A 55064-nucleotide genomic window follows, 5' to 3' on the forward strand; every position below is an offset into this window, starting at 1 on the left:
ACCTTCACCAGGAACGGCAGGGCGTTGCCGAAGTTGTTGAGCAAGGCCGTTCCGAGCTGGCCTTCGGGGTCGTCGCGCAGCGCCGTCAGCAGCGACTGCTCACCATCGGCGGTCTGCAGCCAGGCCGGGTCGCCCGGATGCGCGCCGAACCACAGCTCCGCCTCGGGATGCGCTGTGGGACTTGGCCTTCCGGTGAACTCGGCAAGCGCGGTGCGCGAACCCCACGCATAGGTTCGCACCGCTCCTCGTAGCAGGTGCACTGTCTAGCCCCGAACCAGTCTCAGGTACACAGCCGTCATCTCCAGTCGCACGGCCAGCGTCGCCAGCTGATGCTCCGGCCGGCTGCTCGCCCCCCTCGCCGCGCCGTCACCGGCGTCGGGCACATCCTCGGCGCTGACCACGTCGACGCCGTCGAAACCCGCGACCCTGGCCAGTATCACCGGGCGCTCGGTGTCGGTGGTGAGCACGAAGGCGCGCACCCGTCGCGGCAGCGGACCGTCGAGTTCCTCGTCGTGGAACAGCGATCCCTCGTACGACGTCTCGCCGCGGCGACCGGACGGTCGGCTGCGCAGGCCCACCAGCAGGTCGGCCAGCCCCACCGCGGCGACCGCCTCACCGGCCGCCCGCAGCAACACGGCCGCGCCGTGCCGGCTGAGCGCCAGCGTCGCCGCATTGTCGCCGGCGAGCACCACGTCGCGTCCGGAGATGCGGTCGGCCAGTGTCTTCGCGGGATTGGTGAACAGGTCGCGGCCCGCGCTGTTGCGCAGCGCCTCGGCGTCGAGTTCGTCGGCCAGAGCGGCGAGGTCGGCGGGCAGGCCCGGGTCCACGGTGTGCAGTGTGGCAAGCCCGACCGCGAGGTAGCGGGCCAGGGCGAAGTCGTCGGGCACCCACACCCGCGGCGCCAGTGCGACCACCCGGCCTGCGGTGGCATCCCGCAGCGGACCCTCGTAGGGCGCGGCGACCACCACCCGAGCGCCACGGCGGACACCGGTCGCGGCGGCCGCCACCAGAGCGGGGTCGGCGGCGTCGTCGCCCGCGACCACGATCACGTCGAGCGCACCGATCCAGGGCGGTACCTCCGCGGTGACGACGATCGGCGCCGCCGCCGACGGTCCCATCGTCGCGGCGAGGATCGCCCCAGCCGTCTCTGCGGCGCCACGGCCCGCGACCCACACGACGGTGCGCGGCGGCTGGCCCGACCGCAGCGGCTCGAGCACTCCTTCGTCGAGCGCGGCCGCGGTCGCCCGCACCTGGGCGCCGGCCATCGCGGTGGCCCTGAGCAGCCCGTCGCGATCGGCGTTCAGCAGCCCCTCGGCGTCGTCGAGGTCGACGGGAGCCTCGGTGGCTCTCACGACGAATCCCCAACGGCGGTGACGCTCTGAGCCTCGACCGTCCGTGACACCTCGCCGACCACCTCGTCGACCTCCTCGGTGCTGCGCGCCTCGACGTTGAGTCGCAGCAGCGGCTCGGTGTTCGACGTGCGCAGGTTGAACCAGTTGCCGTTGCCGAGGTCGACGGTGACGCCGTCGAGGTGGTCGATGGAGTGGATGCGCGAGCCGAACGACTTGAGCACGGCATCGACACAGCCGGCCGCATCGGCGACGGTGAAGTTGATCTCGCCGGAGGCCTCGTAGCGCTGGTAGTCGGCCATCAGGTCCGACAGCGGCCGGTCCTGCTCACCGAGCGCGGCGAGCACGTGCAACGCGGCCAGCATCCCGGAGTCGGCGCCCCAGAAGTCGCGAAAGTAGTAGTGCGCGGAGTGCTCGCCACCGAAGATCGCACCGGATTCGGCCATCAGCGTCTTGATGTAGGAGTGCCCCACCCGGGAGCGCACCGGGGTGCCCCCGCGCTCGACCACGAGTTCGGGCACGGCCCGTGAGGTGATCAGGTTGTGGATGACGGTCGCGCCGATCTCGCGCTGCAGCTCACGCGCGGCCACCAGAGCGGTCACCGCCGACGGCGACACCGGACGCCCCAGCTCGTCGACGACGAAGCAGCGGTCGGCGTCGCCGTCGAACGCCAGCCCGATGTCAGCGCCCGAGGACACCACGTGCGCCTGCAGGTCGACGAGATTGGCAGGGTCCAGCGGGTTCGCCTCATGATTGGGGAAAGTGCCGTCGAGTTCGAAGTACAACGGCGCCATGGTGATCGACTCGATGGCGCCCAGCACCGCGGGAGCGGTGTGGCCGGCCATGCCGTTGCCCGCGTCGACCGCCACCCGCAGCGGGCGGTCGCCGGCCAGGTCGACCAGCGATCGCAGGAATGCGCCGTAGTCGGCGAGCACGTCGCGGTCTGCGATGGTGCCGCGCGGCGAGTCGGAAGCGGGCACACCGGCGATCACCTCCTCGGCGATCGCCGACAGCCCGGTGTCCTTGCCGACGGGTTTGGCACCTGCGCGGCACAGCTTGATGCCGTTGTAGGCGGCCGGGTTGTGGCTGGCGGTGAACATCGCGCCGGGGCAGTCGAGCAGACCGGAGGCGAAGTACAGCTGATCGGTGGACGCCAGGCCGATCCGGGTGACGTCGAGACCCTGGGCCACCACGCCGTCGGCGAACGCCGCGGCCAGCGCGGGCGAGCTCTCCCGCATGTCATAGCCGATCACCACCTGGTGGACTGCCGGGTCGGCGGCCATCAGCCGGGCGAAGGCACCGCCGACGTCGGCGACGAACGCCTCGTCGAGTTCGTCACCGACCAGGCCACGCACGTCATACGCCTTGATGACGCGGTTAACCGCCGCAGCCGGCCGGGACATAGCACTCCTCGTGACGGGATCTTCTGCGCCAGCCTAGCCGTCGGGGGATGACGGATCAGCGGCTATCGCCGGGCTCGTCGCTCCGCCGGCAGCCGCTGGGTTCGGGGCTACTCGCCGGGGTCCGGCAACACCCGCAGGTGGCCGCGCCGACGCCCGGTCGAATCGGGCCGGCGGGCGGGTGGCGCCATCAACGCACCGCCTGCGACCCCGGTGGACGGATCGGAGAAACCGGCCACCACACCGTTCATCGGCGCTGCCACCTCACGCCCCTCGCGCACCGCGTCGGCCAGGGCGACCAGGTCGTCCTCGTCGGGATGGGTGGGCAGCGGGCCTGCGTGGCGAACCAGCTCCCAGCCCCGCGGTGCGGTGATCCGGCTGGCGTGGCCGACGCACAAGTCCCAGGAATGCGGCTCGCTCACGGTGGCCAGCGGCCCGACCACGGCGGTGGAGTCCGAGTACACGAAGGTCAGCGTCGCCACAGCATAGTGAGGGCACCCGGGCCGGCAGCAGCGACGGGGAACGTTCACGATCGAGAGGCTATCGCGCACCGCCGCCCCGCGGCACCGGACACGCGCAGCATCGGGGCGGCCGATCTCGAACCGTTACGATCGGTGACCGTGGCCGAACGGAATCGCTGGCGAGCACGCCGCGGCCGGGAGATGCGCGGCCCGCTGCTGCCGCCGTCGGTGCCGGGTTGGCGCAGCCGCGCCGAGCGATTCGACATGGCGGTGCTGGAGGCCTACGAGCCGATCGAGCGGCGCTGGGCCGACCGGGTGTCCACACTCGACGTCGCGGTGGACGAGATCCCACGGATATCACCGAAGGATCCCGAGAGTGTTCAGTGGCCGCCGGAGGTGGTGGCCGACGGGCCGATTGCACTGGCGAGGTTGATACCCGCCGGCGTCGATGTCCGGGGAAACTCCACCCGGGCGCGAATCGTGTTGTTCCGCAAGCCGATCGAGCGCCGGGCCAAAGACACCGACGAACTCGCCGAGCTGCTGCATGAGGTGCTGGTGGCGCAGGTGGCCACATTCCTGGGCGTCGAACCCACTGTCATCGACCCGACGATCGAGGACGAGTGAGGCCCGTCGCGGGCCAGGTCGGTACTAGATGATGCCGCGCTTGAGGCGGCGGCGTTCGCGTTCGGAGAGGCCGCCCCAGATGCCGAACCGCTCGTCGTGGGCCAGTGCGTAGTCGAGGCACTCGTCGCGCACCTCGCAGCCCAGGCAGATCCGCTTGGCTTCGCGGGTCGAGCCACCCTTCTCCGGGAAGAACGCTTCGGGGTCGGTCTGCGCGCACAGCGCGCGCTCCTGCCACTGATCCTCGGTAGTTGCCGGATCAACTTCCCATTCGTCGGCCTGGTCGGGGACCAGGCTCAATTGCGGCCGGCTTGCGGCCGCCGTCGGCGCCTGCATGATATCGATCTGCGGCATGCTGCCGACAGCGCCGAGCAGCCGGTTGTCGAACCGGACCACTCGATCGAAATCGCTACTCTCAAAGGACATTTCCCGCCTCCTCACTCGGTGTCGTAGATACACTGGGAGCCCCACGATGGCAATGTGCGACCAATTCAATTCGAACAAGTGATCGAATCTCGGTCTGCGACACCGATTTCGGCCGGCCAACCGGGAATGACACTGATGTGATTAGACACGCGTTAGCTGCCGGGGTCAAGCGCTGGAACAGAAATTCATACCATCCCGTGACCGGCATACGGCGCGCCGTGACGTCGGCGTGTCTCGTTTGTGATCTTGGTCGTTCGCACCGCGGGCCACGGGCGGTCGCGGCGACGGCAGCGGGAGCGCCTAATCTCGATCGATGTGAAGGTCACCGTACTGGTCGGCGGAGTCGGCGGCGCGCGCTTCCTGCTCGGTGTGCAGCATCTGCTGGGACTCGGGCAGTTCGCCACCGGCGAGCCCTCCGGACATGAACTGACCGCCGTGGTCAACGTCGGCGACGACGCCTGGATGCACGGCGTGCGGATCTGTCCCGACCTCGACACCTGCATGTACACCCTGGGCGGCGGCATCGACCCCGAGAGGGGCTGGGGTCACCGCGACGAAACGTGGCATGCGAAGGAGGAACTGGCGGCCTACGGCGTGCAACCCGACTGGTTCGGGCTCGGCGACCGGGATCTGGCCACCCACCTGGTGCGCAGCCAGATGCTGCGCGCCGGCTACCCGCTCTCTCAGGTCACCGAGGCGCTGTGCGTGCGATGGGCGCCGGGCGCGCGGCTACTGCCGGTGAGCGACGACCGCAGCGAGACCCACGTCGTGATCACCGACCCCGGCCCGGGTGAGGCGGCAGGCGAGCGGCGCGCGATCCACTTCCAGGAATGGTGGGTGCGTTACCGGGCGAATGTGGAGACGCACAGTTTCGCCTTCGTCGGCGCCGACGCGGCCACCGCGGCCCCCGGCGTCACCGACGCGATCGCCGATGCAGACGTGGTGCTGCTCGCGCCGTCGAACCCGGTGGTCAGCATCGGACCGATCCTCGCCGTCGGAGGCATCCGCGCCGCCCTGCGCTCGACGCAGGCCAAGGTGATCGGCTACTCCCCGATCATCGCCGGAAAGCCGTTGCGCGGCATGGCCGACCGCTGCCTCTCGGTGATCGGCGTCGAGTCCACCTCCGAAGCCGTCGGTAGACACTTCGGCGCGCGCTCGGGTGTCGGCCTGCTCGACGGCTGGCTGGTGCACACCGGCGACGACGCCGCGATCGAGGGCGTCGACGTGCGGGCCGTTCCCCTGCTGATGACCGACCCGGCCACCACCGCCGACATGGTGCGCGCCGCCCTCGACCTGGCCGGGCTGACGCTGTGACCGAGCACGGATCCGCCGCCGCGGTCGAGCTTCTGCCGGTGCCCGGGCTGCCGGAGTTCCGCACCGGGGACGACCTCGCCGCCGCACTCGCGGCGGCGGCGCCGTGGCTGCGCGACGGCGACGTCGTGGTGGTCACCAGCAAGGTGGTGTCCAAGTGCGAGGGCCGCATCGTCGCCGCGCCTGCCGACCCGGACGAACGGGATGCCCTGCGCCGCAAGCTCATCGACGATGAAGCCGTACGGGTACTGGCCCGCAAGGGCAAGACGCTGATCACCGAGAACGCCATCGGCCTGATCCAGGCGGCGGCCGGGGTCGACGGCTCCAACGTCGGCTCGACGGAACTCGCCCTGCTGCCCGTCGACCCGGACGGCAGCGCGGCGGCCCTGCGGTCCGGAATCGCCGACCGGCTCGGGGTGCGCGTCGCCGTGGTCATCACCGACACCATGGGACGCGCCTGGCGCAACGGCCAGACCGACGCGGCGATCGGCGCAGCGGGACTGACCGTGCTGCACGGCTACGCCGGGGCGCGCGACGTGCACGGCAACGAACTGCTCGTCACCGAGGTGGCCGTCGCCGACGAGATCGCGGCGGCGGCGGATCTGGTGAAGGGGAAGCTGACCGGCATCCCCGTCGCGGTGGTGCGCGGGCTGGCCCTGCCCGACGACGGGTCGACCGCACACGACCTGCTGCGGCCCGGCGAGGACGACCTGTTCTGGCTGGGCACCGAGGAGGCGATGCACCTCGGCCGCACCCAGGCCCAGCTGCTGCGCCGATCGGTCCGGCAGTTCAGCGCCGACGCGGTCGAGCCCGAGCTGATCGAGGCGTCGGTCGCCGAGGCGCTCACCGCCCCCGCGCCGCACCACACCCGGCCGGTGCGTTTCCTGTGGCTGCAGGACGCCGACACCCGCCGCCGCGTGCTGGACCGGATGCGGGACCGCTGGCGTGCCGACCTGACCGGCGACGGGATGCCCGCCGACGCCGTCGAGCGGCGCGTCGCCCGCGGACAGATCCTCTACGACGCGCCGGAACTGGTGATCCCGTTCGTGGTGCCCGACGGCGCGCACGACTACCCGGACGCGCAGCGCACGGCCGCCGAGCGCACCATGTTCACCGTCGCCGCCGGCGCCGCGGTGCAGGCCTTGCTGGTCGCCCTCGCGGTACGCGGTGTGGGCAGCTGCTGGATCGGCTCCACCATTTTCGCCGCCGACCTGGTGCGCCACGAGCTCGAGGTGCCCGACGACTGGGAACCGTTGGGCGCCATCGCCATCGGATACGCCGCCGAACCGGCGGGCCCCCGCCCGCCTGCGTCCGTCGACGGGCTGCTGGTGCGCCGGTGACGGTGCACGCCTCGGCGGTCGACGTGCTCGCCGGGTGGGAGGCACCGGACCCCGCCCAGGACAGCCTGCGGCACGCGGTGCTGGCCTTCCTGGCCGCCAGGCCCGACGCCTGTGAGCGGTCCTGCGCGCCCGGCCACATCACCGCCTCGGCGCTCGTCGTCGATCACACCGGCACCCGGACGCTGCTCACCCTGCACCCGCGGGTGGGCCGGTGGCTGCAGCTCGGCGGGCACTGCGAGGACGGCGACGCCGACATCGTCGCCGCGGCGCTGCGTGAGGCGACCGAGGAGTCCGGGGTCGCGGGCCTGTCCATCGACCCGTCGTTGGCCGCCCTGCACGTGCACCCGGTGACCTGCTCGCTGGGCGTGCCGACCCGTCACCTCGACATGCAGTTCGTCGTGCACGCGCCGCGCGACGCCGAGATCGCGGTCAGCCGCGAGTCACTCGACTTGCGCTGGTGGCCACTCGACGCGCTGCCCGACGGCACCGACTTCGGCCTGGCGCAACTGGCGGCGGCCGCGTTGCGCCGGAACGGCGTTCCCGGCTAGCAAACGCACGCCTTGATGACCGGGAATGCAGTTCCGCGGGGAAGTCAGACGTCGGTGGAGTAGCGCAGGCCGCCGTCGGGAATGGCCACGCCGGGCCACACCCGCGCGCCGCGCAGCAGTTCGCAACGGGCGCCGATGTCGGCGCCGTCGCCGATCACCGCGTCCCGGATGAGTGCGCGGGGCCCGATCCGGACACCGAAGCCGAGGATCGACCGCTCGACCACCGATCCGGCCTCGACCCGGACACCGTCGAAGATCACCGCACCGTCCAGCCGGGCGCCCGCCCCGATCTCGGCGCCCCGACCGACCACCGTGCCGCCGATCAGCAGCGCGCCGGGCGCCACCGCGGCGCCGTCGTGCACCAGCGATTCGCCCCGGTGACCGCCCAGCGCCGGCGACGGCGCGATGCCGCGCACCAGGTCGGCAGACCCGCGCACGAAGTCCTCGGGTGTGCCCATGTCCCGCCAGTAGGTCGCGTCGACGTAGCCGCACACCTTCAGCCCGTCGGACAGCAGCGCGGGGAACACCTCGCGCTCCACCGACAGCGCGCGCCCAGCGGGGATCCGCTGCTCGATCACCTCGCGCCGGAACACGTAGCACCCGGCGTTGATCTGATCGGTCGGCGGATCCTGCGTCTTCTCCAGGAAGGCCGTCACGACGCCGTCGGTGTCGGTGGGCACACACCCGAAGGCCCGCGGATCACCGACGCGCACCAGGTGCAGCGTGACGTCGGCTTCCCGCTCGGCGTGGGAGTTCAGCAGCGCGCCCAGGTCCGCGCCCGACAGCACGTCGCCGTTGAACACCATCGCGGTGTCGTGGCGCAGCTTGCCCGCGACGTTGGCGATGCCGCCACCGGTGCCCAGCGGCTCGGCCTCGGTGACGTAGTCGATCTGCAGGCCGAGCTCGGAGCCGTCACCGAACTCCGCCTCGAACACCTTGGCCTTGTAGGAGGTACCCAGCACCACGTGCTCGACACCGGCTGCGGCGATGCGCGACAGCAGGTGGGTCAGGAAGGGCAGGCCTGCCGTCGGCAGCATCGGCTTGGGCGCCGAGAGCGTCAGCGGTCGCAGCCGGGTGCCCTGGCCGCCCACCAGGACGACCGCGTCCACCTCGGCCGGGTTCAGCGGATTCGCCACGCTAGTGCCCTTTCCCTCGCCGCGACTTCCTGACCACCAATCCTGCGCGCACGGCGAGGGCTCCCCGGAACGCCCCGCGCAACGGGGCCTGCCACCACCTCGGGTATCGGTCAGCGAGGAAAGTGTAGGTGCTGCGATGATGTGCGGCCAAGTTGCGGGCCGGGTCGCGGCCGGTGGAATGACCCTTGTGGTGCAACACCTCCGCCGACGGCACGTACACGTTCTGCCAGCCCGCCTTCGAGAGGCGATCACCCAGGTCGACGTCCTCCATGTACATGAAGTAGCGCTCGTCGAAGCCCGACACATCGTCGAAGGCGGACCTGCGCAGCAACAGGCACGCCCCGGACAACCAGCCGACGACGCGTTCGCTGGGCTCCTGGCGATCCTGCCGGTAGGCCGCCGTCCACGGGTTCGACTTCCAGAACGGGCCGACCACCGCATGCATGCCGCCGCGGACGATGCTCGGCTGATGCCGCGCCGACGGATAGACCGTGCCGTCCGGATCGTTGATCAGCGGTCCGAGCGCGCCTGCCCGCGGCCACCTTGCCGCCGCGTCGAGCAGGGTGTCGATCGAGTGCGGACCCCACTGCACGTCGGGATTGGCGACGACGAAGAACTCCGGGTCGCGCGACGGGTCGGCGTCGCGCAGGTACTCGGAGACGGCGCGGTTCACCGCGCTGCCGTAACCGAGGTTGCCGCCGGTGCGCAGCAGGCGTGTGTTCGGATACCGCTGCAGCGCCTCCTCGGGCGACCCGTCGGTCGAACCGTTGTCCGACATCACCACCGTGACCGGGCGATCCGTCGCGTGCGCCAGCGACGCCAGGAACCGGTCGAGGTGCGGGCCCGGTGAATACGTCACCGTCACCACCACCAGTTCGTCACCCACGTGACATCACCATCACGGCGTAGAGGGTAACCGGGCGCTCAGGGTGCCTCGTTCAGCGCGCTGGTCAGCGCCTCCCGCCACGGCCGCAGCGGTGTCAGTCCGGCCTGCGCGGACCGCACGGCGGACAGGGCGCTGTAGGCCGGCCGGGGCGCGGGCCGCGGGTGCCGTTCGGTGCCGACGGGACGGACCCGCTCCGGATCCGCGCCGACGATCTCGAACACCGCCCGCGCCTGATCGAAGCGGCTGGCCTGGCCGCCGTTCGCCGCGTGCAGCACCGGTGCGTCCACGGTCCCGCCCGCGACGTGCAGCAGCGCCGCGGCCAGGTCGCCCGCGTAGGTCGGGGTCCCGACCTGGTCGGCCACCACGTCGACGGTGCTGTCGCCGTCCGCCATGCGCCGCATCACGGCGACGAAGTCGGCGCCGCCCGCCGCTCCGCGGTAGACCCACGCGGTGCGGACCACGTGCGCGGACGGCAGCGCCTCGAGCACGGCGTGCTCCCCCGCCAGCTTCGTGCGGCCGTAGACACTCAGCGGGCCGGTCTCGTCATCGATCTCGTAGGGCTCGAGGCGGTCGCCGCCGAAGACGTAGTCGGTGGAGACGTGTACCAGGCCGGCGCCTGCGGCCGCGCACGCCCGGGCGACGTGGCCGGGAGCGACGGCGTTGACCTCGTGGGCGCGCTCGGGCTCGGACTCCGCGGCGTCCACCTTGGTGTAGGCCGCGCAGTTGATCACCACGTCGCCGGCCCGTACGACGCGCTCGGCCGCGGCGGGATCGGTGATGTCCCATTCGGCGGAGGTCAGCGCCGCCACATCGTGCCCCTGCCGCCTGGCGTGAGCTGCGAGAACAGCGCCCAGGAGGCCGGCGGCCCCGGTGATCACGATGCGCTGGGTCATGGCGGCGAGTCTGACACGGCGACTGGCACGCCGACGAGCGCTACCCCGTTGGAGCGCCACTCGCAAGTAACCTGGGCTGATGCCCGCCCGTGTGCTTCGTGCTGTCGCCGTGACCACCGCGCTGGCGGTGGTGCTGGGGACGGGTGTGGCGTGGAGCCGGATCCGGTCGTTCGAGTCGGGCATCAACCACATCAGCTCGGCCACTCTGGGCGGCGGCGGCGAGGACGGCGCCATCGACGTGCTGCTGGTGGGCTCGGACAGCCGTACCGACGCCCACGGCAACCCACTGTCGGCCGATGAGCTCGCCACGCTGCGGGCGGGTGACGACGTCGCGACCAACACCGACACGATCATCTTGATCCGCATTCCCAACAGCGGCGAGTCGGCCACCGCGATCTCGATCCCCCGCGACTCCTACGTCGAGACGCCGGGGATGTACAAGACCAAGATCAACGGCGTCTACGGCGAGGCCAGGTTCGACACGCTCAAGCAGCTCGTCGAGGTCGAGGGGATGGATCCGGCGCAGGCCGAGAAGCAGGCCGTCGAAGACGGTCGCGAGGCGCTGATCAAGACCGTCGCCAACCTCACCGGTGTCACCGTCGACCACTACGCCGAGATCGGGCTGCTCGGCTTCTCGTTGATCACCGACGCCCTCGGCGGCGTCGATGTGTGCCTCAAAGACGCTGTCTACGAGCCCCTTTCAGGGGCCGACTTCCCCGCCGGGTGGCAGAAGCTCAACGGCCCGCAGGCACTGAGCTTCGTGCGGCAGCGCCACGACCTGCCGCGAGGCGACCTCGACCGGGTGACCCGCCAGCAGGCGGTGATGGCGTCGCTCGCCCACCAGGTGATCTCCGGCAAGACGCTGTCCAGCCCCGCCACGCTGAGCCGGCTCGAAGCCGCGGTGCAGCGCTCGGTGGTGCTCTCCGACGGCTGGGACATCATGGATTTCGTCGACCAGCTGCAGAAGCTGGCGGCGGGCAACGTCGCGTTCGCCACCATCCCCGTGCTGCGCGAGGACGGCTGGAGCGACGACGGTATGCAGAGCGTCGTGCGGGTGGACCCGGTCCAGGTGCAGGAGTGGGTGTCGAGCCTGCTGCACGAGCAGGACGAGGGAAAGACCGAGGAGCTGGCGTACACGCCGAGCAAGACCACCGCTGAGGTGGTCAACGCGACCGACATCAACGGGCTGGCGGCCGCCGTCTCGGGGGTGTTGGCGGACAAGGGATTCACGCCCGGGCCCACCGGGAACCACGAGCAGGGCGTCCAGGTGACCGGCAGCCAGGTGCAGGCCGCTGAGGCCGACGACCTCGGCGCGCAGGCCGTCGCCAAGGACCTCGGCGGGCTGCCGGTCGTCGAGGACGCCTCGGTGCCGTCCGGCGCGGTGCGCGTGGTGCTGGCCGGCGACTACACCGGCCCCGGTTCGGGTCTGGACGGCGCCGATCCCGCCCTGCTGGCCGCCGACCCGACGGCCACCGGCTCGACCGACGAGTCGACCGGGGCGCCTCCGCCGCCTGCGCCGGTGATCACCGCGGGCTCCGACGACCCGGAGTGCGTCAACTGACATGACCACCGTGTCCGGTGCGTTGCTCGACCCGCTGCTGACGGCGGACCCCGTCGGGCCGCGCATCACCTACTACGACGACGCCACCGGCGAGCGCATCGAGCTGTCCGCGGTGACCCTGGCCAACTGGGCGGCCAAGACCGCCAATCTGTTGCGCGACGAGATGGGCGCCGGACCGGGCAGCCGGGTGGCGGTGCTGCTGCCCGCCCACTGGCAGACTGCGGCGGTGCTGTTCGGTGTGTGGTGGATCGGCGCCGAGGTGGTGCTCGACGGGGAGGCCGATGTCGCGCTGTGCACCCTCGACCGGCTGCCCGAGGCGGACGACGCGGTCGGCGTCGGCGAGATCGCCGTGCTGTCACTGGATCCGTTCGGCAAGCCGGTTCCCGACCTGCCCGTCGGCATCACCGACTACGCCACCGCGGTGCGCGTGCACGGCGACCAGATCATTCCGGCACGCGTTCCGGGCCCGGCACTGGCCGGCCGGTCAGCCGACGACGTGGTCACCGCGGCCCGCGAATCCGCTACCGCACAAGGTCTCACGGCCACCGACCGGGTGCTGTCGACCCACGGGTGGCAGACCGCCGACGACCTCGTCGACCACCTGCTCGCGGTGTTCGCCGCCGGCGGGTCGCTGGTTCAGGTGACGAACGCCGAAGCCGCGCAACTGCCGCGCCGCCGCGAGATGGAGAAGGTCACCCGCGGCTAGGGCGGCGTTTACTTCAGTAGGGCGCGTGACATCACGACGCGCTGGATCTGGTTGGTGCCCTCGTAGATCTGGGTGATCTTGGCGTCGCGCATCATCCGCTCCACCGGGAAGTCGATGGTGTAGCCGGCGCCGCCGAACAACTGCACGGCATCGGTGGTGACCTCCATCGCGACATCGGAGGCGAAGCACTTCGACGCCGCGGAGATGAAGCCAAGCGCCGGCTCGCCGCGCTCGGCGCGGGCCGCGGCGCTGTAGACCATCAGCCGGGCGGCCTCGACCTTCATCGCCATGTCGGCGAGCATGAACTGCACACCCTGGTTGTCACTCACCGGGCGGCCGAACTGCTTGCGGTCCTTGGTGTAGGCGATCGCGGCGTCCAGTGCGCCCTGCGCGATGCCGACGGCCTGCGCGCCGATCGTCGGACGGGTGTGGTCGAGGGTGGCCAGGGCGGTCTTGAAGCCGGTGCCCGGCTCGCCGATGATCCGGTCACCGGGGATGCGGCAGTTCTCGAAGTACAGCTCGGTGGTGGGCGAGCCCTTGATGCCGAGCTTCTTCTCCTTGGGCCCGACGCTGAAGCCCTCGTCGTCGAGGTGCACCACGAACGCCGAGATGCCGTTGGCGCCCTTGTCCGGGTCGGTCACCGCCATCACGGTGTACCAGTCGGACTTGCCGCCGTTGGTGATCCACGCCTTGGTGCCGTTGAGGATCCAGTCCTCGCCGTCGGCCTTCGCGCGGGTCCGCATGCCCGCCGCGTCACTGCCGGCTTCGCGCTCCGAGAGCGCATACGACGCCATCGCCCCGTCGACGAGGTCGGAGAGCACCTTCTTCTTGAGATCCTCCGAGCCGCGCAGGATCAGCCCCATCGTGCCGAGCTTGTTCACCGCCGGGATCAGCGACGCCGACGCATCGACACGGGCGACCTCCTCGATCACGATGCACGCCGCCACCGAGTCCGCACCCTGACCGCCGTACTCCTCGGGCACGTGCACGGCGTTGAAACCCGAGGCGTTCAACGCCTGCAGAGCCTCCTCGGGGAAGCGCGACTGCTCGTCGACCTCCGCGGCGTGCGGCGCGATCTCCTTCTCGGCGAGCGCACGGATCGCGCTGCGCAACTCCTGATGTTCCTCAGGCAACTGAAACACGTCGAACATTTATCTCCTTGGGCCGTCATCGAGCAGGGGTCGTGGTTGAAGTGTTGGGTCCTCGAGGTCGGCTCAGGCTCGCCAAGACAGCATTGGCCGCTCGCTCGCCCGAGGCGGCTGCGTCGGCGAGTGAAGGCAGATCGAGTTGATAGTCGCCGGCGAGGAAGACGGATCCGAGCGGATCACGCAAAGTCGGAAGCGAGTGTCGCTGCCCTGGCGCCCAGAAGGGCACGACCCGATGGTGCCGCCGCACCATGCCCTCGTGCAGTTTCCCTTCCAACTCGGGGAACACGATGAGCAAGTCCTTCGCGAACTGCGACACGATGTCTGCATCGGGCAGGTCGAGCAACGCATCAGCATGGGCGCCGCCGGCGAAGCAGGCCAGTGCTCCACCCGACTTGCGATCGTCGCCGCGCCGCATCGCCGCGGCGTGGTTGAAGATCGCCTGAAAGGCCAATTGGGGAGTCGAGACGCCGAAGTAGTCGTCCCAGCGTTGCCGCCCGACTTCGTCGGTGAAGAAGCCCACGATCACGTAGCGGCCGTAAGCGATGTCGTTGAGAGCGTTTCGGTGCTTTTGCGGGAGATCTCGGACCATCCGTTCGGTGATGTCGGCGGGTGTGGTCACGATCGCGCGCTTCGCCCGCAGCCGCACGGGTTGGTCAGCAGCGTGATATTCGACCACGATGCCGTCGCCGTCCTGCCGTACCGAGTTCACCGTCGCGTTCAGCCGGATCCGTTCGCCGAGATCCCGGACGAGGACGTCGGTCAAAGTTTGATTGCCACCGACGGGCAGTGAGAAGTTCAGAATTCTCTCTGGGTCGGCCAGCGCGAGGCCCACCGACATGACGAATTGCAGGGCGGCCGTCTCCTCCGGTTCGCATCCCATCCACTGCGCTGACCATGACCGGACGACGGCGGTGGCCAACGCTGATCGGACGCCTTTGAGTAGGTAGGACGCGGGTTTGGCGTCGAGGTGTCTCGCACACGTTGCGCGAGGCCGCTCTGGGACTCCAGAAATGGCATGGCCGCGAGGATGCGTGTACCGACGATGGCCATCCCGAGTCGGTCCATCATCGTCATCCGTGTGCGGAGCAGGAGCCGAAGGGGATTCGACGTATCGACGACCTCACCATTGACGTACAGCGCGACGCTCTTGTCCGCGAGCGATCCTATCTCGATGCCGTGCCGATCGAGGGCATCGATAAGTGGGCCGGTGCCTTCGGTGAACTGAGTGCCCACGTTGACCCAGTAGTCACCGTCTCGGACGGTCTCGACGCGTCCTCCCGCGCGGTCACTGGACTCGAGGACAACGACGTCGGCTCGGGGCGCCAGCGTGGTCGCGGCCATCAACCCGGCCATTCCGGCACCGACGACGACGACGTCAGTGGCCTGTTCGTGCTTCGCATGCGATGTCGATGTCATCTTCCGACTCTCGGGCTCAGGCCGTTGCGTGAGTGCTGCCGCTGGCGGTTCGGGCATCTACTCGCTTGTTGTGCGCGTCGAATACTTGGTAGGCGCGGTAGTACGCGAACATCTGCAGGCCCCACGTCGACAGCGCAAAGATGTAGAAGATCGTGTGCTCGGCGTCGTCGCCGGGAATGTGGACGAAGTCGTAGGTCGCTGCGATGACGAAGCCGCAGGCCGTTGCGGCGGCCGACCACACGGCATGCTTGCGCTCGCCGATGTTCCACAGGCGCTTGACGAAATAGATCAAGAACATCGTGGTGAGCACGTTGACCACGATGTAGAAGATCTTGCCGGAAGTGCCGATCTCGTCCGCGAATTGGCTGAGCAGGAAGCCCACCACTGCGGCGAGGGCGAACGCTGCGATATCCACCGCCACGGGCGGCTTGTACCGGTGGGTGACCTTCATCAATCCGAGCACCAGGATCAGCGTGATGCCGATCGACCGGGAGAAGGCGTCCAGGAAGTAGGCAAGGCCGTACATCGGGCTGTCGTGTCCCGCTTTGAGCAGGCCGTATATCAAGAAGTTCGTTCCTGAGGTTGCGACGATGATCCACTCGATGCCGAGCAGGTAGTTCTTGTGCGTTCGGATGAACTTCACTCCGTAGGTGAATCCGACGGCGATCATCCAGATGTCCGCGACCGCGAACAGCAGTTCCCTGATCGACACTTTCTCTCCTTGGATGGTGACACCAGCCGACTGGCGCCGATGGTCAGTTCGTGAGGGCTGCCAGCCGGTCCGATGCGCGGTCGGCGAGCCATCCCGCGTACAGCGCGGGACTGCTGACGAAGCCGCGCCGAAATCGCCTGCGGCCTTGCCAGATCGCCGCCAGGTCCTCGTGTAACGGCGCGCCACCGACGTGGTCGGCCAGCAGACGGCCCACGTACTGCGCTTGGGCGAACCCGTGGCCGTTGCAGGCCAGCGAGTACAGCACGTTGTCCGACGCTTCGCCCGCGACGGGCAGCCAGCTGGAGCTCATGCCGATCCAGCCGCCCCAGGCTTGCCGCGCCTTCACGTCGCGCAATCCGGGAAAGCGTTGGTGGAACCCCCGAACCAGATCGTCAGCGATGGTTCGCGCGGGCATGCGGTCGGGTAGTGGGTTGCGGCCGACCTGTAGCCGGCGCGTGCCGAATACGATGGTGTTCCAAGGGGTGAGGCGGTAGCTCTCGAGGATCATGTGCAGTGTGACGAGGGGGGCGCGGCTGGTCCAACCGATCTCGTCGAGTCGCTCGGGTGCGATGCGTTCGGTCTCGACCAGCGACGTCCACACGGGGCTGGCGAGATGCTTGGGCGCTATCGACAGCCCGTTGCTGTCGGCGTTGGTGGTCAGCAGCGCCTTGCGTGCCTTGACCATCCCGCTCGGGGTGTCGACGGTGACTCCGTCGCCGGTGTCGGTGACGTCGCGGGCGGAGGTGAATTCGTGAACGCGCACTCCGGCGGCGATCGTCGCGGCTCGCAGTCCGAGAACGAATTCGCCCGGGTTGAGTGTGCCGCCGACTTTCTCGCGTACCCCGCCGAGGAAGCCCTCGGGTAGCCCGGCCGCAGCGCCTTCGACGAATTCGGCTGACGATCCAGCGCGTGCCACGACTTTGGCGATGCGGCGTGCGTGCCTGAGCTGTCCGTTGGATACGGCGGCCATCACGATGCCCTCCCGTCGGTAGCCGCAGTCGATGTGGTGACCCGCGATGGCGTGCTCGGCGAAGTGCACCGCGTTCTCGGCGAACCGATACAGGTTGCGCAGCCGCTCACGCCTGAGCAGGAATCCCAGCAGCTCGGGATCTGCGGCGATCGAGTTGGTGATGTATCCGGCGTTGCGGGAGGTGGCGCCGCTGCCGAGGGTTTTCGCCTCGAGCAGCACCACGTCTGCGCCGGCCTCGGCGAGGCGGAGAGCGGCCGTCATGCCGCCTCCACCGCCTCCGATCACCACCACGTCGCAGTCGACGCCGCCGGTCAGTGGCGCTTCGACCGTGGCGGGTTGCTCCGCCCAACCGGTGTCCGACATCAGCTCCATGGCAGCTCGTCCGTTGCCTGCGCGGGAATGACCGCGGTCCCGCGAGCGCGCGCCGCGATCAAGGGTGGGCTCAATACCTCAGCGCGGCCGGTGTCGTCGGAGCCGCGGCAGACGACACGGAGCTCGAAATCAACGGTGCGACTGCGGTTTCCCTTTCGCACAAGGGTGGCCTCGGCTTCGACGACGTCGCCGCCGCGGACCGGGGCGAGGAACTCGACGGACGAGTAGCCGGCGAACAGACCCTCATGGCCGTCCAGCTCGATCGACAGGTCCGTGCCGACATCGCCGAAGAGCTTCAAGGAGTATGCGCCGTCGACCAGGTTGCCGGCGTAGTGCGCGTCGGAGAAAGCGACGTACCGCCGGTGGACCGCTCTGCTCATGAGATCTCCTCGTGGATCGGTCCCAGGGTGCGGGACTGCGCTTCGCCATCGATCTCGACGCCGGGGTAACCGCGCTTGGCGATCTCGGTGCACATACGGCGGTATTTGCCGACGCCGCCGACGTAACCCATGAAAGTGTTGGGTTTTCCCGCGACGTTGGAGCCGCGGTACCAGGAGTCGGTCGTGGCGAACAGCGTGGGGGCGACCGTGCGCTCGGTGATGTCCACCCACTCGTCTTGGGCCGCGGCGGTGGCTTCGATCACCGTGGCGCCGGCGTCGCGCGCATGTTCTAGCAGATCGGCGATCCAGTCGACGGCCTGCTCGATCGTCACCACCACGTTGCTCACCAGCGCGGGGCTCAGCGGACCGCCGACCATGAAGAAGTTGGGGAAGTCCGCGGCCATGATTCCGAGGTAGGACCGGATGCCGTCGCGCCAGGCGTCCTGCAGCTTCGCGCCGGATGCACCGGTGAGGTTGAGCCCGTAGAGGGGGCCGGTGAAGGCGTCGAACCCGATGGCCAGCACCACGGCGTCCACCTCGTAGCTGGCTTTGGAGGTGATGATCGCGTCGTCGGTCATCGTCTCGATCGGCTCGTCACGCAGTGACACCAATGAAACGTTCGGCCGGTTGTATGTCTCGTAGTAGTCGGTGCCGAAGACGCTGCGCTTGGCGCCCAGCGGGTGGTACTTCGGCACCAGCAGCTCGGCGGTGGCTGGGTCTTCGACGATCTGGCGAATCTTGTCGTGGATGAACTCGGACGCGGTCCGGTTTGCCTCGGGGTCGACGAGCAGGTCGGCGAATTCGGCGCCGACACCCTGGAACCCGCTGCGCTCGTACGCCTGCTCGTACCGCCGTCTGCGTTCCTCATCCGAGACGTCGAACGCATTGTCGGTGACGGGGCGATCGGGGATGCCTCCAGGTGAGTGTCTGCACTCCTCACGGATCGCCACATAATCGTCCTTGACGGCGTCGACCTGCTTCGGTGAGAGTTCGGCGTTGCGAGCAGGCATGACGTAGTTCGGGGTGCGCTGGAAGACCGTGAGGTGGTCGGCGACCTCGGCGATCAGCGGGATGGCCTGTACGCCGGACGATCCGGTCCCGATCACGGCGACGCGCTTGCCCGCGAGGTCGTCGAGCGAGGTGTTCCAGCGGCTGGTCGACACCTGCAGGCCGGCGAAATTCTGCAGGCCCGGCACATCGAAGTCCTTGGGGGTGGACAGACCGCCGGCGCCCGAGATCAGATAGCGGCTGCGCCGGCTGGCGCCGTTGTCCAGTTGCACCTCCCACAGCCGGTCGGTGGCGTTCCACGTCGCGGCGACCACACGGGTGTTGAAGGTGAAATGCCTGCGCAGGTCGAAGCGGTCGGCGACGTGTTCGATGTAGCGCAGAATCTCGGCTTGCGGCGCGAACCGCTGACTCCATGTCCATTCCTGCTGAAGCGTCTCGTCGAACGAGTAGGAGTAGTAGATGCTTTCGACGTCGCAGCGTGCGCCCGGGTAGGTGTTCCAGAACCAGGTGCCGCCGACGTTTGGCCCGGCTTCGAAGCCGGCGAAGGACCAGCCGGAGCTGGTGAGCCGGTGGCACAGGTAGAGGCCGGTGAAGCCAGCTCCGACGCCGATGACGTCGACGACTCCGGAATGTGCAGTGGAGGTGGAATGCATGGCGTTCGCCGCTTTCGTTGAGAGACGGTTTACAGGGGAAGGTCGGGTGAGTCGACGCCGACGACGCGATCGCCGCAGAACACCCGTACGCACTCGCCTGGGGCGTGCCCGCCGATTCCCGCGGCGCCCCAGAAGCTCTGTGCCGATCCATCGGCCAAATCCGCGATGTTGGCGCCGTTGACGCGCACCTCACCCGAGTGCAGCCGCGATCCGACGGTGATCGCGCGATCGGTGTCTCGGCTGAAGACGTACGCGTCGAGACCTGACGGATTGGCGTTGGCGGTTCGCAGGGCGTCCTCGTCGGACTCCACCGCGTGCAGGCTGATGAGCGGTCCGAACAGCTCGGCTGTGGCCATCGAGGCGTCGATTCCCGACGCGACGGTGGGTGAGAGGAAGAAACCCTGCATGTCGGGGAGTTTCGCGCGTTGGTGGATGGTGGCACCGCTCGCGCGAAGCCCGTCGATGCGGCTCTGCAGCGTGGCGAAATGAGGGGCATTCGAGATGGGGCCGAGTTCGCTGTTCTCGTCGAGCGAGTGCCCGACTTCGATCTGGGCGATGCGGTCGAGCAGCGCATCGAGCAGCGGTCCCAGCAAGGCTTTGTGTGCCAGCACCTTTCCGGGTCCCTCGCACCATTGACCGTTGAGCTTGGTCATCCCGTCGAGGATCCCGTCGGCGGCCACGTCGATGTCGGCGTCGTCCAGAACGAGGGCGGGGTTGTTGCCGCCGAGTTCCAGTTGGAGCACCTTGAAGTCGTCGGCGGCCGCTCGGGCGATCGCTCGCCCCGCGGTCGGGCCGCCGGTGAAGGAGACGATCTTCACCCGGGGGTCACCGGTGAGCGCGGCTCCCACGTCGCCCGCGCCGTGGACGAGCTGCAGGGCACCGTCAGGTAATCCTGCTTCGACGAAGCTGTCAACGATTATCTGGGCGCTGCTCGGCGCGTGTTCGGACGGTTTGAGAATGACGGGGCACCCGGCGGCGAGTGCGCTGACCAACTTCGCGGCGGGGATGAAACTCGGTCCGTTCCAGGGGGTGAGGATGGCCGCGGGCCCCCACGGAACCTTGTACAGCCGCACATCGCGGCCGCCGGCACGCAGCGTGGTGCAGCGCGGGATGGTGCGCAGGTCAGCTGCCGTAGAGCGGATGCGATGCGGCAGGAACTGCGCGATCATCCGGGCCTTCGCGATCGGGACACCACTGGTGAGGGCATCGGTGCGGGCGATGTCTTCGATCCGGTTGTCGATGATGTCGGCTGCGCGGTCAATGACAGCGGCGCGTTCTTCGCTCGCCGCGTCGTCCCAGCGGTCGAAGCCGTAGGACCGCTCAGCATGGCGCAGCGCGCGCTCCACGTCGGCCGGACAGGTGGTGACCGAGCGGTGTACGGGCCTGCCGGTGTTCGGGTCGAGGTTCCAGGCGTCAGGGACCGTCGCGCATTTGCACCACTGGCCGGCGATGTAGTTGATCGGCTGCGCAATCGGAAGATTCGGCATGTGCGTTTCCTTCCTGCCCGGGAAAGACGGGTGTGATGGGATCAGACGGTGAGGTCGGCGACGATGCGGGTGACCCCGCCGGACTTCATCGCCTCGAAGCCCTTTTCGATGTCGTGGAACGGGATGATGTCGGTGATCATCTCGTCGAGCAGGAGGCGTCCCTGCAGGTACAGGCGGGCGAATTGCGTGATGTCCTCGCGTGCTTGGCCCGAACCCATGTACGAGCCGATGAGACGCTTCTCCCCGAAGAAGAAGTCCGATGCCGGCAGGGTCAGGTCGGTGCCGTCGGGCGCGATCCCGACCAGGCATGCGGTGCCCGTGGCGCGCAGGACGGACAGCGCGGTGGCAGCCGTGTGTGCTGATCCCACGGCCTCGAACGCGTAGTCCACGCCGTCGCCGAGCAGCTCGGCGATTTCGGTCGCGACATCGGCCGCGCCGTTCACGGCGTGGGTGGCACCGTACATGCGTGCCGCCGCGAGTCGGGTGTCATCGAGGTCCACCGCAACGATTGCCGAGGCACCAGCGAGTCGCGCACCTTGGATGATGGCCGAACCGACACCGCCGCAACCGATCACGGCAACAGAGGCGCCCGGGCGCACCCGGGCGCCGCGAAAGACCGCCCCGACCCCGGTGACGATGCAGCACGAGAGCAGGCATCCCACCTCGAGACTCACCTCGGCGGGCATCTTCACCAGCGAGTTCTCCCGCATGAGAGTGTGGCGGGAGAACGCCCCGACGTCGCCGAGGCGCTCGACGACCTGGCCGCCGGGCATTTCGAAAGCGGGCCGTGGCCGCTGCCTGATCCGGGCTACCCGCTGGCATTGGGTCGAATGGCCGCCCTGGCAGTTGCGGCACAGTCCGCACGAGGGTGTGAGGGCGCCGACGACGCGGTCACCCGGAGCCAACGAGGTGACCGCGGAGCCGACGGACTCCACAACGCCCGCGATCTCGTGCCCGACCACCACGGGCAGGTCGGCCTGCACGGTGCCGGTCATGTAGTGCAGGTCGCTGTGGCACAGACCCACATGGGAGACCGTGATGCGAACTTCGTCCGGCTCGGGGTCGTCGACCTGGATTTCGGTGAATTCCAGTGGTTCGTTCACCGCGGTGAGCAGCGCGGCTTCGGTGGTGATCATCTTCGTCTCCGATCTGGATTGCCTTGTGCGTACGGCGAAGGCGCGGGGTCCTTTGAAGTCCAGAAGTCCGAGATGCCGTCGATGAAGGCGCCGGAGGCCCATGACTGGCGGGCGGCGTCGTCTTCGCGGGCGAAAGCGGCCTCGATGTCTTCGAGCCGCGGCCGCAGCAGGCTCAGGTGCAGTGCGGTGATTCGGGCATCGCAGTTCCAGTCCCGTGCCACCGCGACTGCGCGGTGCACCAGCGTCTCCGGGGTGGTGATCTCGTCGAGCAGTCCGATCCGCATTGCCTCGTCCGCGTCGATGCAGATCGAGCCCATGATGATTCGCATCGCGTGGTTACGCACGAGACGGGTCATCAGGAGGCTCGAGGCGTTGGAGATGATGATCCCGCGGTGGTTCTCCGGCTGGAAGTACTGGGTTGCCGGGCAGCCGATCCTGCTGTCGCAGGCGAGTGTGACCTCCGAGGCGCCACCGACGGCGATCCCGTTCACGGCGGCGATGACGGGGATCGCCGTCTCGAGGATCGCGCGGGTGATGTCGTTGAAGGTCGTCACGGCCGACCGGAGTTCGTCGTAGGTGGTCGGTAGCGTCTGCAGATCCTCTCCGGCGGAAAAGGCTCTTCCGGTGCCCGTGAGCACGATCCCGCGGACGAGTTCACCCGTGCCGAATCGGCGGATGTTCTCGGCGAGCAACACTCGGGTGGTCACGTCCAGCGCATTCAACTTCGCTGGGCGGTTGAGCCTGATCACCGCGACGTCATTGCGGATGCTCACATCCAGATGGTTGTCAGTCATGGACGGCTCCCGGAGATGTCCCGGCGTGGCGGCTTCAGGTCGTAGGTGGTGCCGGGCTGCTCGGCAGAGCGTGCCTTCAGCGCCGGCTTGGAGATCCGCTCGGACGCGGTCCGCGGAAAGTCCGGGACGAACTCGATGAAGCGCGGAATCTTGAAGCCCGCGAGCTTGTCTCGGAGGTCATGCACGACTCGCTGCGCGGCCGTGCCGCTGCGCTCGATCCCGGGGGCCAGTTGTACGTAGGCTTTGACCTCCTCGCCGAACAGCTCGTCTGGCACGCCGATGACCGCGGCCGCGACGACGCTGTCATCGCTTTCCAGTGCGCGTTCGACCTCGGCGCCGGCGATGTTCTCCCCACCGCGGCGGATCATGTCCTTGATCCGCCCCACCAGGCGGTAGCTGCCCGCGTCCCGGACGGCGAGGTCGCCGGTGTGCAGCCAACCGTCGCGCAGCACTTGCGCTGTCGTTTCAGGCTGATTCCAGTAGCCCAGCATCATCGGCGTGCCCGAGGTGATCAGTTCGCCGGGCTCGCCATCGGCGACGTCATGGCCCTGCGGGTCGACGACCCGAACCCGTTTGGTGGGTAATGGCTGCCCCAGTCGACCGCTGCCGACGTCCGCGACGCTCTCGGGCAGGCTGATCAGGTCGACCCCGCTTTCAGTCATCCCGTACACCTCCCGCCACGGCGCCCCCCACCGCTGCTCGAGCTGTGCGTGCAGGTCGGCGGGGATGGCCGAGCAGAGCACCATGCGCAGGCTGTTGTCGCGATCCCTCGGAGTGGGTGGCTGCTTGAACAGCAGGGTCGGCATGGAGCCGAGCACATAGCAGAAGGTGGCCCGGTTACTGCGGACATCGGCCATGAAGCCCGAGGCGGAGAACCGCGGAAGCACCACCAGCGACGCACCGATCGTGAGGCACAGCGCGGTGTTCCACTGCGGATCCATGTAGGAGAACGGCTGGGAGGTGAGGGCGACGTCGTCGGGTCCGAGCCGCGTCGCATTCGCACAGACCCAGGCCACCCGAATCCAGTAGTCGTGCGTCAACATGCATGCTTTCGGGAATCCCGTTGTCCCTGAGGTGTACTGGAGGTTCGCCAGGGTATGACCGGTGATGGCGCACGCTGGCGAGGTCTCCGGGAAACGTGTGAGCTCGTCGGGATGGGCGGCGTCGACGATCCGGATGTCGGCGAGGGCAGTGTTCTCTGCGCGAACGTCTTCGACGAGGCGGGTATGTGCGGTGTCTGTGATCATCACGCGCGCGCCGGAATCGGCCAGCACGAATGCCAGATCGGACCGCTGATAGGACGAGTTCACCGGGACCACGACGCCGCCGGCCTTGAGGATCGCCAACCAGGAGACCGGCCACTGCACGACGTTCGGCAGCATGATGGCGATTCGGTCACCGGCGTGGACACCGTCCTCGGTGACAAGCCGCTGCGCCAGACGCGAGGTCCAACAGTCGATCTCGCCGAACGTCCACGCTCGATCCGCGAATCGGAGGAACTCGCGGTCGGGCATGCGGACGGCTCGGTCCTGCAGGAGTCCGACGAGGGTTTCGAAGGGTGGGTCCATGGCCATCCGGTCATGGGCAGTCGCACCTTCCAAGTCGACCGATTCCAGGTGGGTCATGTCGTCCCCTCGAAGTGTTCTCACATGTCGGTCGCGGGCTACCGCCGGCCGCAATGTGCGTTGGAGCGGGGTGGCTGGCGCGCAGGCCCCGCAAACGCTGTAGACCGACCATAACCAAAGTTGGTCATATGATCAAGCCGTATGACCAACTTAAGGAGGGAGCCGAGATCTGAATACGCTAACCGTGCACAAAGACCCAGCTGGTAGGCTTGCCGTTGACTTGGTCGATTGTGCAGAAAGAAGGGAGAGGGGACACTCATGGCTCGACTTCCCGCCGCCCAGCGGCGTGCCGACCTGGTGACTGCCGCCGTCCGCATGATCGCCGCTCATGGAGTTGACGGCGCAACCACGCGTCGCATCGCGGAGGAAGCGAACGCACCGCTTGCCACGCTGCACTACTGCTTCGCCACCAAGGAGGCGCTGTTCGCCGCCGTTTTCGAATACGTAGCCGGCCAATACCGAGACGTGTTGGTGGGCAACGATGTCCACGGTGACGTGGAAACATGCGCACGCGCTCTGTTGCGTGGCGTCATGGAGTGGTACCTGGCGAACCTGGACCTCGGCGCAGCGATCGTGGAACTGATCAGCTGGGCAAGACGACAAGAGGACAAGCAGGCCGAGATGGTTTACACGGAAGCGTTCGTGACCATGCGGTCGATTTTCGAGTCCGCTGCCGCCGGATCGGGCCGGACCATCGACCCTGACACTGTCGAGGCGTTGACCTATATGGTGTCGACGTTGTCCGACGGCTTCGCCCTGAACTGGCTGGTGTTCACCGACCGCGCAGCTGCTCGCCGGCAGATGGAGCTCTCTGTGAGCGCGCTCGACGCCTGGATGGCCGCTCATCTCGGCTCCGAGTCCTCGACGCGGGCGCCCGCCTCCTCCAACCCATCGTCGGCAGGAGACCTGCGGTCGCTGGTGTCCTGGGTGAGCGTCGACTGACGCGGGGCCTCCGCTCAGATCCGATTTTGGGCTTGGGTGACGACCCAGCTCAGCGCCGGATCGTCGTGCTCCATCCACTCGGGGTGCCACTGCACGCCGAGCACCGGTGAACCGGGCAATTCGACGGCTTCGACGACGCCGTCGGCGGTGCGTCCCGTGACGACGAGGCCGGTGCCGCAGCGCTCGACCGCCTGGTGGTGCCACGAGTTGGTCACCGCGCTGGCGCCGAAGATTCGTTCTGCGATCGACCCGGGCTCGAACGTCACCTTGTGATCGTCGGCACCGTCGGTGAGCGGAGGGGAAGCCGAGAGGTGCTCGACGGAACCCGGCGGCAGATGGGGGATCAACGTGCCGCCCAGCGCGACGTTGAGGACCTGCAGCCCGCGGCACACTCCGAGAACCGGGATGCGCCGGCCGAGCGCAGCGCGTACGAGCGCGAGTTCGAACTGGTCGCGTTCGGCATCGTGGACCATCGGATCGCTGCGCGGATCCACGTTGCGGACCACCGACGAGTCGCCACCCCAGCACGCGGGGTGAACATCCTGACCACCCGTGATCACCATCCCGGACATCCAGTGGCACAGTGCCTCGGGATCGGCATTGTAAGGCAGGTTCACCGGAACCCCGCCGGCTCTGGCGATTCGCTCCGCGAAGTCGCTCATGAAGGTGTCGGCGAGAAGGTGGCCGTAACGACTGTCCAGCCCCTCGACCAGCCCGAGGCGCACCCGCCGGCCGGTGATGCCGATCATCGGCCGGACCGCGCCCGGACGAACGGTGCAAGCCGTCACGGGAACTCGAAGTAGCGGGCCGACTCCCACTCGGACAGCTCGGCGAACGGATCACCGCCGGTGGTATGGAACTGCATCCATTCCCACCTCCGCGTACCGACCCAGTAGTCGACGAACTCGTCGCCGAGGTGCTCGCGCAGGATCAGGTCGTCGGCGAGCGCCGCGGCGGCCTTGGTGATGGTGTCAGGCAGCCGCTCCAGATCGGGCACGCACCACGCCAAGTCGCTGACGGCCTCAGGCGGCTCCAGCTCGCCGTCGAGGCCGGCCATCACGCCCGCCAGGATGACCGCGACCGCGAGGTACACGTTCGCGTCGGCGCCGGGAAGACGGTACTCGAGGCGGGAGTATGCCGGGTGTGCACACACTGCACGCACCGCGGTGCTCTTGTTGGCGATACCCCACGAAACGGTCGTCGGTGGGCCGCTCATGTCGACCAGGCGCCGATACGAGGTGATCTGCGGCAGCATGACCGATGTTGCCCCGCGGATTGTCGCGAGGAGCCCGCCGACCGCATGTCGCATCGTCGTCGACGGGCCGTCGGGGGCGTAGAACATGTTGGCGCCGTCCCGATTCAAGGACAGGTTGAGGTGAGAGGCCTGACCGTAACCAGCGGTCGGCTTCGCCATGAAGGTCACAGTGTGACCGCGGTCGAATGCCACTTCACGCATCACCTGTCGCGCGCGAGCCCAGTTGTCGCAGACTGAGATGGGACTACCAGGAACGAGATTGAGTTCCACTTGACCCGCGGCGTCCTCGTCGCTCCACGCTTCCCATTCGATCCCGATCTCGTCGAGGCGCCGGGCTACCGCCGACATGTAGTCGACCCAGTCCTTCGACTTCGCGAGGTGGTAGGCGGTTCCGGCCGAACCGCCGAGTGGGGTGAGGTCGCGATACCCCTTGGCGCGGGCCTCCTGAATGGATTCTTCGAACACCGTGGCCTCGATCTCGACGGCAATGGTGGCGGTGAAACCGCGCGTCGTGAGTCGCTCGACGAGCTTCCTGGTCAGGTTGCGGGGACAAGTCCCCACTGGGGAGCCGTCGGCCTGCCAGTAGTCACCGATCACCGAGTGCAGACCAGGTTCCCACTGCACGAGCGTGGACATGTCGGGCCGGAACGTCAGGTCGGACACGTGTCCGCGCCAGTCGGGGAAGGAGAACCCGAATGTCGGGGCGTTGCCCAGGTCGAGCCCGAAGAGCAAATCGGCCATCGCGAAACCCGAGGCCGCGCCGGCACAGAACTTCTTCGGTGCCAGATTCTTCCCGAGGAAGCAGCCCTCGTGATTGGTGGCCTCGAGTCGGACGCTGTGCACAGCGGCATCGAGATCGATTGTTGCCAAGTCGAGTTCAGACATTGAAGCGTACCTTCCATGATGCGGCCACCAGGACCGACAACTGAGTCAGCGTCCCGCGCACACCGAGCAGACCGGTCGACAGCGCAGCCAACAGGTCATCGGCTCCCGAGAAAATGCCGGCCAGCAGCTCCGGCGGGCCGGCCACGACATAGTGCGTCTCGCCGACGCCGACAACGTGCTGGGTCGGCCCGTCCGGACCGTCCGCGACCGCGACGAGCACGTCAGGGATGCCTGGAATAGCTCTGGCAGCCGCCCAGAATGTCTCGGCGGCGACCCGCCAGTCGGGCAGCGGCGGCGACAGCATGTTCAGCGCCATGTCAGCGAGATCGCCTGCCCCGATGGGCTCCTTGACCACGGCGAACCGCCGGTTGAGATCGACCGTGAGGCTCGCGTCGGGTTCCGCGAACACACCGCTGGACACCGTGACGCCGCAGTCGGAGGTGGTGATCGTCGCGGCTTGCGGGGTGTCATGCGAGCGGATGGCGACGGTGCCTCTGACGGCCGGAGCAGGAACGTCCGTCGTACGCGCACGAACGGAATCAGCAATGGTCCGACCGATCAGCCGGACAATCGGACTCGCGTCGTCCTCGATGCGGATGTCGAGCCCACCGTCCACGTCGGGCCCGCGTGTCACTGAATCGACTGTTGTTTCGGTCATTTCACCGTCCCTTGATTCCACGACGCCGCGCCTGCGCTACGCCGTCAGTGCTGGAAGTGCCGACGCGCATTATGGTCAATCGTCTTGGTCATATGACTAACATGGTGGGGCATGGATCGCTGAATGTCAACGACGCGGAGGGCAGAGGGCACTCATGGATAGCGACGCACCCGCATGGTGGAGCCTGCTCGATGACAGGGCCGCAGCGGTGGCCCGTGTGATCGCCCAGATCCTGCCTGAACCCGTCCGCGAGCTCGGGCCGGAGCGGGCCAGAGTGTTGTTGAACACGGCGGCATCCGCTGAACCACTCATCCAGCTCGACCGTGTCGATCAACTGACCGTGCCGTCCCGAAGCGGTGCGATCGCGGCTCGCCTTTACCGACCGAACACCGCCGTGCCGCCTAGCGGCAGCCCCGCCCTCGTGTACATGCACGGCGGAGGTTTCGTGCTGGGAACCCTGGACGGGGCCGACGAATTGTGCCGCGCGATCGCCGCTGGTTCCGATTGGACTGTCGTCTCCCTGGACTACCGCCTCGCACCCGAAACTCCCTATCCCGCAGCGCTCGACGACTGCATCGACGGCTACGCGTGGCTGCTCCGGTCGGCCTCGGCGCTCGGCATCGACCCGGACCGGATCGCGATCGGAGGCGACTCCGCAGGCGGCAACCTCGCCGCCGCCGTCTGCCTGCACCGTCGAGACGAAGGCACCGTCCTGCCCGTGACGCAGGTGGTCGCCTATCCCGCCGTGGACGCGACGTTCAACAGGCCTTCTTGGTTGGAGTTCGCCGACGCACTGCCACTGAGCGCCGCGGACGCGCGCTGGCTGTGGGACCAGTACGTCGGGCCGGGTCACCGGTCCGACGACCACCTCGCCGCACCGATGCGTGCCGGCACACTAGTCGGGTTGCCGCGCGCTCTGATCATCACCGCGGAGGTCGACCCGATCCGCGACGACGCCGAGGCGTACGCAACTCGCCTCCGCGGCGACGGCGTCCCAGTCTCCTTGACGAGGTACACCGGCGTTTTCCACGGCTTCCTCACCGAGGTAGGCACGTTCGAACAGGCGAGTCGAGCGGTCGAGGAGATCTGCGGGCACCTGCGCGCGGTCACGCAAGCGCCACTCGGCCGGGGACTACTTCAGCAGGGCGCGTGACATCACGACGCGCTGGATCTGATTGGTGCCCTCGTAGATCTGGGTGATCTTGGCGTCGCGCATCATCCGCTCCACCGGGAAATCGATGGTGTAGCCGGCGCCACCGAACAACTGCACAGCGTCGGTGGTGACCTCCATCGCGACGTCGGAGGCGAAGCACTTCGACGCCGCGGAGATGAAGCCCAGCGCCGGTTCGCCGCGCTCGGCGCGGGCCGCGGCGCTGTAGACCATCAGCCGGGCGGCCTCGACCTTCATCGCCATGTCGGCGAGCATGAACTGCACACCCTGGTTGTCACTCACCGGGCGGCCGAACTGCTTGCGGTCCTTGGTATAGGCGATCGCGGCGTCCAGTGCGCCCTGCGCGATGCCGACGGCCTGCGCGCCGATCGTCGGACGGGTGTGGTCGAGGGTGGCCAGGGCGGTCTTGAAGCCGGTGCCCGGCTCACCGATGATCCGGTCACCGGGGATGCGGCAGTTCTCGAAGTACAGCTCGGTGGTGGGCGAGCCCTTGATGCCGAGCTTCTTCTCCTTGGGCCCGACGCTGAAGCCCTCGTCGTCGAGGTGCACCACGAACGCCGAGATGCCGTTGGCGCCCTTGTCCGGGTCGGTCACCGCCATCACGGTGTACCAGTCGGACTTGCCGCCGTTGGTGATCCACGCCTTGGTGCCGTTGAGGATCCAGTCCTCGCCGTCGGCCTTCGCGCGGGTCCGCATGCCCGCCGCGTCACTGCCGGCTTCGCGCTCCGAGAGCGCATACGACGCCATCGCCCCGTCGACGAGGTCGGAGAGCACCTTCTTCTGGAGATCCTCCGAGCCGCGCAGGATCAGCCCCATCGTGCCGAGCTTGTTCACCGCCGGGATCAGCGACGCCGACGCATCGACACGGGCGACCTCCTCGATCACGATGCACGCCGCCACCGAGTCCGCACCCTGACCGCCGTACTCCTCGGGCACGTGCACGGCGTTGAAACCCGAGGCGTTCAACGCCTGCAGAGCCTCCTCGGGGAAGCGCGACTGCTCGTCCACCTCGGCGGCGTGCGGCGCGATCTCCTTCTCCGCGAGCGCGCGGATCGCGCTGCGCAACTCCTGATGTTCCTCAGGCAACTGGAACACGTCGAACGACTGATTACCGGCCCATTGAGCCATCGCGGCCTCCTAGCTACTCGTCGGTAACTTTACCCGCTGTCAGCCGTCGCCCAGCAACCGGTCCCGCAGCGCGGCGTCCTTGTCGAGCACCATCTGCTCGAGGTCGGCCTGGAACGCGGTCATCCGCTCGCGCAGCGCCGTGTCTCCGGCACCGAGGATTCGCACCGCCAGCAGGCCGGCATTGCGCGCTCCACCGATCGACACCGTGGCCACCGGTACGCCCGCAGGCATCTGCACGATCGACAGCAGCGAGTCCAGCCCGTCGAGCCGGGCCAGCGGCACCGGCACCCCGATGACGGGCAGCGGCGTCGCCGAGGCCACCATGCCGGGCAGATGGGCGGCACCGCCTGCGCCGGCGATGATCACCTCGATCCCCCGGTCGGCGGCGGTGCGCGCGTAGTCGAGCATCCGGCCGGGTGTGCGGTGTGCCGACACCACGCCGACCTCGAAGGGCACCTCGAACTCGGCGAGCGCCTCGGCGGCGTCGGCCATCACCGACCAGTCGCTGTCGCTGCCCATGATCACGCCGACTCGCGGCGCCGGTGCTGCTTCCCGGGTCGCTTCGCTCCTGCCCTCTGGTGCTCCGGAACTCATCTGTGCGGGTCCCATCCGTCGGTCCATTCGGCGTGCGACAGCCAGTGTGCCGCCCGTTCGGCACGCTCGCGGAGGTACTCCACGTCGCGCCCGGGGATGTTGACGTGCCCGATCTTGCGGCCGGGCCGCTCGGCCTTGCCGTACAGGTGCACCTTGGCGTCGGGCACCCGCGCGAACAGGTGGTGCAGCCGTTCGTCCATGGCCATCGCCGGTGTCTGCGCGGCGCCGAGGACGTTGGCCATCACCGTCACCGGGGTGAGCAGACCGGTGTCGCCGAGCGGATAGTCCAGCACGGCCCGCACATGCTGCTCGAATTGGCTGGTCCGTGCGCCGTCCATGGTCCAGTGCCCCGAGTTGTGCGGACGCATCGCCAGCTCGTTGACCAGGAGCCCGCCGTCGTCGGTCTCGAAGAGTTCAACGGCGAGCACTCCCACCACGCCGAGCTCCGACGCCAGGCTCAACGCCAGTTGCTGTGCGGCCGAACCGATTTCGTCGGACAAACCGGTGGCGGGGGCGATCACCGTCACGCAGATGCCGTCGCGCTGCACGGTTTCCACCACCGGCCACGCCGCCCCCTGCCCGAAGGGCGAACGGGCCACCAGCGCGGCGAGTTCGCGCCGCATCTGCACCCGCTCCTCGGCCAGCACGGCCACCCCGTCGGCCAGGTATCCGGCCACCACCTCGCGGGCGTGCCCGGCGTCTCGGGCCAGCACCACCCCGCGTCCGTCGTAGCCGCCGCGCACCGTCTTGATCACCACCGGCCCACCGACGGCGCGGGAGAAGGCGTCGACGTCGTCGACCGACGCGAGCGCCGTGTACCGGGGTATCGGCGCGCCGAGCGCCTCGAGTCGTCGGCGCATCACCAGCTTGTCCTGCGCATGGACCAGCGCGGTGGGCGGCGGCGCCACGTTGACGCCCTCGCGAACCAGCGTGTCGAGCAGTTCGGTGGGGACGTGCTCATGGTCGAAGGTCAGCGCGCTGGCCCCGGCGGCGGCCCGGCGCAGCGCATCGAGATCAGTGTGGGAGCCGAGCACCACGTCCGGGGCGACCTGGGCGGCGGGCTCGTCCGGACCGGTGGCCAGCACCCGCAGGGACTGACCGAGCGCGATTGCCGCCTGATGGGTCATCCGGGCCAGCTGACCCCCGCCGATCATGGCCACGACGGGCGGCGAGGAGGAATTCGTCGGCACGACGCCTATCGTGTCACGACCGCGCCCAGCGCCCTGACCTGGGGCGCAACCGTGGATTCCGCGTCGTCACGGGCCGTTACGTAGACTGCCTGCTTGTGTCCTTTGCCGATGCGACGATCAAGCGCCTTCCGGGGCCGATCCGTCCCTACGCCGAGCAGCACCACGAACTGATCAAGTTCGCCATCGTCGGTGCCACGACGTTCATCATCGACTCGGCGATCTTCTTCACGCTCAAGCTGACGATCCTGGAACCCAAGCCGGTGACCGCCAAGATCATCGCCGGCATCGTCGCGGTGATCGCGTCGTACATCCTCAACCGCGAATGGAGCTTCCGCGACCGGGGTGGCCGCGAGCGCCACCACGAGGCGCTGCTGTTCTTCGGGGTCAGCGGGGTCGGGGTGCTGCTGAGCATGGCGCCGCTGTACTTCTCCAGCTACGTGCTGGGCCTGCGGGTGCCCGAGGTGTCGCTGACCATCGAGAACATCGCCGACTTCGTCTCGGCCTACATCATCGGCAATCTGCTGCAGATGGCGTTCCGGTTCTGGGCGTTCCGCCGGTGGGTGTTCCCCGACGAGTTCGGGCGCAACCCGGAGCGGGCGCTGGAGTCCACCCTCACCGGCGGCGGTTTCGCCGAGGCGATGGAGGACCACCACGAGCACCAGGAGCAGGGACGCCTCGGCAAGGGCGCCGGGACCGGTCTGCGGTCGCACGGCACCACCGCCGACGGCACGGTCACACCGCTCCGCCGGCGCACCCGGCGTGGTCAGCTGGGCGACTCCTCGGAACCGAGGGTGTCGAAGACCTCGTGATACAGCAGTGAGTGCACCCGCTCCACGCGGGGAATGTCGTGGAACTCCAGCGGATCCTGAGCCGCCGACTCGATGATCAGCGTCCCGGTGCGCAGGATCCGGTCGAGCAGTCCGTGCCGGAACTCGACACTGTTGATCCGCGCCAGCGGGATGTCGATGCCGGAGCGGGTGAGCACGCCGTGCCGGAACATCACCCGCCGGTCGGTGATCACGAAGTGTGTCGTCCACCAGTTCAGGAACGGCCACACCGTCAGCCAGCCGATGAGCACCGCCCAGATCGCGGCGATGACGCCCAGCACGACCGTCTTGGCGGTGGGGTCCCAGCCGAGGGTGTTGACGTAGCCCGCGCCGAAGGCCGCCACCGCCGTCGCCAGCAGCAGCACCAGTACCGGTCCGATCAGCCGCTTCCAGTGCGGGTGCCGGTGCAGCACCACCTGCTCGTCGTTGGCCAGCACGTTCTCCGGGTAGCCCACGGCAGCACTCTACGACTCGAGCGGCCGCAGGTGGGTGATGTCGCCCGCGGACACGGCGGTCAGCTCGCCGGGCGTCCTGATCTGCAGCCGTCCGACGCCGTCGATGCCCTCGGCCACGCCTTCGACGGTGCGGTCACCGGGCAGCGTCGCGCGCACCCGGCTGCCCAGGGTGCGGCTGCGGGCCCGGTATGCGGCGGCCAGCGCGTCGTCCCGGCCGTGCGCGCGGCGCCAGCGGGTGGTCACCTCCGCGAGGTGGCGTAGCACCGCGGCGGCCAGCCCGTCCCGGTCGACGGGATCGACCCCGAGCATCGCCAGCGAGACGGCCACCGGATCGGGCGCCTCCTCGACGGTCATCGTCGCGTTGATCCCCAGTCCGACCACCACCGTCTGCGCGGGCGCGGCGACCTCGGCCAGGATGCCCGCCAGCTTGCCCGGCGCGTCCTGCGGGCCGACCTGCACGTCGTTGGGCCACTTCAGGCCTGCGGCCACACCCGCGATCTCCGCCACGGCGTCGACGACCGCCACTCCTGCGGCCAGCGGCAGCCATCCCCACGCGTCGGGGGCCACGTCGCTCACATCTACGCCGACCGACAGCGCCAGCTGCGAGCGCGGCGGTGCGGACCACCGGCGGCCGTGCCGGCCGCGCCCGGCGCTCTGATGCTCGGCGATCAGCACCGCACCGGCGATGTCCTCTCCCGCGGCGGACCTGGCCAGCAGGTCGGCGTTGGTGGACCCCGTCTCCTCGACGACGTCGAGTCTGGTCCACGGCAGCGTGGTCAGGCCGCTGCGCAGAAAGTCCGCGTCGAGTGCCGGTCGCTCGTCGATGCCCACGGGCTCAGGCTAGAGCTCCCGGCCTCACACATCCGGGGCGGGGTGCATCCACAGCGCGAGACAGCAACATTGCGATCGCATCCATCATGCCGAATGCTGTTATCGTCGTGAGGGTTTGCCATTTCAACAATCGATCTGGTAAACAACGATCATGAAGCGGTCTCTCGTCGGGCTCGGCGCGCTCGTTCTCGTCGTCGGGGGCTGCACCGACGAGGCCGGTTACGTGCTGCCGCCGAAGGAGCAGGCCGTGGCGACCGCGACGAGCGCCGAAGCGACGACCACGACGGCGACTGACCCGTCCCGGCCGCAGCCCCTTGGCACCTCCCTCACCCTCGGCCCGGAGGGTGCCGAAATCGAGGTGACCGCCGACGAGATCAACCAGGACAGCGCGCCGACGATCATGCCGCCGGGCGGCGGTCACTGGGCCGGCACCCGTGTCCGCACGTGCGCCAAGGGTGACCCGTCGACCCGGGTCGACGTGGGATCGTCGGAGTGGAGCGCCACCGACGCCGTGGGCGTCGTGTACAACGCGAGCACCTTGACCGAGGTCGGCTTCCCCGACGAGTTGTATCCGACCGCGTCGACCCTCACCGCCGGTCAGTGCGCCGCAGGCTGGGTGATGTTCCCCGCGGGATTCAAGGCGGTGCTGACATCCGTCACCTTCACGCTCGACAGTGCGACCAAGGCGACCTGGACGATGCCCGTTCAGTAGGCGCCGGTCGCGCGGAACACCGCGCTGGCCGTCTTCATCGCGATCGCGAGGTCGCCGAGCATCGACCAGTTCTCGACGTAGGAGAGGTCGAGCCGCACCGAGTCCTCCCATGACAGGTCGGAGCGCCCGCTCACCTGCCACAGACCGGTGATCCCCGGCCGCACCAGCAGCCGGCGCTTGACGTGGTCGTCGTAGGCCTCGACCTCGCTGCGCAGCGGGGGCCGCGGGCCGACCACGCTCATCTCGCCGGTGACGACGTTCATGAACTGGGGTAGCTCGTCGAGGCTGTAGCGGCGCAGGAAGCGCCCGACGCCGGTGACACGCGGGTCGTGGCGGATCTTGAACAGCATCGCGCCGCCCTCGTTGAGGTGGGCGATGTCGGCCAGCCGCCGATCGGCGTCGACCACCATGCTGCGGAACTTGATCATCTTGAACGGCTTGCCGTCGATGCCGATGCGTTCGGACCGGTACAGCACGGGCCCGCGGCTGGTCGCCTTCACGGCCACGGCCGCCGCCAGCAGCACCGGCGAGGTGAGCACCAGCACGGTCAGCGCGAAGCAGACGTCGAACGCCCGCTTCTGGAACCGCTTGGCGCCGTCGTAGCGCGGTTTGTCGACGTGCAGCAGTGGCAGGCCGCCCACCAGGCGGACGGTGAGCCGGGGACTCGCGACGTCGGCCATGCCGGGCGAGACCACCAGGTCGACATCGAGCTTCTCGAGCTGCCACGACAGGTCGCGGATGCCGTCGGCATCGAGGTGTCCGGAGGTCAGCACGACGGTGTCGGCGCCGGACATGGCGACCGCCGTGGCGATGTCCGTGTCGTACGGATAGGCGGGCACCGGACCGTCCGGCGGGATGTGCAGGGTGTCACGCGCCATCTGGCCGGGCACACAGACGCCGACGAGGCGGTAGCCGTCGCTGGGCGCCCGGGCCAACGACTTCGCCAGCGCCCGAACGGAATCCGGCCGACCGACCGCGAGGACGGTGTGCATGAATGCCCCACGCCGCCGGTGCCGCACCACGAACCGGCGCGAGAGCCATCTGCTCACCGTGAGCGCGAGCAGACCGAGTGGGAACGCGATCGCGAGGTACCCGCGGGCGATCTCGATCCGCAGCAGGGTGGTGGCGACGGCGATCACGCCGAACACCGACAGCGTCGCCATCCAGACGCGGCGGTACTCCTCGATGCCACTACCCAGGATCTGGACCGACCGGGTGCGGTGGACGGTCAGCGCCGCGATCCACAGCGCCGCGATGGACGCCGAGACCAGGATGTAGTCGATCGAGCCTAGGCCGACCAGGCTGGTCGCGGTCAGATCGCCGAATCGAAGCATCTGGGCCAGCGCGACGACACCGATCACGATCAGCGTGTCCGACGACATCAGCCAGCGTGCGTAGTGCACCTGCCATTCGCGCAGGCCGGGCCGTGCCACCGCAGTGATGCCGGGGGCAGCGGAGACAGACGTCACGGTCTGAAAACTCATCGGCCAGAATCGCCTTTTCTATTCGCCACTCGCAATACTGGCTAATACTTACACAGCCTGAGTTGTCTGCCAACCAACCACACCGCCGTGTTACCTAGATCACTTCCCGCCGCCGACGCGCTTTTCGGACCCAATGCGCTGGCCACACCGCGTCGACCTGAACTAACGCGTAGGAAAGCTGTAACAGTGCTGGCAGCGTTCCGTGCATCCTCACACAGTCCTCAACGACCACCCGCCCGCGGCGGGCAGCGCCGTGACCACCGAACATGTCGCTTCTGTGCAGATCTAGCAAATGATTCGGACGTCGCCATAGCTGAGGCTACGGATCGCCGCTCGGTTCTCGGAACAATGGGGACGTCGCGGGCACAGGGCGTGCCGATAGCATCGACACCCATGACGAGCGTTACCGAGCCTTCCCAGACGCCCACGGACGGGTCCGCCGAGCACGAGCCGGACATCCACACCACCGCAGGCAAGCTGGCCGACCTGAAGAAGCGCACCGACGAGACGCTGCATCCCGTCGGGGAGGCCGCGATCGAGAAGGTGCACGCCAAGGGCAAGCTGACCGCCCGCGAGCGGATCCTGGCACTGCTGGACGAGGACTCCTTCGTCGAGCTCGACGCGCTCGCCAAGCACCGCAGCACCAACTTCGGCCTGCAGCAGAACCGGCCGGTCGGCGACGGCGTGGTGACCGGCTACGGCACGGTGGACGGCCGCGACGTGTGTGTGTTCAGCCAGGACGCCACCGTGTTCGGCGGCAGCCTCGGCGAGGTCTACGGCGAGAAGATCGTCAAGGTGCAGGAGCTGGCGATCAAGACGGGCCGCCCCCTGATCGGCATCAACGACGGCGCCGGTGCTCGCATCCAGGAGGGCGTCGTCTCGCTCGGCCTGTACAGCAAGATCTTCCACAACAACATCAAGGCGTCCGGGGTGATCCCGCAGATCTCGCTGATCATGGGCGCCGCAGCGGGCGGACACGTCTACTCCCCCGCGCTGACCGACTTCGTCATCATGGTCGACCAGACCAGCCAGATGTTCATCACCGGGCCGGACGTCATCAAGACCGTCACCGGCGAGGAGGTGACGATGGAGGAGCTCGGCGGCGCGCACACCCACATGGCCAAGTCCGGGCTGGCGCACTACGTCGCCTCCGGCGAGCAGGACGCCTTCGACTACGTTCGCGACCTGCTCTCGTACCTGCCGCCCAACAACTACGCCGACCCGCCGCGGTACCCGTCGCCGAACCCCTCAGGCCCCATCGAGGAGACCCTCACCGACGAGGACCTCGAACTCGACACGCTGATCCCGGACTCGCCGAACCAGCCGTACGACATGCACGAGGTGATCACCCGGATCCTCGACGAGGACGAGTTCCTCGAGGTGCAGTCCGGCTACGCGACGAACATCATCGTCGGATTCGGCCGGGTGGACGGCAGGCCGGTCGGCATCGTCGCCAATCAGCCCACCCAGTTCGCCGGCTGCCTCGACATCAACGCCTCGGAGAAGGCTGCGCGGTTCATCCGCACCTGCGACTGCTTCAACATCCCGATCATCATGCTGGTGGACGTGCCGGGATTCCTGCCCGGCACCGACCAGGAGTTCAACGGCATCATCCGCCGTGGCGCGAAGCTGCTGTACGCCTACGGCGAGGCGACGGTCGCCAAGATCACCGTCATCACCCGCAAGGCCTACGGCGGCGCCTACTGCGTGATGGGGTCCAAGGAGATGGGCGCCGACGTCAACGTCGCGTGGCCGACGGCCCAGATCGCGGTGATGGGCGCCTCCGGCGCCGTCGGCTTCGTCTACCGGCAGCAGCTCAAGGAAGCCGCGAAAGCGGGCGACGATGTGGACGCGCTGCGGCTGCAGCTGCAGCAGGAGTACGAGGACACGCTGGTGAACCCGTACATCGCCGCCGAGCGCGGCTATGTCGACGCGGTCATCCCGCCTTCGCACACCCGCGGTTACGTCGCCACTGCGCTGCGGCTTCTGGAGCGCAAGATCACCCAGACCCCGCCGCGCAAGCACGGCAACATCCCGCTGTGAGGCCCAGAAAGGCGAGCGCATGAACCACGATGCCGACATCACCGAGGTCAGCGATCCCCGGCAGATGACGATCGACCAGCCTGCGCCGGCCGCCCCGGAGTTCCATGTCGTCAAGGGCTCGCCGACCGAGGCGGAGATCGCGGCCCTGGTGACCGTGCTCGCCGGCGCCTCGGGCGCCCCGACCGAACACGGTCCGCAGGAGCTCAACCCGTGGGGTCACCCGGTCGACAAGCTGCGCTATCCGGTGTTCAGCTGGCAGCGCGTCACCCTGTTGCAACGGACCCACATGAGGCGATGACCCGGGTCGTTCTGGGTTCGGCGTCGGTGGGCCGACTGGGCGTACTGCGCCAGGCCGGCCTCGACCCGCTGGTGATCGTCTCGGGCGTGGACGAGGATGCCGTGATCGCCTCGCTGGGTCCGGCCGCCCCGGCGGATGTGGTGTGTGCACTCGCCGACGCGAAGGCGGACGACGTGGTGGGCCGCCTTCCCGGCGACGTCGCGGCGGACTGCGTGGTCATCGGATGCGATTCGATGCTCGCCCTCGACGGCCGCCTGCACGGCAAGCCGGGCACAGCGGATGCCGCCCGTAGGCAGTGGCAGACGATGGCCGGCCGCGCCGGCGCGCTGCACACCGGCCATGCAGTGCTCCGGGTCCGCGACGGCGAGACCGTCCAGAAAGCCGTCGAATCACGAGACACGACAGTGCATTTCGCAACGCCGAGCGAGGCCGATCTGGACGCCTACGTCGGCACCGGCGAACCATTGGGCGTGGCAGGCGCATTCACCCTCGACGGGTACGGCGGGTGGTTCGTCGATCGCATCGAGGGCGACCCGTCGAATGTGATCGGCCTCAGCCTGCCGCTGACCCGCCGGCTGCTCGACCGCGTCGGGGTCCCCGTCACCGCACTCTGGTAGCGGTCATCGCTGCGGTTCCGCATCGAGCAGGGGTACGACGTTGCCCGGCTGCGCCGGCGCGACAACCTTGCCCGTGATGTCGACGATCGCCGAGTCGGTGACGATCGGCACCGCCGGATCCGGGCGCTTGAAGAACTGCCGCTCGATGGTGAAGCCGGGCTCGGTCACGCGGCCCGCGGTGCACTTGTCGTACTCGCCATCGAACGGCGGCCGTTCCGGTGCCCACTCCACCCGCGGATTCAACTGCAGCGCATCTGTTTCCGAGTTCCGGACCGCGACGCTGTGCAGGCAGGCCCAGAGGTCCTTGTCGTCGATGTACTTGCCGCTGGCGGGATAGATGTCCCGCGGCGCCAGGTAGTAGAGGTCGTAGAATTCGCCCCGCGGGGTCTGTCTGACCGTGTAACCGATGACCGGCAGGGATCCACGATCCTCCGGGGGCGGGGCGACGTAGGCGTCGGTCGCCGCCTGCCGGTCCTCGCGGGCCCGCTTGTCGGCCTCCTGCTGGGCGATCACACTCTTGTACTCGCTGTCCGCCGACCAGAACATGATCCCGCCGAACACCACTCCGGCGATCAGGGCAAGCCCGCCGAGCGCCGTCATCAGGTAGGCGGCATCGCTGGGCTCGTTGGCCTCGGGATTGCGGAACTTCCAGGACTCGAACAGCCACCACATCTTTCGCGGCTGCAGCAGCATGAACAGGCCGATCGGGACGCCGATCAGCATCACCAGGATCGCGAATCCCACGGCTACTGCACCCCGGCGAGCAGCGGAACGGGATTGCCGGAGGCCGCAGGCACCAGCACGGCCCCGTCGGGACGGACGACGGCGCTGTTGGTGACGATCGTGGCGTCCGGCCTGATCTCGCCGATGCGGACGAAAGCGACGTCGGACGACCAGGCGTCGGTCACGCGACACGTCGCCTCGCTGGCGAGTGTGGCCTTCAACCCCGGCGTCCAGCCCAGCTGCAGATCGGCGGTGATCCGGTCGGTGTTGATGCCGCGGACCTGCCGCATGACCTCACACCCTTGCTCGGAGAAGAAGTTGAAGCCGCCGGCCACCGGCGCCGATCCCGCAGGAACGAGATAGGACATGTCGAGGAAGGTGGCGACGCCCTCCCGGGCCAGCCGGTAGCCGACGATGGGCAGCGCCCCACGCGACTGCGGACGTGACGTCAGGCCGGCCCTCGGGGGCGGGGTGCGCTTGGTGGTCGTCGTGGCCGGCCGCGAAAGCGCGTCGTCGCCGTTCGAGCTCCCGTTGGTGAAGGCCAGCAGCGCGACGATGACCGACACGACGATGACGAGGATCCCGGTGAGCGAGGACATGCCGTAGGCGGCCTCGCTCGGTTCGTTGGCTTCGGGGTTCTTGTACTTCCACGACTCGGTGGCCCACCACAGCTTGTCGGGATTGCGGAACAGCCACGCGCCGACCGGTACCCCGATCAGCAGGACCATGATTCCGAGTGCCACCCGAAAATCCTAAAGTCGCCGACCGGCCACTCAGCGCAGCAATTCCGGGCGCGGCGGTAGGCTCGCTGACGTGCCGCTCCCACCAGATCCCAGCCCCGCGCTGCAGGACTACGCCCACCCCGAACGCCTCGTCACCTCCGATTGGCTGGCGAGCAATCTCGGAAGGCCGGGCCTGGCCATCGTGGAATCCGACGAGGATGTGCTGCTCTACGACACCGGTCACATCCCCGGTGCGGTGAAGATCGATTGGCACACCGACCTCAACGATCCGAACGTCCGCGACTACATCGACGGCGCGCAGTTCGCCGAACTGATGGACCGCAAGGGGATCGCGCGCGACGACACCGTCGTCATCTACGGCGACAAGAGCAACTGGTGGGCGGCATACGCGCTGTGGGTGTTCACCCTGTTCGGCCACCCGGACGTCCGGCTCCTCGACGGCGGGCGCGACCTGTGGGTCTCCGACGGCCGCGACACCACACTCGACGTGCCCAACCGGCGCTCCAGCGGCTACCCCGTCGTCGAGCGGGACGACGCGCCGATCCGGGCGTTCAAGGACGACGTGCTCGGCATCCTCGGCGCCCAGCCGCTCATCGACGTGCGGTCACCTGCGGAGTACACCGGTGAACGCACCCACATGCCCGACTACCCGGAGGAAGGCGCCCTGCGCGGCGGGCACATCCCCACCGCCCGGTCGATCCCGTGGGCCAAGGCCGCCGACGACAGCGGACGGTTCCGCAAGCGTCCCCAACTCGAAGAGCTCTACGGGTTCCTGCAAGAGGACGACAAGACAGTCGTGTACTGCCGGATCGGTGAGCGCAGCAGCCACACCTGGTTCGTGCTGACTCATCTGCTCGGGCTGCCCGGCGTGCGGAACTACGACGGTTCGTGGACCGAATGGGGCAATGCGGTGCGCGTGCCCGTCGCCGTCGGGGAAGAGCCCGGCGAGGCGCCGTGAGTCCGGCCGCCGGGATGCCGGCCGCCCTCGCCGAGGTCGTCTCGGACTTCCAGGAGGTGCAGGGGCAGGACAAGCTGCGGCTGCTGCTGGAGTTCGCCGACGACCTGCCGCCGCTGCCGGCCGGCCTGGAGCAGGCCGCGATGGAACCCGTCCCGGAGTGCCAGTCCCCGTTGTTCCTGCACGTCGACGCCGACGACCGCGAGCACGTGCGGCTGTACTTCAGTGCGCCCCGCGAGGCGCCGACCACCCGCGGCTTCGCCTCGATCCTGGCCACCGGGCTCGACGACCTGCCCGCCGAGGAGATCCTCGCCGTGCCCGACGACTTCTACTCCGACCTGGGTCTGGCCGCACTGATCAGCCCGCTGAGGCTGCGTGGCATGTCGGCAATGCTGGCCCGGATCAAGAAGCGGCTGAGGACCTAGCGCTCAGGCGTGGGCTTCAGCTAGCTGTAGCACTCTTCGCCGGCTCTGGTGATGCCCACCCCGTACCACGCGTCTTCAGTCATCGGCTCCTCCGCCTTGGGCGACTGCCAGCAGACCTTCCAGAACTTCTCGACCAGTTGCTTCTGGTCCACGCCGTTGATGTTCTGGGTGTTCAGGACCAGATCCGGCTTACCGGCGGCAGAGGCGACCTCCGCCTGAGCCTCGTCCAGCGTCATGTCGACGATATCCGGCATCTCCGGCGGTTCCTGCGCCGTTGCGGTCGGCGCCGCGAGACCGCTCGCAGCAACCAGAATCGCCGAGGCGATGTTGATCACGTGTATCCGTTTAATCCGCATGAACTCCCCCTCAGCCCCGCCCGGAAACGAGATTACAGCAACCGATCGCCGGTCATCGCCTTGTTCGCAAGCCGTCATCTATTACGGCGCGCGATGCTGCAGGCGGGGCCCCGAACCCCGCCGCGATTCGTACACCCACCCCGCGTCGCAGAGGGCGGCCGGTGACCCGCGATCGAACCTACTTGCCAGTAACGACCACCGCCTCGCCGAGACCTCAGGTGCGGCGCTTAAACTGCCCGGGATAAGTTCTTAAAGACGTTCTTAGAGACGCCCGCGCAGGGCGATCCAACAGGAGGCGAAGTGGCCAGTCACGCCAGCTCGAAGATCACGAAGGTGCTTGTAGCCAACCGCGGCGAGATCGCGGTCCGGGTGATCCGAGCGGCGAAGGACTCCGGGTTGACCAGCGTGGCCGTCTACGCCGAACCCGACGCCGACGCCCCGCACGTCCGGCTCGCCGACGAGGCGTTCGCCCTCGGCGGCCAGACCTCGGCCGAGTCCTACCTGGTCTTCGAGAAGCTGCTCGACGCGGCCGCGAAGTCCGGCGCCAACGCCGTCCACCCCGGATACGGGTTCCTGAGCGAGAACGCCGACTTCGCCCAGGCGGTGCTCGACGCCGGCCTGATCTGGATCGGCCCCAGCCCGCAGTCCATCCGCGATCTCGGTGACAAGGTCACCGCCCGCCACATCGCCGCCCGTGCGCAGGCCCCGCTGGTCCCCGGCACCTCCGATCCGGTCAAGGACGCCGACGAGGTGGTCGCGTTCGCCAAGGAGTACGGCGTGCCGGTCGCGATCAAGGCGGCGTTCGGCGGCGGCGGCCGCGGCATGAAGGTGGCCCGCACCCTCGAGGAGATCCCCGAGCTCTACGACTCCGCGGTGCGCGAGGCCGTCTCCGCGTTCGGCCGGGGCGAGTGCTTCGTGGAGCGCTACCTGGACAAGCCGCGCCACGTCGAGGCGCAGGTGATCGCCGACACCCACGGCAACGTCGTCGTCGCGGGCACCCGCGACTGCTCGCTGCAGCGCCGCTTCCAGAAGCTCGTCGAAGAGGCGCCCGCGCCCTTCCTGACCGACGCGCAGCGCAAGGAGATCCACGAGTCGGCCAAGCGCATCTGCAAGGAGGCCGGCTACTACGGCGCGGGCACCGTCGAGTACCTGGTCGGCCAGGACGGTCTGATCTCGTTCCTCGAGGTCAACACCCGCCTGCAGGTCGAGCACCCGGTCACCGAGGAGACCTCGGGCATCGACCTGGTTCGCCAGCAGTTCCGGATCGCCAACGGCGAGCCGCTCGACATCACCGAGGATCCGACGCCGCGCGGCCACTCCATCGAGTTCCGCATCAACGGCGAGGACGCAGGCCGCGGCTTCCTGCCCGCACCCGGCCCGGTCAGCAAGTTCGAGGCGCCGCAGGGGCCCGGCATCCGGCTGGACTCCGGCGTCGAGACGGGCTCGGTGATCGGCGGCCAGTTCGACTCGATGCTGGCGAAGCTGATCGTCACCGGCGCGACCCGCCAGGAGGCGCTGGAGCGGTCGCGGCGCGCCCTCGACGAGTTCACCGTCGAAGGCCTGGCCACCGTCATCCCGTTCCATCGCGCCGTGGTGTCCGATCCGGCGTTCATCGGTGACGAGAACGGTTTCACCGTGCACACCCGCTGGATCGAGACCGAGTGGGACAACAAGGTCGAACCCTTCACCGGCGGTGATCCGATCGAGGAAGAGGACACCATCCCCCGGCAGACCGTCGTGGTGGAGGTCGGCGGCCGCAGGCTGGAGGTGTCGCTGCCCGGTGACCTCGCGCTCGGCAACGGCGGCTCGGTCGGCGGCTCCGCCGGTGTCATCAGGAAGAAGCCGAAGCCGCGTAAGCGCGGCGCCGCCGGTGGCGCTGCCGCCTCGGGCGACTCGGTCACCGCGCCGATGCAGGGCACCGTGGTGAAGGTGGTCGTCGAGGAGGGTCAGCAGGTCTCGGCCGGCGACCTCGTCGTGGTGCTGGAGGCGATGAAGATGGAGAACCCGGTCACCGCGCACAAGGACGGCACCATCACCGGCCTCGCGGTCGAGGCAGGCGCCGCCGTCACGCAGGGCACCGTCCTCGCCGAGATCAAGAGCGAGGGCGAATAGCCGCTGCGGGCACTGCGGGTTCACCGACGGGTTCGTCCCGGCGCCACGCCAGCCGGATGACCGACACGACGAGCACACCGAGCGTGGCACCAGCCGTGTTCGCCGCGATGTCGGACAGGCTGGGGTCGCGGCCGGGCAGCAATACCGCCTGGGTCAACTCGATCCCCGCCGACGCAGCCGCTCCGGCAAGCATGGCAAGCCACCACCGACGCCTCGTGAGGTAAGCCGCGGCCAGCATCCCGAACGGGATGAAGAGCAGGACGTTGGTGCTGAACTCGACGACGGAGAGTGGCGCGTGCGTGACGTGCCGGATCCACCGCAGGGACGGGTTCACCAACTCCTCGGTGCTCGGCCAGAACACGATCAGGGCGATCACACCCACGTAGGCCGCTGTCCACAACGTCAGGACTCGACGGCGGCGCGCCCTGCTCGCGGCGCGTGTGCGGGTGTCGGGCATGCGTCCTCACGGTTTGTCGTTCGACGGGCGCCGCTGCCTCGCATGACGTTCTCAACGGTACAGATGTGGTGCGCCCGCCACCGTCCTCGCCGGGATCAAGGACGCCGAGGAGCCGTCAGGACCGGATGAACTCCAGCAGGTCGGCATTGATGGTGTCGGCTTGCGTGGTGGGCATGCCGTGCGGGAAGCCCTCGTAGGTCTTCAGCGTCGCGTTCGCGAGCAGTTCGGCTGAGCGCGGCCCGGAGTTCTCGTACGGCACGATCTGGTCGTCGTCGCCGTGCATGACCAGCACGGGCAGCTGGATCTTCTTCAGGTCCTCGGTGAAATCGGTCTGCGAGAACGCGACGATCCCGTCGTAGTGGGCCTTCGCGCCGCCCATCATGCCCTGACGCCACCAGTTGGCGATGATCGCCTCACTCGGCTCGACCCCGTCCCGGTTGAACCCGTAGAACGGGCCGGACGGCAGCGCGCGGTAGAACTCGGACCGGTTGGCCGCGAGCTGCGCCTGCAGGTCGTCGAAGACGTCCTTGGGCAGGCCGCCGGGATTGGCGTCGGTCTTCACCATCAGCGGTGGCACGGCGCTGATCAGGACGGCCTTGGCCGCGCGGTCCTCGCCGTGGCGGGCCAGGTAGTGCACCACCTCTCCCCCGCCTGTCGAATGACCGACGTGCACGGCGTCGCGCAGGTCGAGGTGGTCGACCACGGCCTTCAGGTCGTCGGCGTAGTGGTCCATGTCGTGGCCGTCGCCGGTCTGCGTCGAGCGGCCGTGGCCGCGACGGTCGTGGGCGACGACGCGGTAGCCCTGCGCCAGGAAGAACAGCAGCTGGGTGTCCCAGTCGTCCGACGACAGCGGCCACCCGTGACTGAACACGATGGGCTGGCCCGACCCCCAGTCCTTGAAGTGGATGTCGACGCCGTCGTTGCTCGTGATGAAGGGCATCGGCTCATGCTACGCAGCGGACGCGAACGTTACAGTGCGCGGATGGAACCGATCGAGATCAACGCCGGCAGTTGGTATCTGCGCGCGCTGCGCGCCGACGATCGCATCGACGACCGGCCGTCCCTGGCGGACCTGGGCGAGACGGATCGGGACTACGTCGCACGCGCAGCGGCCGGCTGGGCGTCCGACGTCCGCTACACCTGGGCGGTGGCCGAGCCCACCACCGGCGAACTGCTCGCCGAGGTCGCGCTGACGCCGGGCACCGGATCGGTGTCGCTGCGCGCCCGGCCCGGGCATGCCGAGGCGGCCGAGCGGGCGGCCGAGGCGGTGCGGCGCTTCGCCGACTCGCTCGACGGCTGATCAGCTCTCGTCGATGTCGCGGCCGGTGGCCAGGTCGGCGCAGTCCACCGTCACCACGTCGGGGCGGGAACGCAGGAACGGCCCGGCCCCGCGGTCGCCACTGAGGCTCTGCAGCAGCTGCGGCCAGTGCCGCCGGTGCACCACCACCGGGTGACCGGGACGGCTGCCGTACACCGCGCGCGCCAGCCCGGACGGCGACTCCTGTGCCGCCGCCAGCACCCGCCGCACCACGTCGGCCCCGATGTCGGGGGTGTCGACGGTGTGCAGCACCGCCAGATCAGCCGACCCGATCGCCGTGATGCCCGCTCGCACCGACGCGCTCATGCCGTCCGCCCAGTCGGATGCGATCACGGCCCGCGCGGGCGGGGGCACCTCGACCAGCGCCGCGCCGAGCACCACCACCACGTCGGCGCATCCGCCTTCGGCCAGCGCCGCCACCGCCGTCTCGAGCCATTGCCCCTGCGCCGCAGCGGCTTTCGGCATTCCATAGCGGATACCTGCGCCGGCGGCCAGCAACACTCCCGCGGCATTCGACATGCGAACAGTGTGGACCTGGCCGATCCTGGAGCGGTGGCACCCCCGCCGAGCGCCGGGCTGGCCGACTTCAACGGTCTGCCCGGTCCACAACGCGTGCGACTGCTGACCGGCGTCTGCGCCTCACCGCGGTGGGCGCAGCAGGTGGCCGCCGGTGCGCCGTACGCCGACGTCGACACGCTGCTCGACGTCGCCGACCTGGTGCTCGCCGAGTTGTGCGAGGCAGAGATCGACGCGGCGCTCGCCGGCCATCCCCGCATCGGCGGGCAGGTCGACAACGCCGCGTCGGCGCGCGAGCAGGCCGGCGTGATGACCGCGGGTGACGAGGTCCGTGCGGAGCTCGCCGCGAAGAACCGGGCCTACGAGCGCCGGTTCGGGCACGTGTACCTGGTGTGCGCCAGCGGCCGGTCGGCCGAGGACCTGCTCGCCACGCTCACCGGCCGGTTGGCCAACGACCCGGGCACCGAGCGGCGGGTGCTGCGCGAGGAGCTCGCGAAGATCAACCGGCTGAGGCTGCAGCAGCTCGTCGGCGTGCAAAGGTGAGTTCATGAGCTTGTCCACCCACGTCCTCGACGCGTCCACCGGCAGGCCCGCGGCGGGTGTGCCGGTCACCCTCACCGACGCCGGCGGCGCGCTGCTGGCGTCGGAGAACACCGACGACGACGGCCGCGTCGCCGGCCTCGCCGATCGCCTCGAGCCAGGGGTGTACCGGTTGCGCTTCGACACCGCAACGTATTTCACCGCCGCAGAGGTCACCGGCTTCTACCCCGAGATCGTGGTGGCCTTCGAGATCACCGACGCCGCGGCCAAGTATCACGTGCCGGTGCTGCTGTCGCCGTACGCCTATTCGACCTATCGAGGGAGTTGAGCCGTGTCCGGCATCATCCTGGGCAAGAACCAGTACGGCAAGGCCGAGAACCGGGTCGTGCGCATCTACCGCGACTCCCCACGTCACGAGATCCACGACGTCAACGTCTCGACCTGCCTGCGGGGCGACTTCAGCGCCGCCCATCTGGCCGGCGATCAGTCCGATGTGCTGCCCACCGACACCCAGAAGCAGACCGTGTACGCGTTCGCCAAGGAGAAAGGCCTCACGTCCATCGAGGGCTACGGGCTGCACCTGGCGCGCCACTTCGTCGGTGACGTCGCGCCCGTGCAGGGCGCCCGTATCGAGATCGAGCAGTACTCGTGGCGGCGGGTGGTGGTCGACGGCCGCGAACACGACCACACCTGGGTGCGCGCCGGCGAGGAGGTCCGCACGGCCGCGGTCACGGTCGCCGCCGATGGTGACAGCGCCGGGAGCGGCGAGTGGGTGGTCGGGGGCTTCAAGGACCTCGTCCTGCTCAAGTCGACCGGCTCGGAGTTCGCGGGATTCCTCACCGACCCGTACACGGTGCTCGAGCCGACCCACGACCGCGTGATGGCCACCTCTTTGGTGGCTCAGTGGCGGTTCGCCACGGTGACCGGAATCGACTGGGACGGCGTCTATGCCGGCGTCAAGGCCGACATGGTGACCCAGTTCGCCACCGTCCGGTCGCTGGCGCTGCAGCAGACGCTCTACGAGATGGGCCGCGCCGTCCTCGAGCACCATCCCGAGATCGTCGAGGTGCGGATGTCCGCCCCCAACAAGCACCATTTCGCCTACGACCTGGCGCCCTTCGGCCTGTCCAACGACAACGAGGTTTTCCACGCCGACGACCGGCCCTACGGCCTGATCCAAGCCACCGTCACCCGGGACGACGCACCGCCCGCCGGGCCGGCCTGGGACCCGCAACGCGGCTGGTTGAGCTGAGACATCGGGGCCGCTGAGACATCGCTGAGCATTCGGTGAATCGATTGTCGGATGCACGAGTACCGGCGTAGGGTCATCTCAGGTTGAGTTCACAGCCAGCTGGATACGTCATCGGCGCGGCCGAACCTCGACCGTGACGCTGAAGGCTTTGAGGACGCAGGGCCTGAACAATTGACGTGACTCAGCGCGAACCGCGCACACCCCACCAAAGGGAGTCACGATGTCATCTTCACTTTCTCCATCATCACCGCCGACCTCGCCGTCAGACGCAGACCGGGCCGACGAACAGACCCGCAGCGGCGGGGCCACCTTCAGTACCGGGTGGCCGGAGCCGTCGTGCGCGTTGATCACCGCCCGAGGTGACCTCGACGCGGCCAACGCCAACGACTTCGTCGACTGGGCGATGCAGCACGCCGCTCACGCGAAGCGCATGGTGCTCGACCTGTCGGGTATCGAATTCTTCGGCACCGCAGCATTTTCGGCGCTACACACGTTCAACGTGCGGTGTGCGGGCGCCCGCGCCGAGTGGGTGCTGGTGCCCGGCCCGGCCGTGCTGCGGCTGCTGCGGATCTGCGACCCCGGCGCGATGTTCCCGCTGTGCGACGACGTCGACACGGCGATGGCCGCACTGCGGGGCGAGTCGCAGCGGTTACTGAAGCTGGTCGCGGAGCCGCGCTAGCGACTTCGCGAGCAGCCGCGACACATGCATCTGTGAGATGCCGACCCGCTCGGCGATCTGGGTCTGGGTGAGCGACTCGAAGAACCGCAGCAGCAGCACGGTGCGTTCGCGCTCTGGCAGTGCGGCCAGCAGCGGCCGCAGCGCCTCGCGGTTCTCGATCTGATCGAGTCCCAGATCCACGTCGCCGAGCGTGTCGGCGATCGCAGGCGCGTCCTCGTTCCCGCTGTTGCCGCCGCTGTCGATGGACAGGGTGTTGTAGGAGCTGCCCGCGACCAGACCCTCGACCACCTCGTCGCGGTCCATCCCGAGTTCTTCGGCCAGTTCGGATGCGGTCGGGGCACGGCCCAGCCGCTGAGACAGCTCGGCGGTCGCGGCGCCCAGCCGCAGGTGCAGCTCCTTGAGTCGCCGCGGCACCTTCACCGACCAGCTGTTGTCCCGGAAGTGCCGGCGCACCTCGCCCATGATGGTCGGCACGGCGAACGACACGAAGTCCGAGCCGGCGTCGACGTCGAACCGGATGACCGCGTTCACCAGACCGACTCGGGCCACCTGGACGAGGTCGTCGCGCGGCTCGCCGCGGCCGTCGAAGCGGCGGGCGATGTGGTCGGCCAGCGGCAGGCACCGCTCGACGATGCGGTCGCGGTGGCGCTGGAACTGCGCGGAACCCTCCGGCAGGCCCTGGAGTTCGCGGAACATCGCTGCCACGTCCGCGTATTCAGAGTTCGATCGAGACGACGAACCCTTCGACGAGGATCGAGTCACCGCAGTGAGCTCGCTCTCCTCGTGGTCATCGAGATCCCGAAGATCTGTCCGTCCGCCGCTTCATTGCCGTTCCGCTGGAAGGTCTGTACGTCGTCGGTCAGCGAGCTCAGGACGTGCCAGCTGAAACTGCCCTGGGCGAGCACGTCGGTGGTCTGGCACGTGGTCGAGGCGTCGACGACGACCTCCGTGTCGCGCGGGTGGACGGCGACCACCAGCGTCGAGTCGGGCACCGCGGAGCGGATCAGCCGTGTACAGGCCTCGTCGACCGCCAGCCGCAGGTCCGCGACGGCGTCGAAGTCGAGGTCCTCGAACGTGCCGACGGCGGCGACAAGGGTGCGCAGCACGGCCAAATTCTCCAGCTTGGCGGCCACCCGCAGTTCGACCGACCGGTCGGCGCTGAGGTGCCCATCGTCTGGATTGTCCGAATCCACCATCTGACCTCCCGGCAACATCGAAGCGAGATTACCCCAGGACGAATCCCAGCTAACCACCGGCGGCCCGGCATCCCGCGAAAACACACGTGTGACCGGTGATTCGACCGGGTAACTGCAACGCATGCCAGCCGCCGTCCGGGACCTGAGATGACACCGACACACTGTGCGCCGACCGTGTCCTCACCATGGTCCACGACCAATACCCCGGCGTCGGCCCGCGCCAAACACGGGATCCCCGCATGCGTCTTCGCCGCAGCGTAGTCACCGGGCCCGGACTGCACCGGGTGCGCCGGGGCAAGGGCTTCTCCTACACCGACGCCGAGGGCAGGCCCGTCACCGACAAGAAGACGCTGGAACGCATCGACGACCTCGTCATTCCGCCGGCGTGGAAGAAGGTGTGGATCTCACCGCACGCGAACGGTCACATCCAGGCGCTCGGGGTCGACGTGGCGGGGCGCAAGCAGTACCTCTACCACCAGCAGTGGCAGGAGGAGCGCAACGAGGAGAAGTTCGACCGGGTCCTGGAGATGTCCAAGGGGCTGCCGGACATGCGCAGGCAGATCGCCGCCGACCTGCGCGGCCGCGGCCTGGAGCGCGACCGGGTGCTGGCGCTGGCCCTGCATCTGCTCGATCTCGGGTACTTCCGCGCCGGTGGTGAGCAGTACGCCCTGGAGAACAACTCGTTCGGCATCGCCACGCTGTTGTGCGAGCACGTCACCGTGCAGCGCGACGCGGTCGCGTTCGACTTCCCGGCCAAGAGCGGGGTGCGCCGGACGCGGGTGATCGACGACCCCGAGGTGGTGCGGTCGGTGCGCGCGCTGATGCGCAGGCCCGAGCGCACCGAACGGCTGCTGGTGTGCCGCAACACCTCGGGTTGGCGCGACATCCACGCCGACGACCTCAACGCCCGGTTCAAGGAACTCGTCGGCCCCGAGTTCAGTGTGAAGGACATGCGCACCTGGCACGGCACCGTGCTGGCGGCGGCGGCATTCGTCGACGCCGACCCACCGGTCAATCAGAAGGTGATCAAGCGGGTGGAATCGGCGGTGATGAAGGAGGTCTCGGAGGAGCTCGGCAACACCCCGGCCGTGGCGCGGGCGTCCTACGTCGACCCGCGGGTGGTGAAGGCCTACGAGGGCGGCACCACCATCGCGCCTGCAGTGCGGCGCGCCGACCGCACCCGCCGTGCCGACGAGAAGCAGGCCATCATCGAGCGCGCGACCGCGCTGATGATCCGCAGGGTCGCCAAAAGTCAGTAGCCCGAGGGCGTTCCGTTGCCGAGGTAGATCAGACCGGCCCCGATGGGGCCCGCGGGGTCGAGCAGGTTTCGGGTGTCGACGACGACCGCCCCCGGGGCCTGCTCGGCGATCCGCGCCCAGTCCAGCTCGCGAAACTCCGGCCACTCGGTGAGCACCACGATCGCGTCGGCGTCCTTGGCCGCCAGGTACGGATCGTCCACGGCCACCACCGACGCCCGGCGCAGCGCGGTCTGGTCCAGGTTCGCAAGCCGCGGGTCGTAACCGCAGACCTGGGCGCCCCTTTGGCTCAGTTGCTCGCAGATGGTCAGCGCAGGCGAGTCGCGGATGTCGCTGGTGCCCGCCTTGAAGGTCAGCCCCAGCGCCGTCACCCTGGCCACGGGCAGCGGCACGCCCATCGCACGGGTCAGCGCGGCGGCGAGGTGATCGGCGTGCGCGGCGTTGGTCTCGCGCGCCGAAGCCACCTCCCGCAGTTCGACATTGCGCAGGCGTCCGGTGTGCAACAGCGCCGCGGTGTCCTTCGGCAGGCAGGAACCGCCCCATCCGGGGCCAGGGCGCAGGAAGTGCTGACCGATCCGCACGTCGGCTCCCATGCAGCGGGTGACGTCGCCGATGTCGGCACCCACTTCGGGGCACAACCGGGCCAGAGAGTTGATGTAGGAGATCTTCACGGCCAGGAAAGCATTGCTGGCGTACTTGGCCAGCTCCGCGCTCTCGGGAGTCATCCGCAGGATCGGCCCAGGGCCACGGCCGTACACCTGCTCCATCAGGTCCGCTGCGACCGCGTCGTCGGCGCCGACGACGATCCGGTCCGGATTGCGGAAGTCGTAGACGGCGTGGCTCTCCCGGAGGAACTCGGGGTTGGACACCGCGCGGATGCCGGTGCCTGCGAGCCGTTGCGCCGCCCGCCGGGTGGTGCCCACGGGCACCGTCGACTTCATCGCCAGCACCGCGCCCGGTCGCAACACCTCGGCGAGCGCGTCGACCGCCGCGTCGACGGCGCCGAGGTCCGCCGAGCCGTCCGGCCTGCTCGGTGTGGGCACGCATACGAACACCACGTCGCGGTCGGCCAGGTCGGTGTAGTCGGCGCTGAAGTGCAACCGGCCCGCGGCGAGCCCTTGCTCGAGCAGTTCCGGCAGGCCGGGTTCGTCGAGCAGGGCCACCCCCCGCGACAGTTCCCTCACCCGCACCGCGTCGACGTCGACGCACACCGTGTCGTGTCGTTCGGCGAGGCAGACGGCAGTGGTCAGACCGACGTAACCGGCGCCGACGACGCCCGTGCGCGGCGCCGTCATGCGCGTACCCGCAGCAGCGAGTCGACCGCGTCGAGCACCTGCGTCTCGGTCAGCCGCAACAGTCCGGAATGGGGTTCGTCGGCGTGCGGGTCACCGGTCTCCCCGGCCCACAGCGCGACGTGCGGTCCGCCGTCGCGCGGACCCCAGCGGTCCGGCGGCGTCGGCCCGAACAGCAGCACCGACGGCGCACCGGTGGCCGTCGCGATGTGCCCAACGCCGGTGTCGTTGCACACCAGCAGCCGACAGTCGTTGACGAGCGCCACCATGCCGAGCAGGCCGAGTGTTCCTGCCAGGACCGACGTGTCGGGCAGGCCGGCCTGCCGCGCCACCGAGCGGGCGAGGTCCAGCTCGTTGCAGTCGCCGGTGATCACCACCTCGTGCCCGGCGTCGTGCAACGCCGCCGCGACCGCGGCGAACCGCTCGGCCGGCCAGCGCCGTGCCGCCGCCGCCGCACCCGGATGGATCACCACCACGCCGGAGCGGTCCGGGTAGCCGTGCGGCCGGGCGATACGCAGATCCTCGGCGTCGCAACGTATTCCGGCCCACTCCAGCAGCCCGCACCAGCGGTCGACCTCGTGCACGTCGGCACGCCACGCCGGACCCTGCAGACCGTCGAAGGCGTCGTGCCGGTGCGTCAGCAGGGTTCGGGGCCGCATCGCGAGCAGGTCGTCGATGCTCTGCGGTCCGCTGCCGTGCAGGTTGACCGCGAGTGCAGGCGGGGTGCGCCACGGATGCAACCGGCCGAGACCCGGCGTCGGCTCCACCGCGTTGACCGCACCCGAGAGCTTGGCCAGGCCGCAGAACCGTTCCGGGGTGGCGAGCACGATGTGGGCGTCGGGGTAGGCCCGTCGCAGTCCGCGCAGCGCCGGTATCCCGGTGAGCAGGTCGCCCAGTCCCAGCGCACGAAGGACCAGGATGGTGTCCTGCGTCGCCGGGGCCGTCACGGCCATGAGGATTCCGTCGACGCGGCGACCACCAACTCCCGGATCTCGCAGCCCTGCGGTTGCGACAGCGCGAAGACCACCGTCTCGGCCACGTGTTCGGGGCGGTTGAGCTTGGCATCCGCCGGCGGCTTGTACTGCTCGTCGCGGTCGTCGAAGAAGGCGGTGTGCATGCCACCGGGGATCAACGTGGTGACGCCCACCTCGCCGGCGAGTTCGGCGGCCAGCGCCCTGCTGAACCCGATCACACCGAACTTCGACGCGCAGTACGCGGTGGCGTCGCTGACGGCCTTGATGCCCAGCGTCGAGGCGCAGGTGACGATCCGGCCGCCGGTGGCGCGCAGGTAGGGCAGCGCGGATCGGATGACGGCAGCGGTGCCGAGCAGGTTCACGTGCACGACGCGTTCCCAGTCCTTGGCCGAGACGTCGCCGAGCTTGCCGCACTTGTCGGTTCCGCCGGCGGTGAACACGCCGTCGATCCGGCCGTCGACCGAGTCGGCCAGGCTGCGCACGGCGGCGTCCACCGCCTCGGTGTCGGCGAGGTCGGCGTGGGCGAAGGCGACGTCGCCTGCGGGAGTGTTGATGTCGATCACCAGCGGTGTGCCGCCGTGCCGGACGACGGCCTCCACGGTGGCCGCGCCGAGGCCCGATGCGCCACCGGTGATGATGATGTTGCCGAGTTCGCTCATGGGTGTTCCCTTGCTCAGGATCGCGCCGCGGCGATCAGGTTGGACGAGGAGTAGCCGGCGACGGTGGGCAGCAGCACCACCTCGCCGCCGTGCCTGCGCACGACGCCGGCCTCCGGCAGGTCGTTCTCGGTGTAGTCGCCGCCCTTGACCCACACGTCGGGCCGCAGCCGCTCGAGTGCCTG

At 68.9% G+C, this 55064-nt stretch carries 59 protein-coding genes and 2 pseudogenes (2 of these 61 only partly in view); 22 read left to right on the forward strand and 39 right to left on the reverse strand.

Translation table 11 applies throughout. The features are described 5' to 3' along the window. The 4 genes from manA to AB0K11_RS02745 form a co-directional block, all read right to left on the reverse strand. A protein-coding gene (gene manA, locus AB0K11_RS02730; protein ID WP_364971933.1) for a mannose-6-phosphate isomerase, class I crosses the window boundary here: on the reverse strand, positions 1–260 show its beginning. Its footprint begins 967 nt before the window's first position; 260 of the gene's 1227 nt are visible here — the first part of the coding sequence; its start codon is at positions 258–260; its stop codon lies beyond the left edge, outside the window. A 3-nt stretch (positions 261–263) separates the two neighbouring features. Next, a complete protein-coding gene (locus tag AB0K11_RS02735; RefSeq protein WP_364971934.1) occupies positions 264–1352 on the reverse strand; it encodes a TobH protein in 1089 nt (362 codons plus the stop codon). Next, positions 1349–2752: a phosphomannomutase/phosphoglucomutase gene (locus AB0K11_RS02740; protein ID WP_364971936.1), complete on the reverse strand. Its 1404-nt coding sequence runs from the start codon at positions 2750–2752 to the stop codon at positions 1349–1351. The genes AB0K11_RS02735 and AB0K11_RS02740 overlap by 4 nt, the downstream gene beginning before the upstream one ends. A 107-nt stretch (positions 2753–2859) precedes the next feature. Further along, complete coding sequence (locus AB0K11_RS02745; RefSeq protein WP_364971937.1) at positions 2860–3279, reverse strand: DUF3499 domain-containing protein; 420 nt, start codon at positions 3277–3279, stop codon at positions 2860–2862. 132 nt (positions 3280–3411) lie between these two features. On the opposite strand from AB0K11_RS02745, the gene AB0K11_RS02750 reads away from it, so the two are divergent. Further along, positions 3412–3834, forward strand: coding sequence for a metallopeptidase family protein (locus AB0K11_RS02750; RefSeq protein WP_364973658.1), 423 nt, complete (start codon positions 3412–3414; stop codon positions 3832–3834). A 24-nt stretch (positions 3835–3858) separates the two neighbouring features. Here the strand turns inward: AB0K11_RS02750 and AB0K11_RS02755 are convergent, their stop codons facing one another. Next, a complete protein-coding gene (locus AB0K11_RS02755; RefSeq protein ID WP_364973661.1) occupies positions 3859–4125 on the reverse strand; it encodes a WhiB family transcriptional regulator in 267 nt (88 codons plus the stop codon). A 447-nt stretch (positions 4126–4572) separates the two neighbouring features. Between AB0K11_RS02755 and cofD the strand changes: the two genes are divergently transcribed. The 3 genes from cofD to AB0K11_RS02770 are packed head-to-tail and all read left to right on the forward strand — an operon-like array spanning position 4573 to position 7456. Next, positions 4573–5571, forward strand: coding sequence for a 2-phospho-L-lactate transferase (gene cofD / locus AB0K11_RS02760; protein ID WP_364971939.1), 999 nt, complete (start codon positions 4573–4575; stop codon positions 5569–5571). Then, positions 5568–6908: a coenzyme F420-0:L-glutamate ligase gene (locus tag AB0K11_RS02765; protein ID WP_364971941.1), complete on the forward strand. Its 1341-nt coding sequence runs from the start codon at positions 5568–5570 to the stop codon at positions 6906–6908. Before cofD ends, AB0K11_RS02765 begins: the two co-directional genes overlap by 4 nt. Then, entirely contained in the window at positions 6905–7456 is a 552-nt protein-coding gene (locus AB0K11_RS02770; RefSeq protein ID WP_364971942.1) for an NUDIX hydrolase, read from the forward strand. Before AB0K11_RS02765 ends, AB0K11_RS02770 begins: the two co-directional genes overlap by 4 nt. A 44-nt stretch (positions 7457–7500) precedes the next feature. On the opposite strand, the gene AB0K11_RS02775 is transcribed toward AB0K11_RS02770, so the two are convergent. Genes AB0K11_RS02775 through rfbD form a run of 3 tightly spaced genes read right to left on the reverse strand, consistent with a single transcriptional unit; the run spans position 7501 to position 10371 of the window. Then, positions 7501–8580: an NDP-sugar synthase gene (locus tag AB0K11_RS02775; protein WP_364973663.1), complete on the reverse strand. Its 1080-nt coding sequence runs from the start codon at positions 8578–8580 to the stop codon at positions 7501–7503. 13 nt (positions 8581–8593) lie between these two features. After that, complete coding sequence (locus tag AB0K11_RS02780) at positions 8594–9478, reverse strand: glycosyltransferase family 2 protein (protein WP_364971944.1); 885 nt, start codon at positions 9476–9478, stop codon at positions 8594–8596. Between the two features lie 38 nt (positions 9479–9516). Beyond that, a complete protein-coding gene (gene rfbD / locus AB0K11_RS02785; protein WP_364971945.1) occupies positions 9517–10371 on the reverse strand; it encodes a dTDP-4-dehydrorhamnose reductase in 855 nt (284 codons plus the stop codon). Between the two features lie 79 nt (positions 10372–10450). On the opposite strand from rfbD, the gene AB0K11_RS02790 reads away from it, so the two are divergent. Then, on the forward strand, positions 10451–11932 hold the full coding sequence (locus AB0K11_RS02790) for an LCP family protein (RefSeq protein WP_364971946.1): 1482 nt from the start codon (positions 10451–10453) through the stop codon (positions 11930–11932). A gap of 1 nt (position 11933) precedes the next feature. Continuing rightward, the gene (locus AB0K11_RS02795; protein ID WP_364971947.1) at positions 11934–12638 is read left to right on the forward strand and encodes a TIGR03089 family protein; all 705 of its coding nucleotides are present in this window, start codon (positions 11934–11936) and stop codon (positions 12636–12638) included. A gap of 8 nt (positions 12639–12646) precedes the next feature. Here the strand turns inward: AB0K11_RS02795 and AB0K11_RS02800 are convergent, their stop codons facing one another. The 10 genes and pseudogenes from AB0K11_RS02800 to AB0K11_RS02845 form a co-directional block, all read right to left on the reverse strand. Continuing rightward, positions 12647–13789: an acyl-CoA dehydrogenase gene (locus tag AB0K11_RS02800; protein ID WP_364971948.1), complete on the reverse strand. Its 1143-nt coding sequence runs from the start codon at positions 13787–13789 to the stop codon at positions 12647–12649. 16 nt (positions 13790–13805) lie between these two features. After that, positions 13806–15202, reverse strand: a pseudogene (locus AB0K11_RS02805) (NAD(P)/FAD-dependent oxidoreductase). 16 nt (positions 15203–15218) lie between these two features. Further along, complete coding sequence (locus AB0K11_RS02810) at positions 15219–15914, reverse strand: transporter (RefSeq protein ID WP_364971950.1); 696 nt, start codon at positions 15912–15914, stop codon at positions 15219–15221. 43 nt (positions 15915–15957) lie between these two features. Further along, a complete protein-coding gene (locus AB0K11_RS02815; protein WP_364971951.1) occupies positions 15958–17256 on the reverse strand; it encodes an FAD-binding oxidoreductase in 1299 nt (432 codons plus the stop codon). Beyond that, positions 17247–17636: a hotdog domain-containing protein gene (locus AB0K11_RS02820; RefSeq protein ID WP_364971953.1), complete on the reverse strand. Its 390-nt coding sequence runs from the start codon at positions 17634–17636 to the stop codon at positions 17247–17249. The genes AB0K11_RS02815 and AB0K11_RS02820 overlap by 10 nt, the downstream gene beginning before the upstream one ends. Beyond that, positions 17633–19297: an NAD(P)/FAD-dependent oxidoreductase gene (locus AB0K11_RS02825; RefSeq protein ID WP_364971954.1), complete on the reverse strand. Its 1665-nt coding sequence runs from the start codon at positions 19295–19297 to the stop codon at positions 17633–17635. The genes AB0K11_RS02820 and AB0K11_RS02825 overlap by 4 nt, the downstream gene beginning before the upstream one ends. 29 nt (positions 19298–19326) lie before the next feature. Beyond that, entirely contained in the window at positions 19327–20784 is a 1458-nt protein-coding gene (locus AB0K11_RS02830; RefSeq protein WP_364971955.1) for an aldehyde dehydrogenase, read from the reverse strand. A 41-nt stretch (positions 20785–20825) separates the two neighbouring features. Next, complete coding sequence (locus tag AB0K11_RS02835) at positions 20826–21920, reverse strand: Zn-dependent alcohol dehydrogenase (protein ID WP_364971956.1); 1095 nt, start codon at positions 21918–21920, stop codon at positions 20826–20828. Further along, positions 21917–22714: an enoyl-CoA hydratase/isomerase family protein gene (locus AB0K11_RS02840; protein ID WP_364971958.1), complete on the reverse strand. Its 798-nt coding sequence runs from the start codon at positions 22712–22714 to the stop codon at positions 21917–21919. The genes AB0K11_RS02835 and AB0K11_RS02840 overlap by 4 nt, the downstream gene beginning before the upstream one ends. Further along, entirely contained in the window at positions 22711–24228 is a 1518-nt protein-coding gene (locus tag AB0K11_RS02845; protein WP_364971959.1) for an AMP-binding protein, read from the reverse strand. Before AB0K11_RS02845 ends, AB0K11_RS02840 begins: the two co-directional genes overlap by 4 nt. Before the next feature lie 369 nt (positions 24229–24597). Between AB0K11_RS02845 and AB0K11_RS02850 the strand changes: the two genes are divergently transcribed. Beyond that, positions 24598–25281 (forward strand): TetR/AcrR family transcriptional regulator, encoded by a 684-nt coding sequence (locus tag AB0K11_RS02850; RefSeq protein ID WP_364973665.1) that lies wholly within the window; start codon positions 24598–24600, stop codon positions 25279–25281. Between the two features lie 14 nt (positions 25282–25295). Here the strand turns inward: AB0K11_RS02850 and AB0K11_RS02855 are convergent, their stop codons facing one another. The 3 genes from AB0K11_RS02855 to AB0K11_RS02865 are packed head-to-tail and all read right to left on the reverse strand — an operon-like array spanning position 25296 to position 28079. Then, a complete protein-coding gene (locus AB0K11_RS02855) occupies positions 25296–26030 on the reverse strand; it encodes a gamma-glutamyl-gamma-aminobutyrate hydrolase family protein (RefSeq protein WP_364971961.1) in 735 nt (244 codons plus the stop codon). A gap of 35 nt (positions 26031–26065) precedes the next feature. After that, positions 26066–27421 carry a glutamine synthetase gene (locus tag AB0K11_RS02860; protein WP_364971963.1) on the reverse strand — a complete coding sequence of 452 codons (1356 nt, stop codon included), beginning with the start codon at positions 27419–27421 and terminating at the stop codon, positions 26066–26068. Further along, complete coding sequence (locus AB0K11_RS02865; RefSeq protein WP_364971964.1) at positions 27414–28079, reverse strand: hypothetical protein; 666 nt, start codon at positions 28077–28079, stop codon at positions 27414–27416. The genes AB0K11_RS02860 and AB0K11_RS02865 overlap by 8 nt, the downstream gene beginning before the upstream one ends. A 154-nt stretch (positions 28080–28233) precedes the next feature. On the opposite strand from AB0K11_RS02865, the gene AB0K11_RS02870 reads away from it, so the two are divergent. After that, positions 28234–29232: an alpha/beta hydrolase gene (locus tag AB0K11_RS02870; protein WP_364971966.1), complete on the forward strand. Its 999-nt coding sequence runs from the start codon at positions 28234–28236 to the stop codon at positions 29230–29232. Here AB0K11_RS02870 and AB0K11_RS02875 read toward each other — a convergent pair. Genes AB0K11_RS02875 through AB0K11_RS02885 form a run of 3 tightly spaced genes read right to left on the reverse strand, consistent with a single transcriptional unit; the run spans position 29212 to position 32126 of the window. Next, complete coding sequence (locus AB0K11_RS02875; RefSeq protein WP_364971967.1) at positions 29212–30378, reverse strand: acyl-CoA dehydrogenase; 1167 nt, start codon at positions 30376–30378, stop codon at positions 29212–29214. The genes AB0K11_RS02870 and AB0K11_RS02875 overlap by 21 nt on opposite strands. A 39-nt stretch (positions 30379–30417) precedes the next feature. Further along, positions 30418–30972 (reverse strand): 5-(carboxyamino)imidazole ribonucleotide mutase, encoded by a 555-nt coding sequence (gene purE / locus AB0K11_RS02880; RefSeq protein ID WP_364973668.1) that lies wholly within the window; start codon positions 30970–30972, stop codon positions 30418–30420. Further along, positions 30969–32126, reverse strand: coding sequence for a 5-(carboxyamino)imidazole ribonucleotide synthase (locus AB0K11_RS02885; RefSeq protein ID WP_364973670.1), 1158 nt, complete (start codon positions 32124–32126; stop codon positions 30969–30971). Before AB0K11_RS02885 ends, purE begins: the two co-directional genes overlap by 4 nt. A 131-nt stretch (positions 32127–32257) precedes the next feature. Here AB0K11_RS02885 and AB0K11_RS02890 point away from each other — a divergent pair, with 131 nt between their 5' ends. Continuing rightward, on the forward strand, positions 32258–32971 hold the full coding sequence (locus tag AB0K11_RS02890; RefSeq protein WP_364971969.1) for a GtrA family protein: 714 nt from the start codon (positions 32258–32260) through the stop codon (positions 32969–32971). Here the strand turns inward: AB0K11_RS02890 and AB0K11_RS02895 are convergent. Next, positions 32926–33444 carry a PH domain-containing protein gene (locus AB0K11_RS02895; RefSeq protein ID WP_364971971.1) on the reverse strand — a complete coding sequence of 173 codons (519 nt, stop codon included), beginning with the start codon at positions 33442–33444 and terminating at the stop codon, positions 32926–32928. The two genes, AB0K11_RS02890 and AB0K11_RS02895, sit on opposite strands and share 46 nt — an antisense overlap. Positions 33445–33453: 9 nt before the next feature. After that, entirely contained in the window at positions 33454–34275 is an 822-nt protein-coding gene (locus AB0K11_RS02900) for a biotin--[acetyl-CoA-carboxylase] ligase (RefSeq protein ID WP_364971972.1), read from the reverse strand. A 151-nt stretch (positions 34276–34426) separates the two neighbouring features. Here AB0K11_RS02900 and AB0K11_RS02905 point away from each other — a divergent pair, with 151 nt between their 5' ends. Further along, a complete protein-coding gene (locus AB0K11_RS02905) occupies positions 34427–34987 on the forward strand; it encodes a hypothetical protein (protein WP_364971974.1) in 561 nt (186 codons plus the stop codon). Here the strand turns inward: AB0K11_RS02905 and AB0K11_RS02910 are convergent. Then, on the reverse strand, positions 34981–36456 hold the full coding sequence (locus AB0K11_RS02910; protein ID WP_364971976.1) for a sugar transferase: 1476 nt from the start codon (positions 36454–36456) through the stop codon (positions 34981–34983). The genes AB0K11_RS02905 and AB0K11_RS02910 overlap by 7 nt on opposite strands. 408 nt (positions 36457–36864) lie before the next feature. Here AB0K11_RS02910 and AB0K11_RS02915 point away from each other — a divergent pair, with 408 nt between their 5' ends. The 3 genes from AB0K11_RS02915 to AB0K11_RS02925 are packed head-to-tail and all read left to right on the forward strand — an operon-like array spanning position 36865 to position 39429. Next, positions 36865–38514 carry an acyl-CoA carboxylase subunit beta gene (locus tag AB0K11_RS02915; protein WP_364971978.1) on the forward strand — a complete coding sequence of 550 codons (1650 nt, stop codon included), beginning with the start codon at positions 36865–36867 and terminating at the stop codon, positions 38512–38514. Between the two features lie 19 nt (positions 38515–38533). Beyond that, the gene (locus tag AB0K11_RS02920) at positions 38534–38812 is read left to right on the forward strand and encodes an acyl-CoA carboxylase subunit epsilon (RefSeq protein ID WP_364971979.1); all 279 of its coding nucleotides are present in this window, start codon (positions 38534–38536) and stop codon (positions 38810–38812) included. After that, positions 38809–39429, forward strand: coding sequence for a nucleoside triphosphate pyrophosphatase (locus AB0K11_RS02925; protein ID WP_364971981.1), 621 nt, complete (start codon positions 38809–38811; stop codon positions 39427–39429). The genes AB0K11_RS02920 and AB0K11_RS02925 overlap by 4 nt, the downstream gene beginning before the upstream one ends. Positions 39430–39432: 3 nt before the next feature. Here AB0K11_RS02925 and AB0K11_RS02930 read toward each other — a convergent pair whose 3' ends face one another. Together AB0K11_RS02930 and AB0K11_RS02935 are read right to left on the reverse strand one after the other, a co-directional pair. Continuing rightward, on the reverse strand, positions 39433–40173 hold the full coding sequence (locus AB0K11_RS02930; RefSeq protein WP_364971982.1) for a DUF6199 family natural product biosynthesis protein: 741 nt from the start codon (positions 40171–40173) through the stop codon (positions 39433–39435). A 530-nt stretch (positions 40174–40703) separates the two neighbouring features. Beyond that, positions 40704–40880 (reverse strand): annotated as a pseudogene (locus AB0K11_RS02935) (DUF6199 family natural product biosynthesis protein); the annotation flags it as partial. An 85-nt stretch (positions 40881–40965) separates the two neighbouring features. Between AB0K11_RS02935 and AB0K11_RS02940 the strand changes: the two are divergent. Continuing rightward, a complete protein-coding gene (locus AB0K11_RS02940; protein WP_364971983.1) occupies positions 40966–41853 on the forward strand; it encodes a sulfurtransferase in 888 nt (295 codons plus the stop codon). Further along, complete coding sequence (locus tag AB0K11_RS02945; protein WP_364971985.1) at positions 41850–42275, forward strand: SufE family protein; 426 nt, start codon at positions 41850–41852, stop codon at positions 42273–42275. The genes AB0K11_RS02940 and AB0K11_RS02945 overlap by 4 nt, the downstream gene beginning before the upstream one ends. Positions 42276–42295: 20 nt before the next feature. On the opposite strand, the gene AB0K11_RS02950 is transcribed toward AB0K11_RS02945, so the two are convergent. Further along, positions 42296–42610, reverse strand: coding sequence for a hypothetical protein (locus AB0K11_RS02950; protein ID WP_364971986.1), 315 nt, complete (start codon positions 42608–42610; stop codon positions 42296–42298). A gap of 321 nt (positions 42611–42931) precedes the next feature. On the opposite strand from AB0K11_RS02950, the gene AB0K11_RS02955 reads away from it, so the two are divergent. Continuing rightward, positions 42932–44743: an acetyl/propionyl/methylcrotonyl-CoA carboxylase subunit alpha gene (locus tag AB0K11_RS02955; RefSeq protein ID WP_364971987.1), complete on the forward strand. Its 1812-nt coding sequence runs from the start codon at positions 42932–42934 to the stop codon at positions 44741–44743. Here the strand turns inward: AB0K11_RS02955 and AB0K11_RS02960 are convergent. Further along, entirely contained in the window at positions 44724–45200 is a 477-nt protein-coding gene (locus AB0K11_RS02960) for a VanZ family protein (RefSeq protein ID WP_364971988.1), read from the reverse strand. The genes AB0K11_RS02955 and AB0K11_RS02960 overlap by 20 nt on opposite strands. Positions 45201–45315: 115 nt before the next feature. Next, positions 45316–46140 (reverse strand): alpha/beta hydrolase, encoded by an 825-nt coding sequence (locus AB0K11_RS02965; RefSeq protein ID WP_364971990.1) that lies wholly within the window; start codon positions 46138–46140, stop codon positions 45316–45318. Positions 46141–46182: 42 nt separating this feature from the next. On the opposite strand from AB0K11_RS02965, the gene AB0K11_RS02970 reads away from it, so the two are divergent. Beyond that, on the forward strand, positions 46183–46500 hold the full coding sequence (locus tag AB0K11_RS02970; protein ID WP_364971992.1) for a hypothetical protein: 318 nt from the start codon (positions 46183–46185) through the stop codon (positions 46498–46500). Here AB0K11_RS02970 and AB0K11_RS02975 read toward each other — a convergent pair whose 3' ends face one another. After that, positions 46501–47037 (reverse strand): NTP transferase domain-containing protein, encoded by a 537-nt coding sequence (locus AB0K11_RS02975; protein WP_364971993.1) that lies wholly within the window; start codon positions 47035–47037, stop codon positions 46501–46503. Positions 47038–47094: 57 nt separating this feature from the next. Between AB0K11_RS02975 and uraD the strand changes: the two genes are divergently transcribed. From uraD to AB0K11_RS02995, 4 genes are all read left to right on the forward strand, one after another. Then, positions 47095–47577 (forward strand): 2-oxo-4-hydroxy-4-carboxy-5-ureidoimidazoline decarboxylase, encoded by a 483-nt coding sequence (gene uraD, locus AB0K11_RS02980; RefSeq protein ID WP_364973673.1) that lies wholly within the window; start codon positions 47095–47097, stop codon positions 47575–47577. Between the two features lie 4 nt (positions 47578–47581). Continuing rightward, positions 47582–47902, forward strand: a complete 321-nt coding sequence (uraH, locus tag AB0K11_RS02985; protein ID WP_364971994.1) for a hydroxyisourate hydrolase — start codon at positions 47582–47584, stop codon at positions 47900–47902. 3 nt (positions 47903–47905) lie between these two features. Further along, a complete protein-coding gene (gene pucL, locus AB0K11_RS02990) occupies positions 47906–48826 on the forward strand; it encodes a factor-independent urate hydroxylase (RefSeq protein ID WP_364971996.1) in 921 nt (306 codons plus the stop codon). Between the two features lie 220 nt (positions 48827–49046). Next, the gene (locus AB0K11_RS02995; RefSeq protein ID WP_364971997.1) at positions 49047–49505 is read left to right on the forward strand and encodes an STAS domain-containing protein; all 459 of its coding nucleotides are present in this window, start codon (positions 49047–49049) and stop codon (positions 49503–49505) included. Here AB0K11_RS02995 and AB0K11_RS03000 read toward each other — a convergent pair. Together AB0K11_RS03000 and AB0K11_RS03005 are read right to left on the reverse strand one after the other, a co-directional pair. Next, on the reverse strand, positions 49476–50267 hold the full coding sequence (locus AB0K11_RS03000; RefSeq protein ID WP_364971998.1) for an RNA polymerase sigma factor SigF: 792 nt from the start codon (positions 50265–50267) through the stop codon (positions 49476–49478). The genes AB0K11_RS02995 and AB0K11_RS03000 overlap by 30 nt on opposite strands. After that, complete coding sequence (locus AB0K11_RS03005; RefSeq protein WP_364973675.1) at positions 50264–50701, reverse strand: ATP-binding protein; 438 nt, start codon at positions 50699–50701, stop codon at positions 50264–50266. The genes AB0K11_RS03000 and AB0K11_RS03005 overlap by 4 nt, the downstream gene beginning before the upstream one ends. A gap of 239 nt (positions 50702–50940) precedes the next feature. On the opposite strand from AB0K11_RS03005, the gene AB0K11_RS03010 reads away from it, so the two are divergent. Continuing rightward, positions 50941–51960: a DNA topoisomerase IB gene (locus tag AB0K11_RS03010; protein WP_364971999.1), complete on the forward strand. Its 1020-nt coding sequence runs from the start codon at positions 50941–50943 to the stop codon at positions 51958–51960. On the opposite strand, the gene AB0K11_RS03015 is transcribed toward AB0K11_RS03010, so the two are convergent. The 4 genes in view from AB0K11_RS03015 to rfaE2 are tightly spaced (at most 14 nt apart) and all read right to left on the reverse strand, a layout consistent with a single transcriptional unit that may run on beyond the window. After that, positions 51954–53252: a UDP-glucose/GDP-mannose dehydrogenase family protein gene (locus AB0K11_RS03015; RefSeq protein WP_364972001.1), complete on the reverse strand. Its 1299-nt coding sequence runs from the start codon at positions 53250–53252 to the stop codon at positions 51954–51956. The genes AB0K11_RS03010 and AB0K11_RS03015 overlap by 7 nt on opposite strands. Then, positions 53249–54202: a glycosyltransferase family 9 protein gene (locus AB0K11_RS03020; RefSeq protein WP_364972002.1), complete on the reverse strand. Its 954-nt coding sequence runs from the start codon at positions 54200–54202 to the stop codon at positions 53249–53251. Before AB0K11_RS03020 ends, AB0K11_RS03015 begins: the two co-directional genes overlap by 4 nt. Next, positions 54193–54882, reverse strand: coding sequence for an SDR family oxidoreductase (locus AB0K11_RS03025; RefSeq protein WP_364972003.1), 690 nt, complete (start codon positions 54880–54882; stop codon positions 54193–54195). The genes AB0K11_RS03020 and AB0K11_RS03025 overlap by 10 nt, the downstream gene beginning before the upstream one ends. A gap of 14 nt (positions 54883–54896) precedes the next feature. Continuing rightward, positions 54897–55064: the 3' end of a D-glycero-beta-D-manno-heptose 1-phosphate adenylyltransferase gene (rfaE2, locus tag AB0K11_RS03030; RefSeq protein WP_364972005.1), read on the reverse strand. 1221 nt of this gene lie beyond the right edge of the window; 168 of the gene's 1389 nt are visible here — the last part of the coding sequence; its start codon lies off the right edge, out of view; its stop codon occupies positions 54897–54899.

It is taken from the genome of Mycobacterium sp. NPDC050551 (genome assembly GCF_040674075.1).
Taxonomy (GTDB): domain Bacteria; phylum Actinomycetota; class Actinomycetes; order Mycobacteriales; family Mycobacteriaceae; genus Mycobacterium.

Coding starts and splice junctions, on each gene's coding strand:
- AB0K11_RS02800 (WP_364971948.1), bottom strand. CDS start 13,789: ATGTTCGACGTGTTTCAGTTGCCTGAGGAACATCAGGAGTTGCGCAGC.
- AB0K11_RS02795 (WP_364971947.1), top strand. CDS start 11,934: ATGACCACCGTGTCCGGTGCGTTGCTCGACCCGCTGCTGACGGCGGAC.
- AB0K11_RS02875 (WP_364971967.1), bottom strand. CDS start 30,378: ATGGCTCAATGGGCCGGTAATCAGTCGTTCGACGTGTTCCAGTTGCCT.
- AB0K11_RS02905 (WP_364971974.1), top strand. CDS start 34,427: ATGAAGCGGTCTCTCGTCGGGCTCGGCGCGCTCGTTCTCGTCGTCGGG.
- AB0K11_RS03020 (WP_364972002.1), bottom strand. CDS start 54,202: ATGGCCGTGACGGCCCCGGCGACGCAGGACACCATCCTGGTCCTTCGT.
- AB0K11_RS02920 (WP_364971979.1), top strand. CDS start 38,534: ATGAACCACGATGCCGACATCACCGAGGTCAGCGATCCCCGGCAGATG.
- AB0K11_RS02830 (WP_364971955.1), bottom strand. CDS start 20,784: ATGCCGAATCTTCCGATTGCGCAGCCGATCAACTACATCGCCGGCCAG.
- AB0K11_RS02790 (WP_364971946.1), top strand. CDS start 10,451: ATGCCCGCCCGTGTGCTTCGTGCTGTCGCCGTGACCACCGCGCTGGCG.
- AB0K11_RS02825 (WP_364971954.1), bottom strand. CDS start 19,297: ATGCATTCCACCTCCACTGCACATTCCGGAGTCGTCGACGTCATCGGC.
- AB0K11_RS02885 (WP_364973670.1), bottom strand. CDS start 32,126: ATGATCGGCGGGGGTCAGCTGGCCCGGATGACCCATCAGGCGGCAATC.
- AB0K11_RS02865 (WP_364971964.1), bottom strand. CDS start 28,079: ATGACCGAAACAACAGTCGATTCAGTGACACGCGGGCCCGACGTGGAC.
- AB0K11_RS02835 (WP_364971956.1), bottom strand. CDS start 21,920: ATGATCACCACCGAAGCCGCGCTGCTCACCGCGGTGAACGAACCACTG.
- AB0K11_RS02845 (WP_364971959.1), bottom strand. CDS start 24,228: ATGCCCGACCGCGAGTTCCTCCGATTCGCGGATCGAGCGTGGACGTTC.
- AB0K11_RS03015 (WP_364972001.1), bottom strand. CDS start 53,252: ATGACGGCGCCGCGCACGGGCGTCGTCGGCGCCGGTTACGTCGGTCTG.
- AB0K11_RS02970 (WP_364971992.1), top strand. CDS start 46,183: ATGGAACCGATCGAGATCAACGCCGGCAGTTGGTATCTGCGCGCGCTG.
- AB0K11_RS03005 (WP_364973675.1), bottom strand. CDS start 50,701: ATGGTGGATTCGGACAATCCAGACGATGGGCACCTCAGCGCCGACCGG.
- AB0K11_RS03010 (WP_364971999.1), top strand. CDS start 50,941: ATGCGTCTTCGCCGCAGCGTAGTCACCGGGCCCGGACTGCACCGGGTG.
- AB0K11_RS02965 (WP_364971990.1), bottom strand. CDS start 46,140: ATGCCCTTCATCACGAGCAACGACGGCGTCGACATCCACTTCAAGGAC.
- AB0K11_RS02740 (WP_364971936.1), bottom strand. CDS start 2,752: ATGTCCCGGCCGGCTGCGGCGGTTAACCGCGTCATCAAGGCGTATGAC.
- AB0K11_RS02870 (WP_364971966.1), top strand. CDS start 28,234: ATGGATAGCGACGCACCCGCATGGTGGAGCCTGCTCGATGACAGGGCC.
- AB0K11_RS02815 (WP_364971951.1), bottom strand. CDS start 17,256: ATGGAGCTGATGTCGGACACCGGTTGGGCGGAGCAACCCGCCACGGTC.
- AB0K11_RS02960 (WP_364971988.1), bottom strand. CDS start 45,200: ATGCCCGACACCCGCACACGCGCCGCGAGCAGGGCGCGCCGCCGTCGA.
- AB0K11_RS02915 (WP_364971978.1), top strand. CDS start 36,865: ATGACGAGCGTTACCGAGCCTTCCCAGACGCCCACGGACGGGTCCGCC.
- AB0K11_RS02840 (WP_364971958.1), bottom strand. CDS start 22,714: ATGACTGACAACCATCTGGATGTGAGCATCCGCAATGACGTCGCGGTG.
- AB0K11_RS02850 (WP_364973665.1), top strand. CDS start 24,598: ATGGCTCGACTTCCCGCCGCCCAGCGGCGTGCCGACCTGGTGACTGCC.
- purE (WP_364973668.1), bottom strand. CDS start 30,972: ATGAGTTCCGGAGCACCAGAGGGCAGGAGCGAAGCGACCCGGGAAGCA.
- AB0K11_RS02925 (WP_364971981.1), top strand. CDS start 38,809: ATGACCCGGGTCGTTCTGGGTTCGGCGTCGGTGGGCCGACTGGGCGTA.
- AB0K11_RS02855 (WP_364971961.1), bottom strand. CDS start 26,030: ATGATCGGCATCACCGGCCGGCGGGTGCGCCTCGGGCTGGTCGAGGGG.
- rfbD (WP_364971945.1), bottom strand. CDS start 10,371: ATGACCCAGCGCATCGTGATCACCGGGGCCGCCGGCCTCCTGGGCGCT.
- AB0K11_RS02995 (WP_364971997.1), top strand. CDS start 49,047: ATGTCATCTTCACTTTCTCCATCATCACCGCCGACCTCGCCGTCAGAC.
- uraH (WP_364971994.1), top strand. CDS start 47,582: ATGAGCTTGTCCACCCACGTCCTCGACGCGTCCACCGGCAGGCCCGCG.
- AB0K11_RS02750 (WP_364973658.1), top strand. CDS start 3,412: ATGCGCGGCCCGCTGCTGCCGCCGTCGGTGCCGGGTTGGCGCAGCCGC.
- AB0K11_RS03025 (WP_364972003.1), bottom strand. CDS start 54,882: ATGAGCGAACTCGGCAACATCATCATCACCGGTGGCGCATCGGGCCTC.
- AB0K11_RS02820 (WP_364971953.1), bottom strand. CDS start 17,636: ATGAGCAGAGCGGTCCACCGGCGGTACGTCGCTTTCTCCGACGCGCAC.
- AB0K11_RS02975 (WP_364971993.1), bottom strand. CDS start 47,037: ATGTCGAATGCCGCGGGAGTGTTGCTGGCCGCCGGCGCAGGTATCCGC.
- AB0K11_RS02860 (WP_364971963.1), bottom strand. CDS start 27,421: ATGTCTGAACTCGACTTGGCAACAATCGATCTCGATGCCGCTGTGCAC.